The 57,671-nt window shown below is 62.6% G+C and carries 47 protein-coding genes and 4 pseudogenes; 28 read left to right on the top strand and 23 right to left on the bottom strand.

The genetic code is table 11. The features are described from left to right. Window positions 1-492: 492 nt before the first annotated feature. Both AC1DK4_RS13770 and AC1DK4_RS13765 read left to right on the top strand, forming a co-directional pair. A complete protein-coding gene (locus tag AC1DK4_RS13770) occupies window positions 493-1,872 on the top strand; it encodes an amidohydrolase (RefSeq protein WP_441619565.1) in 1,380 nt (459 codons plus the stop codon). Between the two features lie 377 nt (window positions 1,873-2,249). Beyond that, window positions 2,250-3,572, top strand: coding sequence for a (Fe-S)-binding protein (locus AC1DK4_RS13765; protein ID WP_441619563.1), 1,323 nt, complete (start codon window positions 2,250-2,252; stop codon window positions 3,570-3,572). A 159-nt stretch (window positions 3,573-3,731) separates the two neighbouring features. Here the strand turns inward: AC1DK4_RS13765 and AC1DK4_RS13760 are convergent, their stop codons facing one another. Beyond that, complete coding sequence (locus AC1DK4_RS13760) at window positions 3,732-4,622, bottom strand: LysR family transcriptional regulator (protein ID WP_441619561.1); 891 nt, start codon at window positions 4,620-4,622, stop codon at window positions 3,732-3,734. 256 nt (window positions 4,623-4,878) lie between these two features. On the opposite strand from AC1DK4_RS13760, the gene AC1DK4_RS13755 reads away from it, so the two are divergent. After that, window positions 4,879-5,922 (top strand): PDR/VanB family oxidoreductase, encoded by a 1,044-nt coding sequence (locus tag AC1DK4_RS13755; protein WP_441619559.1) that lies wholly within the window; start codon window positions 4,879-4,881, stop codon window positions 5,920-5,922. 105 nt (window positions 5,923-6,027) lie between these two features. Here AC1DK4_RS13755 and pdxR (AC1DK4_RS13750) read toward each other — a convergent pair whose 3' ends face one another. After that, window positions 6,028-7,482: a MocR-like pyridoxine biosynthesis transcription factor PdxR gene (pdxR, locus tag AC1DK4_RS13750; protein WP_477131588.1), complete on the bottom strand. Its 1,455-nt coding sequence runs from the start codon at window positions 7,480-7,482 to the stop codon at window positions 6,028-6,030. A gap of 113 nt (window positions 7,483-7,595) precedes the next feature. Between pdxR (AC1DK4_RS13750) and aptA the strand changes: the two genes are divergently transcribed. Together aptA and AC1DK4_RS13740 are read left to right on the top strand one after the other, a co-directional pair. Beyond that, window positions 7,596-8,951 (top strand): omega-aminotransferase AptA, encoded by a 1,356-nt coding sequence (aptA, locus tag AC1DK4_RS13745; protein WP_441619555.1) that lies wholly within the window; start codon window positions 7,596-7,598, stop codon window positions 8,949-8,951. 84 nt (window positions 8,952-9,035) lie between these two features. Further along, on the top strand, window positions 9,036-10,529 hold the full coding sequence (locus AC1DK4_RS13740) for an NAD-dependent succinate-semialdehyde dehydrogenase (RefSeq protein WP_441619553.1): 1,494 nt from the start codon (window positions 9,036-9,038) through the stop codon (window positions 10,527-10,529). A 118-nt stretch (window positions 10,530-10,647) separates the two neighbouring features. Here the strand turns inward: AC1DK4_RS13740 and cobD are convergent, their stop codons facing one another. The 4 genes from cobD to AC1DK4_RS13720 form a co-directional block, all read right to left on the bottom strand. Then, entirely contained in the window at window positions 10,648-11,724 is a 1,077-nt protein-coding gene (gene cobD / locus AC1DK4_RS13735) for a threonine-phosphate decarboxylase CobD (RefSeq protein WP_441619551.1), read from the bottom strand. Window positions 11,725-11,852: 128 nt separating this feature from the next. Further along, window positions 11,853-13,133: an amidase gene (locus AC1DK4_RS13730; protein ID WP_441649737.1), complete on the bottom strand. Its 1,281-nt coding sequence runs from the start codon at window positions 13,131-13,133 to the stop codon at window positions 11,853-11,855. Window positions 13,134-13,341: 208 nt separating this feature from the next. Further along, window positions 13,342-13,974, bottom strand: coding sequence for an NIPSNAP family protein (locus AC1DK4_RS13725; RefSeq protein WP_441619547.1), 633 nt, complete (start codon window positions 13,972-13,974; stop codon window positions 13,342-13,344). A 45-nt stretch (window positions 13,975-14,019) separates the two neighbouring features. Further along, on the bottom strand, window positions 14,020-14,979 hold the full coding sequence (locus AC1DK4_RS13720; protein WP_441619655.1) for a tripartite tricarboxylate transporter substrate-binding protein: 960 nt from the start codon (window positions 14,977-14,979) through the stop codon (window positions 14,020-14,022). A 206-nt stretch (window positions 14,980-15,185) separates the two neighbouring features. Between AC1DK4_RS13720 and AC1DK4_RS13715 the strand changes: the two are divergent. After that, a pseudogene (locus tag AC1DK4_RS13715) lies at window positions 15,186-15,338 on the top strand (IS256 family transposase); the annotation flags it as partial. Window positions 15,339-15,922: 584 nt separating this feature from the next. Here the strand turns inward: AC1DK4_RS13715 and AC1DK4_RS13710 are convergent. After that, window positions 15,923-16,681: a sulfite exporter TauE/SafE family protein gene (locus AC1DK4_RS13710; RefSeq protein WP_441619546.1), complete on the bottom strand. Its 759-nt coding sequence runs from the start codon at window positions 16,679-16,681 to the stop codon at window positions 15,923-15,925. 760 nt (window positions 16,682-17,441) lie between these two features. Here AC1DK4_RS13710 and AC1DK4_RS13705 point away from each other — a divergent pair. The 4 genes and pseudogenes from AC1DK4_RS13705 to AC1DK4_RS13690 form a co-directional block, all read left to right on the top strand. Further along, entirely contained in the window at window positions 17,442-18,221 is a 780-nt protein-coding gene (locus AC1DK4_RS13705) for an acetoacetate decarboxylase (protein WP_441619544.1), read from the top strand. Between the two features lie 21 nt (window positions 18,222-18,242). Next, window positions 18,243-19,023, top strand: a pseudogene (locus AC1DK4_RS13700) (3-hydroxybutyrate dehydrogenase). A gap of 13 nt (window positions 19,024-19,036) precedes the next feature. Then, window positions 19,037-20,332 (top strand): DUF3734 domain-containing protein, encoded by a 1,296-nt coding sequence (locus AC1DK4_RS13695; protein WP_441619542.1) that lies wholly within the window; start codon window positions 19,037-19,039, stop codon window positions 20,330-20,332. Between the two features lie 33 nt (window positions 20,333-20,365). Next, window positions 20,366-20,522, top strand: a pseudogene (locus AC1DK4_RS13690) (epoxide hydrolase); the annotation flags it as partial. A gap of 351 nt (window positions 20,523-20,873) precedes the next feature. Here AC1DK4_RS13690 and AC1DK4_RS13685 read toward each other — a convergent pair. From AC1DK4_RS13685 to pdxR (AC1DK4_RS13670), 4 genes are all read right to left on the bottom strand, one after another. Beyond that, a complete protein-coding gene (locus tag AC1DK4_RS13685; protein ID WP_441619540.1) occupies window positions 20,874-21,257 on the bottom strand; it encodes a DUF6697 family protein in 384 nt (127 codons plus the stop codon). Window positions 21,258-21,402: 145 nt separating this feature from the next. Then, the gene (locus AC1DK4_RS13680) at window positions 21,403-22,239 is read right to left on the bottom strand and encodes a PTS sugar transporter subunit IIA (protein WP_477131587.1); all 837 of its coding nucleotides are present in this window, start codon (window positions 22,237-22,239) and stop codon (window positions 21,403-21,405) included. After that, entirely contained in the window at window positions 22,236-22,457 is a 222-nt protein-coding gene (locus tag AC1DK4_RS13675; RefSeq protein ID WP_441619536.1) for a DUF2188 domain-containing protein, read from the bottom strand. The genes AC1DK4_RS13680 and AC1DK4_RS13675 overlap by 4 nt, the downstream gene beginning before the upstream one ends. A gap of 202 nt (window positions 22,458-22,659) precedes the next feature. Beyond that, window positions 22,660-24,147 carry a MocR-like pyridoxine biosynthesis transcription factor PdxR gene (gene pdxR / locus AC1DK4_RS13670; RefSeq protein WP_441619534.1) on the bottom strand — a complete coding sequence of 496 codons (1,488 nt, stop codon included), beginning with the start codon at window positions 24,145-24,147 and terminating at the stop codon, window positions 22,660-22,662. Between the two features lie 123 nt (window positions 24,148-24,270). Here pdxR (AC1DK4_RS13670) and AC1DK4_RS13665 point away from each other — a divergent pair, with 123 nt between their 5' ends. Beyond that, on the top strand, window positions 24,271-24,909 hold the full coding sequence (locus tag AC1DK4_RS13665; RefSeq protein WP_441619532.1) for an FMN-binding negative transcriptional regulator: 639 nt from the start codon (window positions 24,271-24,273) through the stop codon (window positions 24,907-24,909). Window positions 24,910-25,104: 195 nt separating this feature from the next. Here the strand turns inward: AC1DK4_RS13665 and AC1DK4_RS13660 are convergent, their stop codons facing one another. After that, the gene (locus AC1DK4_RS13660; RefSeq protein WP_441619530.1) at window positions 25,105-25,701 is read right to left on the bottom strand and encodes a flavin reductase family protein; all 597 of its coding nucleotides are present in this window, start codon (window positions 25,699-25,701) and stop codon (window positions 25,105-25,107) included. Between the two features lie 157 nt (window positions 25,702-25,858). Here AC1DK4_RS13660 and AC1DK4_RS13655 point away from each other — a divergent pair, with 157 nt between their 5' ends. Continuing rightward, on the top strand, window positions 25,859-27,043 hold the full coding sequence (locus AC1DK4_RS13655) for an acetyl-CoA C-acyltransferase (RefSeq protein WP_441619528.1): 1,185 nt from the start codon (window positions 25,859-25,861) through the stop codon (window positions 27,041-27,043). Window positions 27,044-27,102: 59 nt separating this feature from the next. Here the strand turns inward: AC1DK4_RS13655 and AC1DK4_RS13650 are convergent, their stop codons facing one another. Beyond that, a complete protein-coding gene (locus tag AC1DK4_RS13650) occupies window positions 27,103-28,899 on the bottom strand; it encodes an acyl-CoA dehydrogenase C-terminal domain-containing protein (RefSeq protein ID WP_477131586.1) in 1,797 nt (598 codons plus the stop codon). A 344-nt stretch (window positions 28,900-29,243) separates the two neighbouring features. Here AC1DK4_RS13650 and AC1DK4_RS13645 point away from each other — a divergent pair, with 344 nt between their 5' ends. From AC1DK4_RS13645 to AC1DK4_RS13595, 11 genes are all read left to right on the top strand, one after another. Next, the gene (locus AC1DK4_RS13645) at window positions 29,244-29,861 is read left to right on the top strand and encodes a 2-hydroxychromene-2-carboxylate isomerase (protein ID WP_441619526.1); all 618 of its coding nucleotides are present in this window, start codon (window positions 29,244-29,246) and stop codon (window positions 29,859-29,861) included. 40 nt (window positions 29,862-29,901) lie between these two features. Next, window positions 29,902-30,630 carry an SDR family oxidoreductase gene (locus AC1DK4_RS13640; protein ID WP_441619524.1) on the top strand — a complete coding sequence of 243 codons (729 nt, stop codon included), beginning with the start codon at window positions 29,902-29,904 and terminating at the stop codon, window positions 30,628-30,630. Window positions 30,631-30,640: 10 nt separating this feature from the next. Then, on the top strand, window positions 30,641-32,221 hold the full coding sequence (locus AC1DK4_RS13635) for an AMP-binding protein (RefSeq protein ID WP_441619522.1): 1,581 nt from the start codon (window positions 30,641-30,643) through the stop codon (window positions 32,219-32,221). Then, complete coding sequence (locus AC1DK4_RS13630; RefSeq protein WP_441619521.1) at window positions 32,218-33,204, top strand: Bug family tripartite tricarboxylate transporter substrate binding protein; 987 nt, start codon at window positions 32,218-32,220, stop codon at window positions 33,202-33,204. Before AC1DK4_RS13635 ends, AC1DK4_RS13630 begins: the two co-directional genes overlap by 4 nt. A 52-nt stretch (window positions 33,205-33,256) precedes the next feature. Beyond that, complete coding sequence (locus AC1DK4_RS13625; RefSeq protein ID WP_477131585.1) at window positions 33,257-34,912, top strand: class I adenylate-forming enzyme family protein; 1,656 nt, start codon at window positions 33,257-33,259, stop codon at window positions 34,910-34,912. Further along, on the top strand, window positions 34,909-35,544 hold the full coding sequence (locus AC1DK4_RS13620) for a glutathione S-transferase family protein (protein ID WP_441619517.1): 636 nt from the start codon (window positions 34,909-34,911) through the stop codon (window positions 35,542-35,544). Before AC1DK4_RS13625 ends, AC1DK4_RS13620 begins: the two co-directional genes overlap by 4 nt. 71 nt (window positions 35,545-35,615) lie before the next feature. Further along, the gene (locus AC1DK4_RS13615) at window positions 35,616-36,377 is read left to right on the top strand and encodes a TetR/AcrR family transcriptional regulator (RefSeq protein ID WP_441619516.1); all 762 of its coding nucleotides are present in this window, start codon (window positions 35,616-35,618) and stop codon (window positions 36,375-36,377) included. Between the two features lie 285 nt (window positions 36,378-36,662). Beyond that, window positions 36,663-37,625, top strand: a complete 963-nt coding sequence (locus tag AC1DK4_RS13610; protein WP_441619514.1) for an NAD(P)H-dependent flavin oxidoreductase — start codon at window positions 36,663-36,665, stop codon at window positions 37,623-37,625. Window positions 37,626-37,888: 263 nt separating this feature from the next. Further along, the gene (locus AC1DK4_RS13605) at window positions 37,889-38,608 is read left to right on the top strand and encodes a hypothetical protein (protein ID WP_441619513.1); all 720 of its coding nucleotides are present in this window, start codon (window positions 37,889-37,891) and stop codon (window positions 38,606-38,608) included. Window positions 38,609-38,692: 84 nt separating this feature from the next. Next, entirely contained in the window at window positions 38,693-39,151 is a 459-nt protein-coding gene (locus AC1DK4_RS13600) for a MaoC family dehydratase (RefSeq protein WP_477131584.1), read from the top strand. A 180-nt stretch (window positions 39,152-39,331) separates the two neighbouring features. Beyond that, entirely contained in the window at window positions 39,332-40,141 is an 810-nt protein-coding gene (locus AC1DK4_RS13595) for an oxepin-CoA hydrolase, alternative type (RefSeq protein ID WP_441619509.1), read from the top strand. 150 nt (window positions 40,142-40,291) lie between these two features. Here AC1DK4_RS13595 and AC1DK4_RS13590 read toward each other — a convergent pair whose 3' ends face one another. The 5 genes from AC1DK4_RS13590 to AC1DK4_RS13570 all read right to left on the bottom strand — a co-directional run bounded on the left by AC1DK4_RS13590 (window position 40,292) and on the right by AC1DK4_RS13570 (window position 43,998). Next, on the bottom strand, window positions 40,292-40,762 hold the full coding sequence (locus tag AC1DK4_RS13590) for a hypothetical protein (RefSeq protein ID WP_441619507.1): 471 nt from the start codon (window positions 40,760-40,762) through the stop codon (window positions 40,292-40,294). Window positions 40,763-40,851: 89 nt separating this feature from the next. After that, complete coding sequence (locus AC1DK4_RS13585; RefSeq protein ID WP_441619505.1) at window positions 40,852-41,061, bottom strand: hypothetical protein; 210 nt, start codon at window positions 41,059-41,061, stop codon at window positions 40,852-40,854. A gap of 164 nt (window positions 41,062-41,225) precedes the next feature. Then, window positions 41,226-42,608: an MATE family efflux transporter gene (locus AC1DK4_RS13580; RefSeq protein ID WP_441619503.1), complete on the bottom strand. Its 1,383-nt coding sequence runs from the start codon at window positions 42,606-42,608 to the stop codon at window positions 41,226-41,228. Window positions 42,609-42,706: 98 nt separating this feature from the next. After that, the gene (locus AC1DK4_RS13575) at window positions 42,707-43,063 is read right to left on the bottom strand and encodes a YciI family protein (RefSeq protein WP_441619501.1); all 357 of its coding nucleotides are present in this window, start codon (window positions 43,061-43,063) and stop codon (window positions 42,707-42,709) included. 26 nt (window positions 43,064-43,089) lie between these two features. Then, window positions 43,090-43,998 (bottom strand): NmrA family NAD(P)-binding protein, encoded by a 909-nt coding sequence (locus AC1DK4_RS13570; RefSeq protein ID WP_441619499.1) that lies wholly within the window; start codon window positions 43,996-43,998, stop codon window positions 43,090-43,092. A 256-nt stretch (window positions 43,999-44,254) separates the two neighbouring features. Here AC1DK4_RS13570 and AC1DK4_RS13565 point away from each other — a divergent pair, with 256 nt between their 5' ends. Next, window positions 44,255-44,818: a PadR family transcriptional regulator gene (locus AC1DK4_RS13565; protein ID WP_441619497.1), complete on the top strand. Its 564-nt coding sequence runs from the start codon at window positions 44,255-44,257 to the stop codon at window positions 44,816-44,818. Between the two features lie 237 nt (window positions 44,819-45,055). On the opposite strand, the gene AC1DK4_RS13560 is transcribed toward AC1DK4_RS13565, so the two are convergent. Then, window positions 45,056-47,974, bottom strand: coding sequence for an autotransporter outer membrane beta-barrel domain-containing protein (locus tag AC1DK4_RS13560; protein ID WP_441619494.1), 2,919 nt, complete (start codon window positions 47,972-47,974; stop codon window positions 45,056-45,058). A 929-nt stretch (window positions 47,975-48,903) separates the two neighbouring features. Between AC1DK4_RS13560 and AC1DK4_RS13555 the strand changes: the two genes are divergently transcribed. From AC1DK4_RS13555 to AC1DK4_RS13545, 3 genes are read left to right on the top strand one after another with little or no spacing between them, the layout of a single operon-like run. Then, a complete protein-coding gene (locus tag AC1DK4_RS13555) occupies window positions 48,904-49,395 on the top strand; it encodes a polyhydroxyalkanoate granule-associated phasin (protein WP_441619493.1) in 492 nt (163 codons plus the stop codon). Beyond that, complete coding sequence (locus tag AC1DK4_RS13550; RefSeq protein ID WP_441619491.1) at window positions 49,392-50,291, top strand: class I SAM-dependent methyltransferase; 900 nt, start codon at window positions 49,392-49,394, stop codon at window positions 50,289-50,291. The genes AC1DK4_RS13555 and AC1DK4_RS13550 overlap by 4 nt, the downstream gene beginning before the upstream one ends. A 48-nt stretch (window positions 50,292-50,339) precedes the next feature. Then, the gene (locus AC1DK4_RS13545; RefSeq protein ID WP_441619489.1) at window positions 50,340-51,620 is read left to right on the top strand and encodes an Nramp family divalent metal transporter; all 1,281 of its coding nucleotides are present in this window, start codon (window positions 50,340-50,342) and stop codon (window positions 51,618-51,620) included. Between the two features lie 254 nt (window positions 51,621-51,874). On the opposite strand, the gene AC1DK4_RS13540 is transcribed toward AC1DK4_RS13545, so the two are convergent. Together AC1DK4_RS13540 and AC1DK4_RS13535 are read right to left on the bottom strand one after the other, a co-directional pair. Next, entirely contained in the window at window positions 51,875-52,339 is a 465-nt protein-coding gene (locus AC1DK4_RS13540) for a hemerythrin domain-containing protein (protein WP_441619487.1), read from the bottom strand. Between the two features lie 700 nt (window positions 52,340-53,039). Further along, window positions 53,040-53,286: pseudogene (locus tag AC1DK4_RS13535) on the bottom strand (ISNCY family transposase); the annotation flags it as partial. A 196-nt stretch (window positions 53,287-53,482) separates the two neighbouring features. On the opposite strand from AC1DK4_RS13535, the gene AC1DK4_RS13530 reads away from it, so the two are divergent. Further along, window positions 53,483-54,952, top strand: coding sequence for an alginate export family protein (locus AC1DK4_RS13530; protein WP_441619485.1), 1,470 nt, complete (start codon window positions 53,483-53,485; stop codon window positions 54,950-54,952). A gap of 169 nt (window positions 54,953-55,121) precedes the next feature. On the opposite strand, the gene AC1DK4_RS13525 is transcribed toward AC1DK4_RS13530, so the two are convergent. Then, window positions 55,122-55,856: an IclR family transcriptional regulator gene (locus tag AC1DK4_RS13525; RefSeq protein WP_441619484.1), complete on the bottom strand. Its 735-nt coding sequence runs from the start codon at window positions 55,854-55,856 to the stop codon at window positions 55,122-55,124. 361 nt (window positions 55,857-56,217) lie between these two features. After that, entirely contained in the window at window positions 56,218-57,618 is a 1,401-nt protein-coding gene (locus AC1DK4_RS13520) for an ISNCY family transposase (RefSeq protein ID WP_441619482.1), read from the bottom strand. Window positions 57,619-57,671 lie beyond the last annotated feature (53 nt).

Genomic DNA, 57,671 nt, shown 5'->3' with positions numbered 1-57,671 from the left:
AACGCGGCGGGCAGGTCGAAGCCGCAGGGAATGCCTATTCGGACCACGCCAGGGTCGGGCCGAAGTCGGCATGGGTGTCGCGGAAGACGAATCGACGGCGAGCCTACGCCGGCACTGGCGCCATGTCCCTAGGGATAGCACCGAGGACATGGAGATCGGTTCCTTCTTGACCATGCGGATATGCCTGACTACCATGTAGACGCTGGTTACATTGATGCTTGCGACAGCCGGGAGTGAAGGGCGGAAAAGCCCACCGCTGCCGTTGATCGTTCGCCTCATGATATGACGAACATCATTTCATTGGCATGAGCTCGCAAAGACGCGAAGCGCAAGGGACGACACACGACAGAAAAGCTCGGACAACGAGTTGAAGGCAGTCGCATGAATCCACAGCAAGGAGGGGAGAAAACCGCCAGCTTCCCTTGCGGCAGGCTGTACCTGCATCCCGCAACACGGCTTGCATCAAACCAACAACAACGAAGGAGATCCCGCATGGCTGTCCGTCATAACGCATCCCGTTCCACCACCCGCATTGCCCTCGCCAGCGTCGCACTCGCCGCCGGCCTGCTCTGCAACGCCGCGCTGGCGCAGACCGCGCCGGCCCCCGCCAGTGCCGACACCCTGCACGCACAGATCGAGGCGCGCGCCAAGGCCGTCGAAGCCCAGCTCATCGCCTGGCGCCGCGACATCCACCAGCATCCGGAACTCGGCAACTACGAGACCCGCACCGCGGAGCTTGTCGCCGACCACCTGCGCAAGCTGGGCATGGAAGTGGAGACGGGCGTGGCCAGGACCGGCGTGGTTGGCGTGCTCAAGGGCGGCAAGCCTGGTCCGGTGGTGGCGCTGCGCGCCGACATGGATGCGCTGCCGGTGAAGGAACGCGTCGACGTGCCCTTCGCTTCCAAGGCAAAGGGCCGGTACCTCGGCAAGGAAGTGGACGTCATGCACGCATGCGGGCATGACACCCACGTGGCGATACTGATGGCGACGGCCGAGGTGCTGGCCGGCATGAAGGACCAGTTGCCGGGCACGGTCAAGTTCATCTTCCAGCCAGCCGAGGAAAGCCCGGCGGATTTCGAGCCCAACGGCAGCAATATGTGGGGCGCCAAGCAGATGGTGTCCGAAGGCGTGCTGGACAACCCGAAAGTCGATGCCATCTTCGGCCTGCACGTTACCAGCGGCATGGAATCCGGCAAGCTCGGCTGGCGCAGCGGCCCGTCGATGGCGGCGGCCGACCAGTTCTGGATCGACGTCAAGGGCCGCCAGACCCACGGTGGGCGTCCGTGGGGCGGGATCGACCCGATCGTAGTGGCTTCGCAGATCGTGATGGGCCTGCAGACCATCCAGAGCCGGCAGGTCGATGCCATGCTGGAACCGTCGGTGATTACCGTGGGCACCATCCACGGCGGCAACCGCATGAATATTGTGCCGGAGAGGGTCGAGATGATGGGCACCATCCGCACCTATGACGAAGGCATGAAGAAAGACATCCATGCCCGCATGAAGCGCACCACCGAGGCCATGGCAACCAGCGCTGGCGCCGAGGCCAGCTTCCGCGTGGTGGAGCTGTACAACGCCACCATCAACCAGCCGGCCCTCACTGAGAAGATGGCGCCCACGCTGCAGCGGGTGGCCGGCGAAGGTAACTGGATGATCGCGCCCAAACGGAGCGAATCGGAGGACTTCTCGTTCTACCAGGAGAAGGTGCCGGGGCTGTTCTTCTACCTCGGCGTGACGCCCAAGGGCCAGGATGTGAGCAAGGCGGCCGCCAACCACTCGCCCGAGTTCTATGTGGATGAGCCGGCCCTGGTCAGCGGCGTGCGCGCGCTGTCCAACCTGACGGTGGACTACATGCTGATGGCGCAACGCTGAGCGCCCGGGCGGGCAGCGAGTCGGTGCCGACGCGCGACATGCACTTTGCCGCGCAGGAATCCGCGCCGTTCAGCCAGATGGAAGCCGCGTTCGGATTGGTTCCTGGCGGCGGCGCGGCCCGGCTCCTCACTCGTCTGACGGGCCGCGGCCGCGCGCTCGAGGTTCGCCCATCGAGATGCAGGCGTGCGAAGTCGCCTTGAGATTCCGGGAACATTACGCTGCCTGGAGAAGAGCCGCAAATCTTGAGGAATTGGGGCGAAATTGCGGCACGCTATTCCAGAAAGGAATCAACTGAAGCCAACTTTTCGCGGGCGGATCGCCACAATGGTTCTCAAGCGCCCGACATTGGGCGGGAGAGCGGTGCCTCAAGGATCCCCATGGAAAACAACACCCACAGTCCCCAGATTTTGAGCAGCTACGTGGCCCGGTCGTGGCAGGATCTGCAAGATGCTTGCACTCGATGCGGGAAGTGCGTGGAAGTCTGCCCGGTCGTGCCGTTTGCCGATGCCGCGGGGGAAGACCCGAAGGCCGTAGTGAAAGGCGTGTTTGATTTTGTCGGCGAGCCGGACGCTACGATCTCGAAAGCCTCGTACGCGTGGGCAAAGCAATGCAATGGGTGCGGGGATTGTATTCCGGCGTGCCCGGAAGGCATCAACCCACGCCGCATGCTAGCCCTCGCCAATGCCGAGATTGCGCGACGCACAAGTCCTACGCCACACCTCTTTCACAAGCTCTCCCGCGCGATTCGCATCATGGTTTCCATGCAGATGGTGCCGGCTGACGCCGCCCGCCTGCTGAGGCCAAAGAAGCCCCGGCCCGTCGACGTCGTGTTCTATACGGGTTGTAATGCGATTCGAACGCCGCATGTGCTATTCAATGCAATGTGCGTGCTTGACGCCCTTAGCGTCAATTACGAAGTAATGGGCGGCCCCGCGTCATGCTGCGGGATCGTCCACAGCAAGTGGGAAGGGGATTTGCCAAAAGGCGGCAGGGTGAGCGAGCAGACGCTCCAGAAATTCGGTGATTTCAAGCCGGAACGCGTCCTGAACTGGTGCCCGTCCTGCCAGATTCATTTCACGCAAACCATTGAAGGGTACCGCGAGGTCAAGTTCGATATCGATCACATCACAAAGTACCTGATCGAGAGGAAGGACCAGTTGCGCGCGCTCTTTACCACGCCCGTCAATATGCGCGTGCTCCTGCATACCCATCGAGGCCTGCTGCAGGTTAGCCAGGACGTCAAAGAGCTCTTGCAGGCCATCCCCGGACTCACGATCGTCGATGAAGTGGAAGAGCAGGGTTATATGTGCGGCAATTCCGGCTCTGACCGTTGCCCAGGACTGAAGCAACAGGAGCGCACTAGGACGGTCGACCATTACAAGCGCGGCGACATGGATGCCGTTGTCTCGCTATACCATGCCTGCCACCGCAGCCTGGCCTCCGATGGCAAGGTGCACGGATTCAAGGTAGTGAGTTTCACCGACCTGCTTGTCCGTGCGCTCGGACATGAGCCCTATGCGGACATGCTGGAACAATTTCGTGGCCGTGACGACTGGCGTACGATGGTGGACGAAGCTGCGCCGCTGCTTGAGGCGAACGGGATCGAAATGGATCCGGACGAGTTGGCCGCCGTCTTGCCTGACGTATTCTCCATGGCGGAGTATCGAGGCGGACTCGCTGCGTTCGCGCCGGGAGAATAGGCGTTATTCAAGTCAGCTTTGGCGATCTTCGTGCTTGAGTAGAGTTGCGGCAGAATGCCGCGACCCTTGCTCCGGTCGCGTATGAGCCAAGCTCAAAATGCCAGGGCTGCGGCACGAACGAAGGACGCGGGCCCCGCCCCGGCGCCGAGCCCGACATCCTCATGCTGGCTTCATGGCCGAATGCAGGGCGGTGCGGAACTTCTGTACCGCTGGCGACATATAGGCTTTCCTGCGGTAGAAAAGCTGCATGCGGGTCTCGAACGCTGTCTCGTAGGGGAGCGCAACGAGATCTCTTCCAGCATGGGTCTGGAGCATTTGATCCGTCAGGATCGTGATCAGATCGCTGTCGCGTAGCAATGACGGGAGGAGTGCGGTTGATGCGTCGGTCTCGATGACGACCTGTGGCGCGCCGAGCCCGTGCTCCTGAAAGAATTTGCTGACGAGTTGGCGCATGCCGTGACCAGGGAGTGGCAGTAACCACTGCGCGGACTTGAGCAGTGCCGGCTCCACCGATGCAGATGCCAAGGGGTGGCCACGCCTGGCAGCGATAACGTACCGCTGACGGCCAAAGTCATCGGACTGGAGTTCGTCGGGTATGGCCTCCGGCATGAAGCAAAGCGCAAGATCCAGCTGGCCATCTTTCAACTCTTCGAAAAGCAGTGTCGACACCTGCACGGAGAGCGCAAAGGATATTTCCTTTTCGCGCTTTGTATAGCGTGCCACCATCGGCAGAAGTGCGGATTCCAGGAGTGCAGGCACGACGCCGAGACGGATCCGCCCCGCAGACGCAGACTTGACAGCGGACATTTCGGCGTAGGTCTGCGCGACGGACTCTCTCACATCCGCAATGCGCTCTAACAGGACGCGTCCTGCGTACGTCAGTTCAACACCTCTTCCACCTCGATCGACGAGCCGGACTTCGAATTCGGCCTCCAGTCGCTGCAAGATCTTTGTGACGGTCGATTGCGTCAGGCCCAGTTTCTGCGCAGCGCGATGCAGGCTGCGAGCCTCAGCCAGTACCGAAAATACACGTAGATCCTCGATTCTCATCTTGCCTCCGTATGCTGCTCGCGTGGTGCCCAGGCCGAATGTAACGGAATTCAAACGGGGGTGGAAGCCACAACGGGGTGCGCAAGGCCAGATTCCGGTATGGAATCAAATCGTGCTCCGCATTCCTCGCTCGCTGGACGAAAATCGGGGTGTCACTCTCGGCCACCTGCGGCGTCGGTTCACTTGACGAATCCTGCGAACCTGATCGACCCAGCGTCGCCTGCCAAGCATCTCATCGAATTTGTGGAGACTACCCATGATGACGCAAACACCCGCTTCCCCGGCGACCGCACATGTGGCGCAGAAGGTCGCCCATCCTTCCACGCACGCTGCCGCGGATGCCCTGCATGCGCTCGTGCATAGCGTGGTCGCTGTTGCGGATGGCGTCATCAGCATTGAACTGCATCCTGCGCTGCCCGACATCAGTTTCCCCGCGTTCGCCGCCGGCGCTCACATCGATCTGCACCTGCCAAATGGCCTCGTTCGTAGCTACTCCCTGCACAATTCGCAGGAGGATGTCGGTCGCTATCGGATCGGTGTGTTGCGTGACCGATCCAGCCGTGGCGGATCGAGCTGGGTGCACAGCGAGTTGCGGGCCGGCGATGTGCTTCCCATCTCGAAGCCGCGCAATAACTTCGCGCTGGTCGAAGATGCGCCGAGATCCGTATTCGTATCTGGCGGCATCGGGATAACTCCGCTCCTCTCCATGATGCGTCGTCTCGATAGTCTCGATCGGGCGGCGCATCTTCTGTACTGTGCGCGTAACCGCCGCGAGGCGCCGTTTCTGCGTGACCTGGAGAAAATGGTCGGCGACAGGCTTGCAATGCAGCTTCACTTCTCGGAGGAGTCTGGTGCGACGGCAAGTCTTGAAGACTATCTGCGGGCCTTCACGCCCAACGATCACTTCTACTGTTGCGGCCCTTCGGGGATGCTCGACGCGTTCGAGGCAGCATGCGAGGCGTTGGGCTTCCCCAATGTTCACGTCGAGCGCTTCAGGGCCGCCACGGTCGATTCCGGGCAGGCTGTCCCCAGCGGGCAGTGCGTGGTCGAACTCGCCAAGAGCGGCCGCACCCTGCATGTCCCCAAGGAAAAACCGTTGCTCAGCTGTCTGCTGGAGGCAGACGTGGACGTCCTGTATAGCTGCGAAGAGGGTGTGTGTGGTTCCTGTGAGACGCGCATCCTCGCTGGGGAGGCCGATCACCGGGACAGCATTCTCAGCAAATCGCAGAAGGCATCGAACAGCGTGATGATGGTGTGTGTCTCGCGCTGCAAGTCCGATCACATGGTGCTTGATCTCTGAGGATGAGATAAGGAGGGCTCGCTGCCGCGGCGCGAGATGGCACGTTGCTTGACTGTGCCGTCCATCATCCGTGCCGTGGCCATGTCGGCCGCCAGTGCGGAACAATCATCTGCGCAGTTCATTGACTACGCGAGCGAAGGCGTCGGCAGATGCGCGGATCGCCTCGACTTCGATGGCGCCATAGCCCAGCACGAAACCATCGCGAAACGGCGTGGCATTCTGATTGTAGGTATTCAGGCGCCGAAGATAGATTCCCTCCGCACGCGAGCGGGAGACGGCAGCCTCGAAATCGGCCAGGCCGTTGATCCTGACGGTCAGGTGCAGGCCTGCGGCATTGCGCGAGGTTTCCATCTCCGCGCCGAAATGCTGGTCGAGGCATCGCAGCAGTTCGTCCTGACGCGCGCCGTAGATCTCACGCATGCGTCGAATATGCTTTGCAAAGTGTCCGTCGACGATGAAATCCGCCAGGGCAGCTTGCAGCGAAAGGTAGCCTGGCCGATACAGGCGCAGGGATGCGGCTGCAAAGCCGTCGACGAGATCCGTTGGGACAACGATGTAGCTCAGGCGCATCCCCGGGTACATCACCTTGCTGAACGTGCCCATCAGAATGACACGATCGCTGGTATCGACACCTTGCAGCGAGGGCAACGGGCTCTGGTCGTATCTGAACTCGCTGTCGTAGTCATCCTCGAGAATGAACGCGTCCCACTCCTCGGCCCGCGCCAGCAAAGTTCGGCGTCGCGCGTCAGACAGGGTGACGCCCATCGGAAACTGATGTGATGGTGTTGTGACGATCAATCTCGGGTGTCCTTCGCACTGGTCGACCAGCATGCCTTCCCGATCGACATCGACAGCCTTGACCTCAAGCCCGTTGGCCTTCAATACGATGGGTGCCGCCCAATGGCACGGATTCTCGACATAGGCGAGCTGTCCTTCATCCGCCAATATCCGCGAACACAGATCGATGGACTGGTTGACACCCATCGTCACGATGATCTGCTCAGGCGAAGCACGAACGGCCCGCGACACGCGCAGGTACTCCGCCAGGGCACGGCGCAGGGGCAGGTCGCCTCCCGGGCTCGAGTATCCCATCAGGTCAGCATGCTGCTCACCGAGATAGCGATTCTGAATCGCTCGCCATGTCCGAACCGGAAAGTAGTTGACGTCGCACACCCCCTGAACGAAGGCACCTTTGAATTCCTGTATCCCGGTGGGCGCTTGCACGATCTGCATCCCCCTGCGTGAAAGCGGACGGGCGTCGGAATTCTTTACGAAGGGTCGCTCGCAGAGCGGCAACTTGTCCGAGACAAAGGTGCCGTTGGTTGAGCCGGCGCAGAGATAGCCATCGTCCAGCAAATTTCCATATGCATTGACGACGGTTACACGCGCCACCCCTAGCGCAGACGCAAGCGCGCGCGACGCGGGCATCCGTGCGGATGCTCTCAAAGTGCCGTCCAGGATGGCGTCGCGAATGAGGTTAGAAATCTGCCGCTGCAGTGGCACGTCGTCGTCTCGGCGCAACGTGCTGTTCAGTAGATCGGAAAGCAGAGAATCGGCCATATTGGCCCTATCAATCTGATCGAGTTGGTCTCACAGGGTAGCGTCGGGTGCGCGTATTGTAAAGGCTCAAGACCGCTCGGAATTACTGAGAAACCAGCATAAAAGGAGTACTCGTGGCTGAGTCTGACACCAACCAGCAGAACGCATTGAATCTGGAGTCGTACTTCATGGGGTTCACGCCGAACAAGCAATTCAAGCGTCGTCCCCGCCTCATTGTCAAAGCCGAAGGTAGCTATATTTACGGGCCGCARGGCGAGCGCATATTCGATGGGTTCTCGGGCCTGTGGTGTACGGGCATGGGGCACTGCCATCCCAGGATCGCCGAGGCAGTGAGCCAGCAGATGCGGCAATTGGATTACGTTGCCGCGTTCAACATGTCCCACCCATCCGCGTTCCGGCTCGCCGATCGCATTGCCAGACTGGCGCCGGCAGGGATGAATCACGTCTTCTTCACGACGGGCGGATCGGACGCCGTGGACACTGCGCTGAAGATCGCCATGGGTTATCACCGCATTAACGGCGACGCGGCGCGCTTCCGCTTCATCGGCCGCGAGCGCGGCTATCACGGTGTCGGGATGGGGGGCATCTCCGTGGGCGGGATGGTTCCGAACCGCAAGATGTTCGCGACGATGATGATGCCGGGTGTCGATCATCTTCCCCATACCCACAGCTTGAACGACATGGCGTTCTCCAGAGGGCAGCCGGCCTGGGGCGCGCATCTCGCCCGGGAACTGGAGCGCTTGGTCGCATTGCACGACGCATCGACCATCGCCGCCGTCATCGTGGAGCCGATGGCAGGATCGACCGGCGTACTCGTCCCGCCTGTGGGCTATCTCGAGGAATTGCGCCGGATCTGCACCAGGCACGGAATCCTCCTCATCTTCGACGAAGTGATCTGCGGCTTTGGACGAATGGGGGAGAACTTTGCTGCGCAGCGCTTCAACGTGAAGCCCGACATGATCACCTTTGCAAAGACGGTGACCAATGGGACGCAGCCGCTGGGTGGCGTGATCATGACCGACGAAATCTTCAATACGTTCATGACGACGCCCGAACACGTGAACACGATCTTCCATGGCTATACGTACTCGGCGCATCCTGTGCCGGTAGCCGCGGCGCTGGCCGCGCTGGATGTCTTCGACGAGGAAGACGTGCCTGCGCAGGTCCGGGCGCGCGAAAAGCTCTTCGAGGATGCGCTCCATTCATTGAAGGGCGAGCCGAATGTGATCGACGTCCGGAACATCGGCCTGGCTGGCGCAGTCGAGTTCACGCCGATCGACGGTCGACCGACGTTGCGCGGGTATCAGATCACCGAGCGATTGCTCGATCGCGGGTTCTATACGCGCTGGACTGGTGACATCGCGTCGATCTCCCCGCCGTTCTTCTCCACGGAAAGTGAACTCACCCAGATGATCGAAACCATGCGGGAAGTCATCCGGGAGAACGCAACGCAGGCGCAGAGCAGCTAGCGCCTGATCCATGAACGAGACGGAGTACATCCAGTCGATGCGTTCTGCAAGGACAGGGATGAGTGGATACATTTGGGAGTTGATATGGCTACTGTTACACAAGAGATTCATGCAGGTGCGGACTTCGGACTCGAGATCGCAAACGGGGATTTGCTGCGGAACGCCTGTTACGTCGATGGACGATGGGTGGGTGCGCAGGATGGCGCGACTGCGGCGGTAACGAATCCCGCCAACAATGCGGAACTCGGCACGGTTCCGTGGTGCGGTGTGGCGGAGACGCGGCAGGCGATTGCCGCCGCCGATCGGGCGTTCGACCAATGGAAGAAGCAGACGGCAGCTTATCGCAGCTGGCTTCTCAGGCGATGGTTCGATCTGATCCTGGCAAACAAGGAAGACCTTGCCCGGATCATCACCGCCGAACAAGGTAAGCCAATCGGCGAGAGCCGGATGGAGATCGAGTATGGCGCGTCGTTTGTCGAGTGGTTTGCCGAGGAGGCCAAGCGCGTGTATGGCGACGTGATTCCCGCGCCGATCCAGAGTTCGCGTCTCACCGTACTCAAACAGGCTATCGGCGTGGTGGCGGCGATTACGCCGTGGAACTTTCCGGTGTCGATGATTACGCGGAAATGCGCACCGGCGCTGGCGGCAGGATGTACGATCGTCCTCAAGCCGTCCGAGCTGACACCCTTGTCGGCGCTTGCGCTGGCACGCCTTGCGGAGGAGGCCGGCTTTCCTGCGGGCGTGGTGAATGTCATCACTGGCGACGCCGCGGTCATCGGATCCGAACTGACCGGTAGCACACGTGTACGGAAGATCAGCTTTACCGGATCCACCCGTGTGGGCAAGCTGCTGGCAAGCCAGGCGGGACACACGATCAAGCGCGTCTCGCTCGAGCTTGGCGGTAATGCGCCGCTTATCGTTTTCGATGATGCCGACCTCGACGTAGCCATTCGTGGCGTGATGGCATCCAAGTACCGGAACACCGGACAGACGTGCATCTGCGCGAATCGCATCTTTGTTCATGATCGCGTGTATGACGAGTTCTCGCGTCGCCTGGTCGAACAGGTGACGGCCTTGAAGGTGGGTAATGGACTGGAGGAGGGGGTTACACAAGGCCCGTTGATCAACCCGGCAGCGAAGGAGAAGGTCCACCGGCACGTGACCGATGCCGTCGGAAAAGGCGCTCGTGTGGTCCTCGGCGGAAAGCCGCATGGGCTCGGTGGTACCTTCTACGAGCCGACGGTTATTGTCGATGCGACCCCCTCCATGGCGTTGGCAGACGAAGAAACCTTTGGCCCGGTGGCCCCGCTTTTCCGCTTCCATACAGAGGACGAAGTCATTGCCATGGCGAATGCGACGCCTTATGGGCTGGCAGCCTACGTTTTCACGCGCGATCTCGGGCGCTCCTGGCGCGTCACCGAGGCCTTGGAGGTTGGTGTCGTGGGCGTGAACGAAGCCGCCGTTACGAATGCCGTCGCACCATTCGGAGGAGTCAAGGAATCCGGTGTCGGCCGGGAAGGGTCGAAGTATGGCCTCGATGAGTTCGTGGAGGTGAAGTACGTGTGTACGTCTATCTGACCCGCTATCCAGGTCGGGCGCCTTGCCGATGGGCATGGCATCCGGAGATCAGGTCAGCACGCCAATGATGAACGGCCCGAACTTCTTCGGAAGCTCGGGCCGTTTCGCTGTCGTGGCTTTACTTGCCGCCTACGATGTGGCGCGCATCACGCAACGCTTGCTCGATGCGCATCCATGCGTGCTCATCAGGCGGCAGGGACATGCGCAATCCCGGCACGTTTTCGAAGCGTCGTGTCCAAATGCCGTGGCGTGCCAGGCAATCCTGCCAGACTTCCGCAGCCGGCGTACGTGTCCACGCAAAAAGCGGCGTGTGGGTGCGGGAGGCGTCGAGGCCGTACTCACCCAGCAACTTTACGAAGCGTGCGCTGCTCTCGGTGAGACGGGAACACGCTTGTCTATGCCAGGCGCCATCCAGGAGTGCTGCTCGTGTGACGACACGGGCGGGTCCGGAAATCGTCCACTGTCCGCGCAGGTACTCCATGGCACGATGGACGCGCTCGCCAGTGATGACGGTGCCCACTCGGGCGCCTGCCAGGCCAAAGAACTTGCCGACGGAGCGCAGCACGATCAGGCTGTCGACGTTCGCGTGCGAGGCTACGCTGAATTCGGGCGTTGCATCGATAAACGCCTCGTCGACGATCAGTGCGCCACCGCGTGCGGCAAGCTCGCTGTGCCACGCGAGCAGCGCGTCGGGCGTGAAGAGCTCGGCCCCGGGGTTGTTCGGGTTGACGACCACCAGATATTGCAGATCCGCGGGGAGGGTGCGGCCAGGTTCGAGAAGAAAGCCCGCGCGATCGCGCACGTCGGAGACCTCCGCTGTCACAAAGTACTCGAGAGGAAACCCGTCAGCCGAGAACGCCCGTTCATACTCCCCGTACGCGAGGTAACCGACCCCGATACGCCCCTTTGGCAGAATCTTGGGTAGCATGCGGATCGCCGCCTGGGACCCGGGCATCACCAATGCACGTGTCGCGCGGTAGTGTTGTGCCGCTACCTCTTCGAGGTCGTCGTGATCGTCGGGCAAGCGCAGCCACGCGTCTGCATCGATGGGCGGCACCGGGTAGCCGACGGGATTGATACCGGTCGACAGATCTATCCATTTTTCACGCGGAATGCCGTAACGGCGAACGACCGCGCGAAGATCTCCCCCGTGGGGAATCGGGGCTGGAAATTCAGTATCGACAAGGTTGGTCATGAGCGTTTCTCCTGGGTTGGCCTCGTCCTCGGCGGCCGGTCTTGCTCGGGTGGGCGGGAAGGCCTGCCACCTGCTGCGTTCAAGCGGCTTTTCCCCGCGGGTGTCACTGGCGCGAGGAAGCATGTCGCTCAGGTCGGCCGGGTCGGCCGGGTCAGCAAGCTCTGTGCTTCGAGCTTCTCGACAAGAGCCAGAAGGGACTTGTCTGACCCAGCCGCACCGATGATGGACAGGCCAAGTGGGGCACCGTTGGCGGTAAGTAGTGGCAGGGAAATCTGTGGCAATCCCACCAGCGGGGCGATACTGAGGAAGCGCAGATCCGAAAGCCTCTGGCTGTTGAGCTCGGCCACTGTCGAGGCGCGCAAGGGGGCGGGGCCGGAAACCGTGGGCATGACGATCACTTGTCCTTGCTCCAGTGTGGCATGGAACTGTGCACGGATGCGGTCGCGTACCACGCTTGCCGCGAGATACTCATCTCGCGTTACCTTGCTCGCCAGCATGATTCTTTCGGCGATGTCCGGCCCAAGCGCGGGTTGCGCTCGCGCAACCCAAGGACCGAGTTCCTTCCAGACTTCATAGAACTGCACCGTACGGAAGGCGTTGACGAACTCGTCGAGCTCAGGGATTGCCGTGTGAAGGGAGCGACGGTCTTCCAGGCACGGATGCCATGTGCTCAATACGGATGCTGCCGCTCGCTGGGTTGCTTCGGGCAGGACCGACCAGGCGCCGTCGAATGACATCCAGCCCGTGAACGCTTCCGGCCGCATCGCGTCAGGGAGCAGAGCGCGTCCTGCCGCAGCAAGTGTCCGGGCATCGCGTGTCAACCAGCCGACAGCGTCAAACGAAGGCGCGAGAGCACGCACGCCATCGGAGGGAATCACGCCATGTGTCGTCCTGATGCCAAAGACACCGCAAAAGCTCGCTGGTGCACGAATCGAGCCGGCCGTGTCGGTACCCAGGCCGATATCGCACAAGCCGGCTGCAACGGCTGCTGCGGATCCGCAGGAGGATCCTCCGGTGAGCCGGTCAGGCGCGGCGGTGTTTATCGGAGACCCATAGTGAAAGTTGTTGCCGGCCAGGCTGAAGGCAAGCTCATCGGTCACGGTCTTCCCGACAATGCGGGCACCATTCTCACGAAGCTTCGACACGGCGAAGGCGTCTGCGGCAGGCAACGCATGCGTCTCCTCCCATTGCGGATTGCCGTAACCGGTGGGACACCCGGCGATATCGAAGACGTCCTTGATGCCGCAAGTGAGCCCGTCAAGGTGTCCGGAGCCTGTTGGCTGCCATTCGACAGCCTTGCCTGGCACGAAGGCTCCGACATCATCTCGCGGCGATTGTGTGGGAGACCGTTTTATCGACGTGGAGTGGTCGTCGCTGTATTGGCCTGAAATGTGATGATTGAAGTTCATGGCATCCTTCACGCTTCTCGGTTTGTGCAAGCGTCTTGCTGATATTTTGGCGACGGGTTGCGGAATCTGTGGCCCGAATCGATTCCGATGCGGAATAGGGCCCTGGCGACGACTCAAGCTATCGCCGCTCAGGCACTAGCGGTTCGTCATCGTTCTGCGGGCGCCGGACGCGTCGTCCCTCATCCCGGAGTCTGCCGCGCGTGTGCAGCTATGCAAGCGGCGAGAATGGTGCAGGGACGCAAAGAAGTGAGTTGGCGTCGATGAGGTGAGCCGGCGCTCCCTTTGGCGGCCAGATCTTCGCGCGAGCTGCTTCGGCGCGGATTTCAAAGCGCTCACTGGCATTGGCATAGGGCCAGATATGCGTGATGCGAGGAGCGCCGTCCAATGCGTACATATTGATCACCAGCGCAGAGAGCTTGACGCGATCGGGTACTGCAGCCTCCCAGGCTGTTATCGTCGGAGGCAACCCGCCCGGCTTGAGGCGGTAGGTGCGGATCTCATAGATCGAACCATAGGTGCCCGGCGTTATCGGTGGGAGGAAAGGCAGTGCCTTGTAGCTATCCGTCTCGAAGGAAGTGATGACGGCGCGCTCGCTTTCTCCGCTTGCAGACAGGCTGAATGGGCCCGGATGGAACAGCGTTCTCTCGCGTTCGGCGGCGAGCATCTCGGCGGATTCGAACTCGCGCAGGATAAGCATTCGACCAAGAGCGCCTACATCGGTAGTCCATGCGCCGAGTAGGCGCCCAGCCACGCAAGCGGCATTGACATAGGCTTCTGCACCGCGGATGACCGCTTGGGTGTCCTGGAGATTGAAGTTGAGTGTTGCGAGTTCGTATAGCATTTGGCCTCCTTGGTCGGTTCCGGCTCGATGGGGAAAGCGTTTTCTTCAGTCCGCGTATATCCCTGCCTTCTTGATCACCGGTCCCCATTTGCCAATTTCTGATGTCAGGACGGCTCGCAAGGATTCCGGAGAGGCGCGACGCGCGCTAACCGCTTCTGCACCGAGAGCGTTCATCCTGGCGCGAAAGTCGGGGTCGGAGACGGCGCTCTGAAGCGCAGACACGAGCTTGTCGATAACTGGCTTGGGCGTCCCCTTCGGAGCATACATTCCGTGCCAGTTCCTCACGTCCATGATCAGGCCTTGCTCGGCCGAAGTTGGAATGTTCTTGAAAGCCTCGACACGACGACTCTGCATAGCTGCGTAAGGCTTAAGGGAGTTCGCTTGGAGCAGGCCTGCGAGGCTGGTGGTTTGGTCGCACATCAGGCTGACCTGGCCGCCCATGAGGTCGCTCAACGCCGGCGCGGAGCCCTTGTATGGGACAGTTGTGAGGGTCGTATGAATGGAGTCCTGGAGGAGAAGACCGCAGAGATGAGACGCCGATCCAACTCCCGCGTTGGCGAGTGAAAGGTTGGCTGCGTTGGCATTGATGTACCCGAGTAGATCCTTGAGGTTTGCCGGAGGTAAGTTCCTGGTGCCAACCAAGACCATCGGTACGTCGGCAATTTCACCCAACATCTCGAAGTCCCTGAGCGGATCAAAGCCGAGCTTTCGGTACAGCGCCGGAGCGGTGGCCATGCCGATGTGGTAGACAAGAACGGTGTAGCCGTCGGCTGGCGATTGAGCCACCTTCCTCGCGCCAATCGTGCCACCGGCACCGCCGAGATTCTCGACAACCATCGAGGTCTTCAAGTACTTGGACATCACGACCGATACTTCACGCGCGACCTTGTCGGTAGGACCGCCGGCCGCAAACGGAACAACCACCGTTATGGGCCGATCGCCCGGATACTCCTTCGCCTGTGCATTACCCGACAGTCCAATGACTCCAACTACTATTGCCGTCAGAACTTGTGCAACCTGGTTCACGATGTCTCCTTGATGTCTTTGTCTTCGGGGCAGAATGCGGCTCTCTGGAGAGCGCTATGGGGGGGCGTCCTGTTGATATTGTTCTGCTGAATACCGAGAATTCGCTTCGATATTTGATTCCGTGCGGGAATATGAGGCCTGTCAGAAATGTTGTGTTTAGGGCATAACAAGTCGGCAAGGAGCATGTCATGACCTGCATCGTGCATCTGATCAGCCTGGAGCACGCCGGCTGGAAGGAGCGCCGGGCAGTCGTCGCGGATCGCAAGCCCGTGTACACCGCGTCCACCGTGGAGGCTGCGCTGGCCGAACTGGCGGCCTTCGGGCAAGGGGAATGGGGCTAGCGACGGACTCCGCTGGATCCGCGCGTCGACAGCGAGGTCGTGGCGGCAACTTTCGGCAAAGACTTGAACGATTGCGCGGCGAAATGCCGTCGTGACAGGCGCTTCCCGTGCTGTTGGCGATTACGTCGCCAAGGTTCTCGGAAAAATGCAGAGACTTTGGTGCTTCCCGCAAGCTCACACCCGACTTTCGAAGCGTGCTTCGCCGCCGGCTTCTGGAGTGGCGAAAAGTAGCGTAAGCAAAGACCTTTCTATTTTCCAGGGCGACAGCCGGCTATGAAGTCAGGATTCAACCGAATGTTCCCTGATCCGGGCGAGCCTTCCCCTGAAATCGGCGATGAACCGCTATTTCGCAGATGGTGATCCGTCCAGAAGGGCAGCCATTTTGGATATCTGGCTCGCGTGCAGACTCGCTACCTGCCAGTAGACGGAATGAAGAATGGGACAAGCGGGCGTCGATGGGAGCACCACGCCGCGACACCCCTTGGTTCGACATTCATGCGGCCGCTGTGCGCACCAGCGCGTTCGGGGGGGCCTGCTGTCGAGCGCCAGCGCATGCCTTCCTTCGCACCCCTTCCCCACCTTCAGTGCAGATAACCCGACGCGCCATCCCACAGCAGCTTCACGGCCGTGACCACCAGCAAGCCGTAGCAGGCCTTGTACATCTGCTGCTGGTCCAGCTTGGCATGCAGGCGCCAGCCCAGCCAGACGCCAGAGGGAACGGCGAGGAGGCAAATCGCCATCAAAGTCCAGACGGCGCCCGCCGGCCTGGCCAGCGCCAGCCATGGCGCCGCCTTGATGATGTTCCCTACCGTGAAGAACAGACTGGTCGTCCCGGCATAGACCTGCTTGCTAAGGCCAAGCGGCAACAGGTACATCGCCAGCGGCGGCCCGCCGGAGTGCGCGACCATGGTGGTAATGCCCGACGTGAAGCCGGCTCCTATGGCCTTGGGCGATGAGCGCGGCCGCACCACGACTTCTCCGCCGCGCATAAACCACAGGCCGACGAAAGTCAGCGTGACCGCTGCCATCACGATGGCGATAGCGCGGTGATCCAGCACGCGAAACAGCACGTAGCCGATACCGATGCCGACCACCAGTCCGGGCAAAAGCAAAAGGAGGTCGGCCTTGGACCACGTGGATGGCTTCCAGTAGCGCAGGCTATACAGATCCATCGCGATGAACAGGGGCGCAAGCAGGCCGCCCGCTGTCACCGGGTCCATCACGAGCGATAGCAGTGGAATGCCGACGATGGCAAAACCGCCACCGAACGCGCCTTTCATGAAGCAGATCAGGAAGTCACCCGCGAACGTGACGAGGATGGTGGTGGCGCTCAGTTCCATGTTGACCATCTCCCTTCGCCCGAATAGCGGGCAGAGCGGCCATGCAGAAGAGCGCCGCCACCCACGGCCTGTGCGGTGGCTTGTATGAGGTACCAATGCATTGCAGACACGAGTTCCATTGCGACTCCGCCCAACGCCCAGAGCAGGATGCTGAGCGCTTGGACCGGTCACGCGAACGGAGCGGTTTGCCTGGGCGCCAGGGTATCGGCTGAGTAGTCGGGCTCATCGTAGTCTGCGCATGCATGACAATCAAATTATTGTCATGGATACAATCTTTCGATGGCACAAGCGTGCTACCACAGTGGCACGAACCGATCCGTGACGGAGCCCGCGCTCCGCACACTGACGGCGCGTAAGGGCAGTCGAAGCGTCTGATAAGCAATTCGGCGCTGCCAGAATCGGGAGCGCCGTTTGGGCGCTGCGAAGAACGAGGCCGATCTCGGCACATGCTGCAATGCGCCGTTGTGCATTTCGGCGCGGCGACAGCAACGACCCCTGGACTCTCTGTTCGTTCCTTCCAAAGGACGAAACATACATTTGCCGTTGCTATGGTGTTACTGCGTCCGGAAAAACCCTAGGATGCGTCCACTGCGTGGCAGTTGTCCGCCACCTCTACCTGCCCATGTCCGGCCGGCAGGCCGGCCAATCCATCCGCGACGCGTCGTCCGGGCCATGTGCGTGTTTTCACACGCTGGCTTCGCTCGTCCCCGAAGGGCGCGTTGGGCGATCGGAGGGTTCTCATCGCACAAGGGAACGCACAGTGAAAATTGAAGATATCCGCCGCAACGCCTTCGCCATGCCGGTGCACAACCCGTCATATCCGCGTCCGCCATTCCGCTTCCTGCAGCGCGAGTACTTCATCGTCTCCTATGAGACCGACCCGGACGCGCTACGTGCGGTGGTGCCCGAACCGCTGATGCCCGACGGCAATCTGGTGAACTATGAGTTCATCCGCATGCCGGACTCGTCCGGCTTCGGCAATTACACCGAAAGCGGCCAGGCAATCCCCGTCGTCGACGCGCAGGGGCGCAAGGGCAGCTACACACACGCCATGTATCTCGATGACGAGGGCCCCATCGCCGGAGGCCGCGAGATCTGGGGGTTTCCCAAGAAGCTGGGCTCGCCGCGCCTGTCGATCGACGGACACGACACGTTGCTCGGGACGCTCGACTATGGCTCGCAGCGCGTTGCCACCGGCACCATGGGCTTCAAGTTCCGCCCACTCGATCCGGCATCGGAGCAAAAGGCGCTCGCCGATACCCCCAACTACCTGCTGAAGGTCATCCCGCACGTCGACGGTTCGGCGCGCATCTGCGAACTGGTTCGCTTCCACCTGCGCGACGTGACGGTGCACGGCGCATGGCAAGGCCCCGGCGCGCTCGAGCTGCATGCGCATGCGCTGGCATCCGTTGCCGACCTGCCGGTTCGCCGAGTGGTGGGCGCGAAGCATCTCATTGCCGACCTCACCCTCGATATCGGCGAAGTCGCCTACGACTACCTCGCGCCGGCCGAGGCGCCGAAGCTGGTCGTCAACCAATAACCCACCGCACAAGGAGCAACCATGTCTTTGCAAGGAAAAGTCGCGCTTGTTACCGGCGCAGCCAGTGGTATCGGCGAGCAATGCGCGCGCCAGTTGGCGAATGATGGCGCGACAGTCGTCATCGCCGACCTGAATATCCAGGCCGCACGGCAGGTGGCCGAGTCGATCGTCGCCGGCGGCGGCAAGGCGATTGCCGTGGCGATGGATGTCACAAGCGAAGACGTCGTCAATGCTGGCATCGATGAAACCGTGGCAACGCTGGGCGGCCTGGACGTACTGGTCTCGAACGCGGGTGTCCAGATCGTCAATCCGATCGAGGACTATGCCTTCGCGGACTGGAAGAAGATGCTGGCCATCCATCTCGACGGCGCGTTCCTGACCACCCGTGCGGCGATCCGGCACATGTACGCGTCGGGCAAGGGCGGGGCGATCATCTACATGGGTTCGGTTCACTCGCACGAGGCCTCGAAGCTCAAGTCGGCCTACGTCACGGCCAAGCACGGGCTTCTCGGCCTGGCGCGTCGTGGCCAAGGAAGGCGGTCCGCGCGGGGTTCGCGCCAACGTCGTCTGTCCCGGCTTTGTCCGCACGCCGCTGGTCGACAAGCAGATTCCCGAGCAAGCCAGGGCGCTGGGCATTTCCGAAGCCGAAGTGGTCAGCAATGTCATGCTCAAGGAAACGGTCGATGGCGAGTTCACGACTGTGGCCGATGTGGCCCGCACGGTGTCGTTCCTGGCCGGCTTCGAATCGGCCGCGCTGACAGGCCAGTCGATCGTCGTCAGCCATGGCTGGTTCATGCAATAAGAGGAGGAACCCAGTGCGCCGCAGTCAACGCAACACGTCTCATCCCGCCGAACCGCTGGCGCTGCCGCCCTATGACGAGGTCGGCCTCGTCCTTCAGGGCGGCGGCGCGCTTGGCTCCTATCAGGCTGGCGTCTATGACGGCCTGGCCCAGGCGGGCATCCATCCCACCTGGGTGTCAGGCATTTCCATCGGCGCCTTGAACACGGCGATCATTGCCGGCAATGCCCGCGAGGATCGCGTGGAAGCGCTACGCGGATTCTGGCAGACCATCAGCCTTCCGCCCGATGCCATTGGCAAGGCCGGAGCCTGGCTGCCCGCGACATTCGGCTTCCCGGACATCGCGCGCAAGTGGTCAAGCATGTGGGCCGCCGGCCGCGCGCTGATGGAAGGCCAGCAGGGCTTCTTCCTGCCGCGTTCACCGCTCCATGGCTTCGGCGGCCATGGCGACGGGCCGAGCCAGGTGAGCTTCTATGACACCAGCGCATTGCGCGCGACGCTGCTGAAATACGCCGATTTCGATCGCATCAACGATGGCGAAATGCGCGTCTCCGTGGGCGCCGTCAATGTACGGACCGGCAACCTCGTGTACTTCGACAATACGAAAATGCGCCTCGAGCCGGAGCACTTCATGGCATCGGGCGCGTTGCCGCCGGGTTTCCCGGCCGTCGAGATCGATGGTGAGTTCTACTGGGACGGCGGACTCGTCTCCAACACCCCGCTTACCGAGATCGTGCGCGAATCCCAGCACAAGGACACGCTCATCTTCCAGGTGGACCTGTGGAGCGCGAGCGGGGCGCTGCCGGGCAACTTCCTCGACGTGTCCGAGCGGACCAAGGATATCCAGTACTCAAGCCGGACGCGCGCCATTACCGCGTTCATGGAAGGCCGCCAGAAGCATGCGCGGCTGATCAAGGCATTGCTGGAGCATGTGCCAAAGTCCGTTCGCGATACGCATCCGCTGATGCGCGAGGCGCAGCGCATTGCCGATGGCAGCGCCGTCAACGTCGTGCACCTGATCTATCGGAACAAGTTCTTCGAGGGCCACTACAAGGACTTTGAGTTCAGCGCCGACACGATGGGCGAGCACTGGACGAGCGGGCTGGACGACATCCGTGACACGCTCGCCCATCCCGAGTGCCTGGCGATTCCGAGCCACGATGTCGGCTTCGTGACGCACGACGTGCATCGGGTCGACGCGCCGGCGCTGACGGGTTCCGGTCCGCTCGACACGGAACCGGTCACGCCCGGGATGACTACCATCGACCAGCTCCCTGCGCAGGCCAACGATCCCATGACGCGGGTCGCCTGAGCGCTGCGCCACAGGGGCTGAACGCCCACCGCAAGCAAGCTGGCGTTCTTCGACGTCAAGAGCCTCGAGATTCCGGTGGCCGAGCGTATTCCCAGACGAAAGCCATGCGGCGCCGCGCAGCCGGACGGAGCGGGCCTATCCGAAGCTCATCCGCTACAACCGGGTCGACAAGGGTGGGCACTTCGCTGCATGCCATTCGCATCGGAGTCGATATGCCCAATACTTTTCATCGCGTGGGGAACGGTCCACCCCCCCGTCCTTGTTATACGTCTGGTTTGGCGACGCCCACTCGTTCGAGCCGATCGAACCCTGGTCGTCTCGCGACGCCCTCAACGATGTGTTCATGAATTTTCGAGGCTAAGGCAGCATGCGCGAGACGCTCGGCGAGTACACGATCGACGAGATCGCCGGTCAAAGAACGTAGAGCATGCCGATTGCAACAAGACAGGCTGACACGGCGATGTAATACCGGAAGCCATGCGTGCAGCCGTCGCGTTCATGGGGGGCTGCCGCCCCCGTCTGTTGCCTCGGCATAAGTGCCTCATTTCTTGGTGGTCACTGGTTTTAGCTTGATGACGCGGGAAATCTGCCCAAGCGTAAAGCCACTGTTGACGACATACGGCGCGCATGCCAGTGGCGACGTCAGCGACTCCGCCGCGGTGAAGTGGCCGAGATAACGGTACTTGTCGGTCTCCCGCCTGACAAATACCGGGATGGCTTCCGGCTGCGTTGCCAGCGTCCTGCCGGCAGCGCGAGCCGCCGCGCCACTGCTGCAAAGAATGGCCTCCGGGGCGTGAGGATTGAGGTCCTGTCGCAGACATACGGCCACTACCTTGCCATTCTTTGTAGGAAGAAATGCTTGCTTGCTACCGCCACAGACCGTATGGATAAGTTCGCGGGTGTATTCCTTGCCAATTTCAAACATAAATGATCTCCGAACGGATGCGCGCTGGAAAAAGCAGCATCAGGACAGAGACGATATCGAGATTGGCATAAATGCCACGAAGAAGCTGAGGTGTGGAGAATCAACGGCCTGTATCTTTTCTCGCCCGCCACGCAAGGGCGAGATATCAGAAGCGGTAGCTGCCAAAAAGCCGGCAGACGGAAGCCGCGTCAGGGCAGTCTCTCAGTAGCGCGCGGAAGCGTGCGTCGCAGAAGTACTGTGCGACGCTAGCCAGCAAGTGCAGGTGAGCGTTGTTATCCCATTCCGGCGAGAGGATGAAGACCAGATTGTCAACGCCACGGCCGTCTGGCGCATGAAACGCGATCGGTTCCCGGGTACGTACGTAGCATGCCAATGCTTGCGCAAGACCTCGGACGCGGCCGTGTGGGACGGCGATACCCTGACCAAGCCCCGTGGAGCCAAGCGCTTCCCGTTCCGCCAGGCCCGCCGTCACAGCCTCTGCGTCGAGGCCGAAACGGTGCGCGGCGAGCGCACCGATCTGACGAAACAATTCAGACTGGTCAGACGCGTGCAGGTCAAGTGCCACATGCGCTTCACGTAGCATTTCGCCGAGCGATCGAGGTCGCAGATCGTCAGCGCCGGGCCATTGCCTTGGACGCGCCCCATGAACCAGGTCCATCCATGCACCAGACGGCGATTCCGGGATTTCCACCGCGTGACTGAATTCAGCGCCCGGTGCCACGTCGCGAATGCGCCGCAAGGCATCGGGGATGACCACCCGCGGCAGGGTCAGGGAAAGGCGCATCCGCGAGYCCCCGGGCAGCAAGGAAAGGCTGATCGTCCAGGACTGCCCGATGCAGTCTCTTGTCAGGGCCTGGCGCAGTGGCACTGCGTGCTGGACATCGACGACGATGTGCATCGTCACGGCACGCACCGACGGCAGGGGGTGGCGTGCATCCGCCTGCTCGCGCAAAGGTCGTCGCTCGGGCGACAATGAAGTCATGCAGGTACTCCCACTGTCCGTGTGGCGTAATCAACCCGCGCACACTCCCGGGCGGCGCGATCATATGTCACCAGCGTCGCGCCCTCGGCCCGGGCTAGTACCGTCCCGGCCATGATGGCTGCCTCGCGATCTGCGTGATGCGAGTCGGCGTAACGTGCGCCTTCATGGATCACATCCCAGCCATCCCGATACGGGACAACCTGAATCTGTGTCGTCATAGACCTCCAGAACCGGATATTCACTACCAAGGAACAGATCGGTGACTGAATGGTAGAGGGAAGGAAATCAAGTTGCCGTATCAGGGCACAGTGAACGCATCAAAATGACGTAAAGGGAAAGCGCTGCCTTGGAAAGCCCCACGACACGGCGTGACTACCGCTGCGGCGACGTTTCCTGCGAGAGAAGCCACGTTCACGATTTTCATCTCGGCATTTCGACAATGACCGCGGCAAGTCGTTGAGCAGCTGTCTTCATCTGCGAAATGCTGAAGCCACCAAATCCAAGGATCAGGCCGGGGCGCCCGGTCCCGGATGCGAACATCGGCGACACTGCGCGGACGACGACACCCTCCTGGGCACTCCGTTGCGCCACCGCGCGGTCGTCCATGCCACTGGCAAGCCAAAGTACCAGGTGCATGCCTTGATCGCCGGGTTCGATCCACGCGAGATCATGGGGGAGTAGCGTTTCGAGTGTCTCGATCAACCGAAGTCGATACTCTGCATACGCGTTGCGAACCTTGCGAATGTGACGATCCAGATGGCCCTCTGCCATGAAGGCGGCCAGCACATGTTGATCCGCGGTGGGTGGGTGACGGTCGATGAGCACACGCGCACCGCAGAAGGCATCCACCAGGCTATGCGGGACGATCGCATAGCCCAACCGCAATGATGGAAACAGAATCTTGCTGAAGGTGCCCAGATAGACCACGCGGTCTGGGTCCAGTCCCTGAAGCGCGGGGAACGGATAGCCTTGATACCGCAGTTCGCTGTCATAGTCGTCCTCGATCACCCAGGCCTTGCTGGCGCTTGCCCACGCCAGCAAGGCGGTGCGCCGGGCCATGCTCAGGGGCATGCCAAGCGGATACTGATGCGAAGGCGTGACAAATGCCACGCGTGCGCGTGGCGCCATGCGCATGCCAGCTTCGACATCGAGACCTTCGGCGTCAACCGGCACCCGGACCATGTCTTCACGACGGCCCATGCTTTCGAATATTGCCGTTACGCCGCGGTATGCGGGGTTCTCCACCCAGGCCTGGTCATGCGGCCCCAGCAGGACCTGGCTTGCGAGAAACAGTCCCTGCTGGGTTCCGCTCGTCACGATGACCTGGTCCGCTTCACAACGCACCGAGCGTGACTTGCGGACGTAGCCGGCAATTGCTTCGCGTAGCGGTAGCGCGCCAAGAGGATCGGCATATCCGGTGGGCGCACCCGGGCCTCTTGCGCGCAGCCGGTTGCCAAGGCGGCGCCATATGTCGGCGGGCGCGGTCAAGCCGATCGGCACCGAGATGGCGAACGGAGCCGGTGCCAGCGCCCGGAACTCCTGCGCGATCTGCGCGAATGGGCGCGCGCGCGCAGGCATATCTGGCTCGACCGTGAGGCTGGAAACCGCGCGGGCTTCGCGGGCAGGCTGCTGCTCGGCCACGCCATGCGCGACGCTGGTCCCCGCGCCAGCTTTTGATTCGAGAAAGCCCTCGGCGACCAACTGCTCGTAGGCCTCGATCACCGTGCCCCGCGCAACCCGAAGCGAATCCGCGAGCGAGCGCGTGGAAGGCAACGCATCGCCCGCCCTGATATCGCCCCTGCGCACGGCTTCTCGTAACGCCTCCGCCACCTGGCGGCTCAGATTGCCCGCCGTGCGGTCAAGCACGCCGAATGAGGGCATTTCCGCGACTCGTGCAGTTCTTGCCATGATTCTGGTTCACAAAAAATCCACCAAACTGGATCTTAAGAATAAACCACTATTCGAGCAGACTGGGAACGGTCGCGGTCTGCAGCCGGTCACCCCGTTCACGCCCCTTCTGGAGACATCCACATGTACGTTCCCGCCCATTTCGCCGAGACACGCAAGGAAGTGCTACACGCTCGCATCACCCAGCATCCATTTGGCACGCTGATCACGCATGGCGACGGCGGACTCGACGCCAACCATATTCCGTTCGAGCTCGTAACAGGGGAGGGCGAACTGGGGACACTGCGTGCGCATGTAGCGCGGGCCAATCCGGTATGGCAGAGCGTTGCAAACGGCGATGAGGTGCTTGCGGTCTTTCATGCGGGCGACGCCTATATCTCGCCAAACTGGTATCCGGGCAAGCACGAGTCTCACGAGCGGGTGCCGACCTGGAACTACATGGTCGTCCACGCGCACGGACGCATCACGATTCTCGACGATGAGCGCTACCTGCGTGGTGTGGTCGGTCGCCTGACGCGCACGCACGAGGCATCGCAACCGAAGCCATGGAAGATGGGAGATGCGCCGAGAGATTACCTGGAGGCCATGCTCAAGGCGATCGTCGGTGTGCAGATCGAGATCACGCGCCTTGTGGGGAAAAGCAAGCTCAGTCAGAACAGGGAAACGCGGGATATTCGAGGGGCTGCCGAGGCGCTGAAATCCCGCGGGAGCTCTCCGACCGGCGACGAGATGCTGGCGCAGGCTGCCGGGAAACCGGACTAGAACGACGAGCGGCAGCGCTGCAATTCCTGATCCCAGGTCGCGGCCGCCGATGCGCCGTGATGAACGCTCACGCCAATACTCCTTAATCTTTTGGGTGTTAATATAAGCGCGGCGTTGGGCAACTGCCCCGTGGACCGCGGGCCGCCGCGCGAACCGAAGGCGTGAAAGGTGGGGCGCGGCAGTGCRCCGCGCCATTCAGCCAGCCGGATTCCGGACGATCACGGGGCCGATGGTTCCATAGACCGGGCCAGCCAGCCGGGACAGCGGACGAAGCTCCCTGCTATCGATCTTGTTCTGCTGGATGAGGCCGTCGCGTGCGTGGATGCGCACCGGCGCGGCGACGATGAAGTCCGAGGTGGGGCCGAACCGGATGGTTTGCGACAGCCTGCACTCGAGCGCGAGCGGTGCGTCGCGCAGGCGAGGCACCGAGATGTCCACGCTGGGGAGAAGCGGCAGGCCGAGCAGGGTCGTTTCGCTGATGTCCGATGGGTGCGGGAAGGCGCTGGCGTGGAGCGCGTCGACCTGAGTGTCGTCGGCGATGTGCACCACCAGTTCGCCGTTGGCGATCACGTTGCGTGCGGAGTCCTTGCGCGACCCATCGTCCTTGAACGCCATGTTGATGCCGAGCAGCGGCGGGTTGTAGCAGATGATGTTGAAGGTGCTGAAAGGTGCGAGGTTGACCAGGCCTTCCTCCGAGCGTGTCGTGACCCAGGCGATCGGTCGGGGAACGATCATGCAATTCAGAAGCTTGTAGATCTCGCCCTTGCTCAGCGCGCCGACTGACTGTTCCATTCGCATCTCCTTCGGTTCCGTTCCGTGTTTTCGAGTATATTAACAACGGTAAGATACGGCAAGGATGATTCTGTCTGTCGCCTGTCGGATCGATGATGCCGTCCTCGACTCAACTCGACTCAACTTAACTCAACCTCCCTTTTAAAGGTCCCATGCCATGACCCGTGAAGCTGTCTTCGTCTCCACAGCACGTACGCCGCTCGTCAAGTCGCAGCGCGGCGCATTCAATATCACCGATGGCCCCACGCTGGCTTCGTTCGCAGTGCGTGCGGCGGTGGACCGTGCCGGCATCGATCCGGAGATGATCGAGGACATGATCCTGGGATGCGGCTACCCGGAAGGCACCACGGGCCGTAACCTGGCACGGCAGACTGTGATCCGTGCGGGGCTGCCTGTCAGCATTGCCGGCTCGACCATCAACCGGTTCTGCGCCTCGGGCCTGAATGCCATCAGCATTGCCGCGGGCCGCATCGTGAGCGAAGGTGTTCCGGCGATGATCGCGGGCGGGGCGGAGAGCATTTCGCGTATCCGCACGCGCGAGGACGGCGAAAACGGCGTGGATCGCTGGATTGCCGAGCACAAGCCGGACCTGTACATGTCGATGATCGAAACGGCGGATGTCGTTGCGAAACGCTATGGCATCAGCCGGGAAGCGCAGGACATGTTTTCGCTCGAAAGCCAGCGGCGCACGGCGGCGGCGCAGGCCGCAGGCCGGTACCTGGACGAAATCGTGCCGTGCACGACGGTCATGGCGGTAACCGACAAGGAAACCGGTACCGTCACGCACCGCGAGGTGACGGCGGACGCGGACAACTGCAACCGTCCGGGCACCACTTACGAAGCCCTGGCAAAGCTCGAACCGGTCCGCGGCAAGGAGCATTTCATTACGGCCGGCAATTCCTCGCAGCTCTCCGACGGCGCTTCGGCCTGCGTGATGATGGAGGCGGGAGAAGCCGCGCGCGCCGGCATTGCGCCGCTGGGTGCTTTCCGGGGCATGGCGGTGGCCGGGCTGGAGCCGGACGAGATGGGTATCGGGCCGGTCTACGCGGTGCCGAAGCTCCTGAAACGACACGGCCTCAAGATCGCGGATATCGGCCTGTGGGAGCTCAACGAAGCGTTTGCTTCGCAGTCGATCTACTGCCGCGACAAACTGGGCATCCCCGATGAGCTGCTGAACGTCAATGGGGGCGCCATTTCCATCGGCCATCCCTTTGGCATGACCGGCGCGCGGCTGGCCGGCCACGTGCTGATCGAGGGGAAGCGTCGTGGCGTGAAGTATGCCGTCGTAACGATGTGCATCGCCGGCGGCATGGGCGCCGCGGGGCTGTTCGAGATCTACTGATCCCGGCGCCCGGCTGCCGGGGCGCATTGCGCGACGGCAGCCGGAACCTCTTCGGCAAACTACAGTTCTTCCAGTGCGTGGTTCATCAGCACTGACACGTCCGCGTGAATGGCTTGCCCCAGCGCGCCAGTCTGCACGAGCATGTACTCGCCATAGAATCGCGCCGTCTTGAGCTTGCCGGCGTAAAAGGCGGGAGATTCATCGCCGTCGGGCGCGAGCGCCGCGGCAGCCATTCGCAACCATGCCACACCGAGCGCGACGAGGCCGAACATCTGCAGATAGTGGCTTGCCGCGCCCGCGGCGGCCCGCGCGTCGTCACGCGCGCGCTGTTGCATGAGCAGCGTCGCGTCCCGCAGGTGGCTGGTTGCCATGTCGAGGGCCTCGCACAGCGTTGCCAGCTCGGGCTCGTCCGCGTGGCCACGGGCCAGGGCGCTGGCCGCTTCCAGCCAGTCCGCAACCACGCTGCCATCGGCCAGCGACAGCTTGCGGTGCACCAGATCGAGCGCCTGGATGCCATTCGCCCCCTCATAGAGCGGGACGATCTGCGCGTCGCGCAAGAGCTGTTCCATGCCATTTTCATGGATGTAGCCATGCCCGCCGAAGATGGTGATGCCAAGCCGGGTGACCTCCACCGCGCTGTCGCTGAGGAAGCTCTTGATCACCGGGGTCAGAAGCGCGAGCCGGTTCTCGGCGCGCGTGCGCTCGACAGGGTCGGGATGGCGATTGCGGACGTCCAGATCAATGGCCGCGTCGAGGTATAGCGCGCGAGCGCCTTCGGTCAGTGCCTTCATCGTCAACAGGTTCTTGCGGACGTCGGGATGACGGACGATGAGGTCCGGCCCGTCGTTCGCAGTGCGTCCGGAGCCCGGGGCGTAGCCCTGGCGGCGGTCCAGGGCATAGGCCCGGGCATTCTGGAGAGACAGTTCCGCCGCGCCGATGCTCTGTACGGCCACGCCGATGCGCGAGGAGTTCATCATCGTGAACATCGCCATCAGGCCGCCGTTGGGCTCGCCTACCAGCCAGCCCAGCGAATCATCGAACGCCAGTGCTGCCGTGGCCGATGCACGGATGCCCATCTTGTGCTCGATGGCTGTGCATGACACATGGTTGTCGCTCAATGCCGGCAGCGGCGTCCCGTCCCGGCGGGGGAGCGTCTTGGGGACAAGAAACAGGCTGATTCCCCGGGTGCCTGCCGGGGCGTCCGGCAGCMGGGCAAGCACGAGGTGCAGGATGTTCTCCGCGAGGTCGTGATCGCCACCGGAAATGAAGATCTTGCTGCCGTTGATACGGTAGGTGCCGTCGCCGACAGGGGCGGCACGAGTCTGTAGCCTGGAGAGGTCGGAGCCGCTGCCTGCCTCGGTGAGGCACATGGTTCCCGTCCAGCGTCCGCTCACCAGCATGGGCAGGAGTTGCTCGCGCAGTTCGTCCGTGCCGTGGGCCAGCAGTGCGCGGTACGCCCCCTGCGACAAGCCCGCATACATGCCGAACGCCATCGAGCCGGCACCGACGATTTCCCGCACCATGGTTGCCAGCGTGACGGGCAGTCCCTGCCCACCGTAGGCCGGATCCGCCGCCAGCGTCGTCCAGCCGGYATCCCGATAGACGGCGTACGCCCGCGCATAGCCGGAAGGGGTGCGCACCGTGCCGTCCTGGCGCGTGCAGCCTTCGTCATCGCCCGTACCGTTGATCGGCAACAGCACATCGCGCGCGAACACACCGGCGCTTTCCAGGATCGGGAGGACCAGGTCCATGGTTGCGTCTTCGCAGCCGGGCAGCACGGCAAGGCGCTTTTCGTAGGCGAGAACTTCCTGCAGCAGGAAGCGGAACTCGGCCAGGGGGGCTTCATAGGCGGGCATGCGGGTTCATCCTTCAGACATGGTTGGATATGGCATCAATGTTAACGATGGTAATATAAAAATCTGCGGGACGTCAGCGGACAATGGCAGCAGAGTTTCGACGCGATTGGCGCGGAAATACCGCATTGCCAGGCAAGTCGCGGAAGATGCACGGGGCCTGTGGATACGAGCAGTGCGCACCGCGACTCGCTTGCGATCTTAACGGTGGTAGTATAGGATCCATTCATTCCCGGACGGCGTCAGCAGAGATGGCGGCGCCATGCCGGAGCAGGCCGATCTGGCGAACATCCGCGCATCTGCGCATCGGTGTCGAAAGCCAGGCACATTGATCCAGGAGACAAGCCATGGCCGCATTGCGTGCCCATTTCCTATTCGATTTCGGTAGTCCCAACGCCTACCTCAGCCATCGCGTCATTCCGGCGATCGAAGACCGTACGGGCGCCCGCTTCGAGTACATCCCCATTCTCCTTGGCGGGCTGTTTCGCCTCACTGGCAATCGCGCGCCGTCCGAAGCGTTCGCGGGCATCAGGAACAAGCAGGAATACGCCCAGCTCGAGACCGAGCGCTTCGTGAAGCGCCACGGGATCACGGCCTACCGTTACAACCCGCACTTTCCCGTCAACACGATCCAGATCATGCGCGGCGCTGTGGCCGCCCAGCTGGACGGCAACTTCGACGCCTATGTGGAAGCGGTTTTCGTCGCCATGTGGGAACAGGGAAAGAAGATGGACGACCCCGACGTTATTCGGGAGGCGCTGGACCAGGCAGGACTGAATGGCGCCAGGACGCTGGCAAGGATCCAGGACGCGGACGTCAAGGAAGTGCTCCTGGCCAACACCCAGCGGGCATTCGAGCGTGGCGCCTTCGGTTCGCCCACGTTCTTCGTCAATGACGAGATCTTCTTCGGCAAGGATCGGCTGCGAGAGGTCGAAGAGGAAATCGATCGGGTCAAGGCCGGCTAACTGCCGGCACCGTCGGACACGACTACTAGGGAAGCAATTCATGAACGAGAAAAAGGCCGTGCTTGTCATCGGCGCTGGCGACGCAACCGGTGGCGCGATCGCACGACGATTTGCGCGTGAGGGATATATCGCGTGCGTGACACGGCGCAACGCGGACAAGCTGGCGCCGCTGGTCGCACAGATCGAGGCAGAGGGCGGGGTAGCCCATGCCTTCGGCTCGGACGCGCGCGACGAAGCACAGATGGTTGCGCTCATCCAGGAAATCGAATCCAGGATCGCGCCGATCGAAGTCGCGGTGTTCAACATCGGCGCCAACGTGCGTTTCGACATCCTGGAAACGACCGCACGCGTCTACCACAAGGTGTGGGAGATGGCGTGCTTCGGCGGGTTCCTCATGGGGCGCGAGACGGCCCGCGTGATGCTGCCGAGGAAGCGCGGTTCGATCTTCTTCACCGGTGCGACGGCCAGCCTGCGAGGCAGGGCGGGCTATGCCGCGTTCAGCGGCGCGAAGCACGCATTGCGTGCACTGGCACAGTCGATGGCCAAGGAGCTCGGTCCCAAGGGCGTTCACGTTGCGCACCTGATCATCGACGGTGCCATCGACACCGAGTTCATTCGCGAGTCGTTCCCGGAACGCTATGCGCTGAAGGAGCAGGAAGGCATCGTCAATCCCGACCACATCGCAGATACCTACTGGATGCTGCACCAGCAACCGAAGGATGCGTGGACGCACGAGCTCGAACTGCGTCCGTGGATCGAGGCCTGGTGACGGAGTTGTCATGTCGCACCCATCGCACTTCGCGCGGACGACGCCGGGCAAGCTTGCCGCCGTGTTCATTCCCGGTGGGCGTGAGCTTGGCTATCTGGAACTGGATGAGGGGTCCAATCGCGTCGCCAATCTCCTGCGCCAGGCAGGCATCAGGAATGGCGACGCCGTGCTCTTCGCCGTGGACAACTGCCCGGAATTCCTCTACCTCGCGTGGGGTTGCCAGCGGGCTGGCGTCATCTTTACCCCGGCATCGACCAGGTTGAGCGCGGCGGACCTTCGCTACATTGCGCGGGATTGCGACGCGCGCATGGTGGTGGTCTCGGTGACTGCCGTCGGCAGCGAAAGCCTGGCCGCGTCCGACTTCGACGCCATTCCCTGCCTCGCACTGGGCGGCGACATCCCGGGCTTCCTGCGGCTGGAGGATGCGCTGCGGGATAGTCCCGTCGCGCCCATCGCCGATCCCGCGCGCGGCAGGGAGATGATGTATTCGTCCGGATCGACGGGACGGCCGAAAGGCGTGCGCAAGCCGATTCCGCCGATTCCCTTCGACGCGATGGATCCGCGCGACGTGCCATTCGCGCGGCGGCCGGGCGCCGACGCCTCCATGGTTCATCTCTGCACGTCGCCGCTCTATCATGCGGCGCCGCACCGGGCCGTATCGGCGACGCTGGCGCTGGGCGGCACCGCGGTCGTGATGGAGCGTTTCGACCCGCTTGCCGCTCTGCACGCGATCGAGACATTCCGCGTTACGCACAGCGTATGGGTGCCCACGATGTTCCATCGCCTGCTGAGGCTGGATGCCGACGCGCGCAGCCGCTTTGACCTGTCCAGTCATCGCGTCGCGCGTCACGGCGCCGCGCCATGCCAGGTGGACGTCAAGACGGCGATGATCGCGTGGTGGGGGCCGATCCTCGAGGAGTATTACTCGGGAACGGAAGGCATCGGCGCCTGCTCCATCAGTTCGCATGAATGGCTGGAACACAAGGGCTCCGTCGGCAGGGCGACGGACGGGGTCATTCATATTCTGGACCTCGACGACGACGAAGTGCCGGCTGGCACGACAGGGACGGTGTTCTTCGAGAACCGCTCCAGCTTCGCCTACTGGAACGACGCCGACAAGACCACGTCCAGCCGCAGCAAGCAAGGGTGGTGGACCTACGGAGACATCGGGCATCTCGACGAAGAGGGCTACCTGTACCTGTCGGATCGCCGGGATTTCACCATCATCTCGGGCGGCGTGAACATCTATCCCCAGGAGATCGAGGCAGCCCTGCTCTCAGACAAGCGTGTCCTGGATGCAGCGGTCTTTGGCGTTCCCGATGAGGAGTTCGGCGAGTCCGTCCATGCGGTGGTCCACGTCGAGCGCTCGCCTGCTGCGCCTGAGACGCTCTCCGCCGAACTCAGGGCGATCTGCCGGGAGACGCTAGGTCCGGTCCGGATGCCGAAGTCGTTCTCCTTCGTCCTGGACTTCCCGCGTCTGCCGACGGGGAAATTGCAGAAGAAGGCGCTTCGGGAATCGGTGCTCGCATCGTTGCAACCGGCCCGGCCGCACACCCACTTTTCCGAAATACACGATGGAGACAGGAAATGATCAGGAAGTTATGCATCGGCGGCCTGGGCGTCGCAGTCTTTGGACTCCTTGCCACGCCCCTGCTGGCCGCTGCCGAGAAGTATCCCAGCAAGCCCATCCGGCTCGTTGCGCCGTTCTCGGCGGGCGGCGCGCTGGATTCGATGGCGCGGGAGCTGGCGCATGGCATGTCCTCGCGCCTGGGCCAGCCGGTCATCGTGGACAACCGGACGGGCGCGGCCGGCATCGTCGGCGTGGATGCCGTAGCGAAGGCCGCTCCGGATGGCTATACGCTGTCCGTCTCCCAGAGTTCGCAATTGCTGGTCAATCAGTTCCTGTACAAGAATCTTCCGTACAACCCGCGGCGCGACCTTGTTCTGGTGGCGAAGATCGCCGACTCTCCGCTTGTGCTGTTGGTGAACCAGAAGGTACCCGTCAAGGACGCCAGGGAGTTGCGCGCCTACCTGAAGGCGAATCAGGGCAAGCTGTCCTATGGCTCCTGGGGTGTCGGAACCGTCGGCCATCTGAGCGGCAGCAAGCTCAACGAAGTGACCGGCGCGCAGATGGTGCATGCCTCCTATCGTGGCGAAGTGCCGATGGTGCAGGATCTTGCCGCCGGCAATGTGCAACTCGGCTTCGCCACTGCGTTGCAGGCCAGCGTCTTTCTCCTCACCAACAAGGTAAAGGCGATCGGCGTGACCGGCACCAGCCGGCTTCCGAGCTTGCCCAATGTGCCGACGCTGGCGGAGCAGGGCTTCGATGAAAAGCTGTTCAAGACGGTCGGCTGGTCCGCGATTGCCGCGCCTGCCGGCACGCCCAAGGAGATCGTCCAGCGCCTGGCGGACGAGTTCCAGCTGGCTGCCAATCGTCCGGAGGTCAAGAAGCGTATCAGCGAACTGGGCTTTAACGTGAACTACGCGGGGCCGGCGGAATTCGCGGCGCTCTATCAGCGCGAGCTTCCGGTATGGGAGAGCGTCGTGAAAGACTCCGGCGCCTCGCTCGATTAAGGTCTGCTCCACTCTCAACACGCACAGGAAGCACAAGGAAGAGGAAGGCAACATGACGTCATTGGCAGTTGGGCAGCCGGGCATGGATCTGGCGAATCCCTATGAAGGCTGCGACATCGCATCGTGGCTCGTCGAACTCGCTCGTCGCCGCGGCGCCCATCCGTTCCTGGTCTGGGAGCCAATGGACGCAGAGGGGCGCACCTATACGTATGAGGCGTTTCTCGACCTCGTCCGGAAGCTCGCCGGCGGTCTCGCATCGCGTGGGGTGAAGCCGGGAGACAGGGTGATCGTCCATATGGAGAATTGCCCTGAGACGATACTGATGCGCTTTGCCTGCGCCTGGTCGGGCGCCGTATGTGTGGCGACAAACCCGCTCGCGGCCGGTCCGGAGGTGGCGTACTTTGCGCAGTCCTCAGGGGCCGTTTGCGCGGTCACGCAGCCTAAGTTCGCGGACATGTTCGCGGAGCACTGCCCGGGCCTGTCATGGATTGCCGTTGTCGATGAGGGGCCGGCAGATTCGCACTCGCGCGCAGAGACGGATCGAATGGTGCCCTTTTCCTCGCTAATCGGCGAGCCRCTTCCGCAACGCATCGCGGACCCTCTCGCGCCGGCATCGGTGATGTTTACCACCGGGTCGACCTCCCGGCCCAAGGGGGTCATGTGGACGCATGCCAATGTGCTCTGGGCGGCGGAAGCAAATTGCCGGCAGCAGGAAATCCGGGAGGACGATATCCACTTGCTCTTTCTCCCGCTGTTCCATGTCGTGGGCCTCTCGTGGTGCTTCTTCTCGACCATGTGGGCAGGCGGGACCATCGTTCTCCAGCCCGGCTTCTCCCGCAGCCGATACTGGCCCGTGGCGATGAAACACCGGGCGACCGTCGGCTCGCACGTTCACTTCACGCTGGCGGCCCTGCGGGCCGAGCCGGTTCCTGACCACGCATTCCGCCGCTGGGTGACTTCCACGCACGACCRTGCAGCGATGGCCCACTATGGCGTCGACATGGTTGCCGGCTGGGGGATGACGGAGGTGCTGATCCAGGTGCTGGTCTCCCGGCCGGAGCAGGGGGCGCTCACGGGAGGCATCGGACGCCCGAGCCTTTTCTGCGGCGTCAAGGTTGTCGATGACAATGGTTCTCCGGTCCGTCCTGGCGAAGCGGGCAACCTGCTGGTGAAGGGGGTGCGCGGGCTGTCGATCTTCCGGGAATACGATGGCGATGTCGCGGCGACCGATGCATCCTTCGATGATCAGGGCTTCCTGATCACCGGCGACCGTGTCCGCCTCAAGGAGGAAGGATGGTTCGAGTTCACCGATCGCGTCAAGGATGTGATCAAGGTGCGCGGCGAGAACGTGTCGGCCGCCGAGGTCGAAGCAGTCATCCTGAAAGTCCCCGGTGTACGCGAGGTGGCAGTCGTCGGCAAGGCGAGCGAGATGCAGGGTGAATACGTGGTGGCGTTTGTCGGGCAGGCGGCCGGGCTGTCGGACGACCAGGCGCAGGCGCTGCCCGGCACGATTCTCGAGCACTGTTCGCGCAACATCGCCCGCTTCAAGATTCCGAAGGAAATCCACGTGGTGGCGAAGCTACCCCGTATCGGCATCGGCAAGCTTGCCAAGGCGACATTGCGGGAATGGGCTGCATCAGGCGGCGTCGGGCAAGCGGGCCAGGGCGCGCCGCGCACGGCATTTGAAAGCGAGGAGCGCCGGGAATGAGGGAGCTCTATCACTGTGCGAGGTCGCGGTCGTTCCGGCCGCTATGGATGCTTGAAGAGCTCCAGATTCCCTACGCGCTTCACCTGCTTCCGTTCCCGCCGCGCGTCCGGGCCAGGGAGTACCTGACGGTCAACCCGCTCGGGACAGTCCCGCTCTTTATCGACGGGGCCGTCAGGATGACCGAGTCGAGCGCGATCTGCCAGTACCTGGCCGACGTCTATGCGCCGGACCGGCTTGGCATCCGGCCTGGCGACGCTGCGTACGCCCGCTACCTCAACTTCCTGAGCTTCGGGGAAGCCACCCTCACATTTCCCCTGGCCGTCTTCATGCGCTACTCCCGCCTCGAGCCGGATGCGCGCAAGCTGCCGCAGGCGGCGACCGACTACAAGCGGTTTTTCCTGGGGAGATTGCGCGGTGTCGAGGCAATCGTAGGCGAGGGGGAATACATCTGCGGGGATCGCTTCACAGCTGCGGATATATCGATTGGCTACGCGCTGCAGTTCGCGGCCATGAAYGGCCTGGAGAATGAGTTTCCGGTGGCCGTCGCACGCTACTACGAACGCCTGCGGGCCAGGGCCGGATACCAGCGGGCGCAGCTTGCCGAATCCAGCGCGGAAAACGAGGCAGCATAGCAAACCTTGGGCCGGATATCGCCGGGTGGAAGTTGTCTTTCCCCAACCTGACTAGTGTTAAGATCGCCGACATGGAAGACACTGCACGAGCCAGGCGCGCGGTCCGGACAAAGACCACCGCGGCGCGCAAACCGGCGAAAAACGAAGAAGGCGCGGCCGATCCTCCCGCTGCGAAACGCGCCCGCGCGGCAAACGCAGAGAGCGCGGAGCTGGCCGGGGCGCGCCCTTACCATCACGGCAACCTCCGGGAAGAGCTGGTGCGTTGCGGCAAGGAACAGCTCAAGGAAGTCGGCCTGGCGGAGTTGAGTCTGCGGCGTATTGCCAGCAGCGTCGGCGTGTCGCAGGTCGCGCCCCGGCACCATTTCGGCAACAAGGAAGGCTTGCTTGCGGCCATCGCGGCCAGCGGCTTCCGTGATCTCACGGAATTCCGTCTCTCGCACCTGCGCCCGAGCATGTCCCCCGAGCAGCGGCTGCGCTCGCTGTTGTCGTCCTATGTGGCCTTTGCGAAGCTGCACCCCACGCTGTTCCATCTGATGTTCGCCCCGCAACTATTCTCGGCGGAGTCCCACGCCGAACTCGATATAGCGGCGAGCCAGTCGTACCAGACGGTCGCTCGGGCTACCGCCGAATACCTTGCCGAGAACGGCAACACGGACGAGGACAAGGCCCATGAAGTAGCCCGCGTCGCATGGATGTCCATGCATGGCGTCGCGACGCTGATCATCGAAAAGAGGATCAACCCCTGGGGCGCGCCGAAAGTCAGCCGTGAGCAACTGGTCAACCAGGCACTCGATCTCATCTTTTCCGGCATCAAGGGCCGGATTGGCATCTAGCCGGAACGCCGGCTCTTCTCCTCGCTGGCCAGCTTCCTGGCTCAGCACGCCAAACGCATTTTCGGAACCACCCTGTTCGGTCATCGCCGCGCGGGGGCTTCTGCATGCGCTTGCCCTGGCGATCTGGTTTTCAATCCTGGCGGGAAAGACAACTTGCCAACGCTTAGGGTCGCCTGATGGCATGTCGTTCGGCGGTCTGCGGCATGCAACGACTTGCAATCTATATTACCGGTGTTAAGATGAGGCCGTGCGCCTGTACACAGTGTGTTAGCTTCGGAGAAAACCATGGCTCTACCGTCCGTCCTCGCGAATCGCCTTTCGCTTCCCGTCGTCGCCTCGCCGCTCTTCATCATCTCGAATCCGGATCTCGTCATTGCCCAATGCAAGGCCGGAATCGTCGGTTCCTTTCCCGCGCTGAACGCGCGTCCCGAGGGCGCGCTCGACGAATGGCTGGACAGGATCTCGACGGAATTGGCCGAGCACGATGCGAGGCATCCGGATCGTCCTTCCGCACCGTATGCCGTCAACCAGATCGTTCACAAGTCCAACAATCGCCTCGAAGCGGACATGGCGATATGCGAAAAATACAAGGTTCCGATCGTCATCACCTCGCTCGGTGCACGTGAGGAAATCAACGATATCGTGCATGGGTGGGGCGGGATCGTGCTGCACGATGTCATCAACAATACCTTCGCGAGGAAGGCGATCCAGAAGGGGGCCGATGGCCTGATCGCCGTGGCGGCGGGTGCCGGCGGACATGCCGGCGTGCTGTCCCCCTTTGCGCTGATCCAGGAGATCCGCGAGTGGTTCGATGGTCCTCTGCTGCTATCGGGGGCGATTGCCGGCGGCAATGCCATCCTGGCGGCGCAGGCAGCGGGCGCTGACCTTGCCTACATAGGGAGCGCCTTCATTGCCACAGAAGAAGCCAGCGCCGTCGATGGCTACAAGCAGGCTGTGGTCGAGAGTGTTGCTTCCGATATCGTCTACACGAACCTGTTCACGGGCGTGCATGGCAACTATCTGCGCAAGAGCATCGTGGCAGCCGGCCTTGATCCGGATGAGTTGCCTGAATCCGACCCTTCGGCGATGACCTTCGGGTCGGGCGGCAATGCGAAGGTCCGGGTCTGGAAGGACGTATGGGGCGCAGGACAGGGCATCGGGGCAATCAAGGAAGTGGTCCCCGCTGCCGACCTGATTGGCCGCTTCCGGGAAGAGTACAAGCAGGCGCGCAATCGTCTTTCGCTGTAAGGCAGGTACCGCGAATCGTTCTCCCCACCAAGGAGCGACGAGGAGCAGCGAAACTTGCAATTTGAAAGTTCCGCTGATTATCATGAAGGCAACTAGCCGGCGACCGCCAGAACAAGTCGCGCAGGCGACAAAAGTGGCCAGACCCGGCCTTTTCCTGCGCGGCCAGCGGTGGCCGCGCGAGGGACCCGCAAGATGCTGATTGACGACTTGTCGCGGCCGGTCTCACGGCCCCCGGATCTTTCGGGCGATCAAAGGAGTTGCACTTGAACAAGCTGTTGGCAGAAGTCATTGAGGCACATGGTGGCCTTGAACGATGGAACAAACTGAGTTCGGTGACGGCGACGCTCGTTACTGGCGGGGGATTGTGGGGGATGAAGGGCCTGGTGCAGGACCCCACTCCCCGTGAGATGACAGTTGCGCTCCACGAGCAAACCGCCTCCGTCTTTCCGTTCGGGCAGCAGGACTGGCGCACTGCCTTCAGGCCAGACCGGATAGCGATCGAGACCACCTCGGGCGCGACCGTTCGCGAGCGCGCCAATCCCAGGGCCTCGTTCGCCGGCCACGGAATGGACACGCCGTGGGATCCGCTGCACCGGGCATACTTTAATGGCTACGCGATGTGGACGTACCTGACGACGCCCTTTCTCATGGCGATGCCTGGGTTCGATGTCACCGAGATCCCGCCATGGCGGGAGGGCAGGGAGCTCTGGCGTGGGTTGCGCGCGCAGTTTCCCGACCACATTGCCAGCCATGGCAATGTGCAGGATTTCTACTTCGGCGACGACTTGCTGCTGCGCAGGCATGACTACCATGTCGATGTCGCGGGCGGCTTCCCGGCTGCGCAATATGTCCACGATATCGTGGAGGTGAACGGCCTTCGTTTTCCGACCAGGCGCCGTGCCTATTTGCGTGGCCCCGACCTGCAACCGATCCGCGACCTGCTGCTGGTCTCGATCGATCTCAGCCATTTTCGCTTTGGCTGAGGACGTGCGAGACCGCGGCTGCCGCGCAGATGTGGCATCGCCCGCCAGACGGTCGGCCATGCGCGGAAATATGTAGGAGCAAACATGAACATCCAATACATCGAGGATCTGGCGCCGGGCCAGAAATACGGTTCAGGGCGGCTGCCCGTCGAACTGGACAGGATCAAGTCCTTCGCTGCCGAGTTCGACCCGCAGCCTTTCCATCTCGACGAATCGGCCGCCCGCGATACCTTGTTCGGCGGCCTGGCCGCGAGCGGCTGGCATACAGCGGCGCTGACCATGCGCTTGCTCGTCGACGGCGAACTCCGGCCCGCGGGCGGCATCATCGGGGCGGGTTTTGAGGAGCTGCGTTGGCCCAAGCCGGTGCGGCCTGGAGATGCATTGCATGTCGAGAGCGAGATCCTGGAGGTGCGGACGTCCAAGTCGCGTCCTGACCAAGGCATCGTGAAAGTACGCATCACAACCTTCAACCAGCATGACGAACCCGTGCAGGCCGGCGTCGTCAACCTGGTCGTGCGGTGCCGTCCCACTGGCAACGCGTAGACGGGGGAGCGCCATGAAGAGTTGATACCCGATGCCTGCGCCATGGGAGGCCGCTACGACGCGCGGCCGACTCCCGTTGAGTCGCATGGCCTATTGCCACCCGCAGCTCCGTGAGGGGCAGCGCGCTGCCCGACAGACTGCCGGCTGATCAAACCTCGCCCCGCGTACAGAATTCACGATATGACCACCTTCTCCTCTTTGCTGCAGCACACGGACGGCCGCGTGCTGGTGCTCACCATCAACAATCCCGGTAAGCGCAACGCCATCGCGGCAGACCTCTATGACAACATCCGTGCCGCACTGGCCGCTGCCGCGGACAATCCGGAGATTGGCGCGATCGTGCTGACCGGCGCCGACAATTACTTCTGTGCCGGCGGTGACCTGGAACTGATCAGCAAGCGGCGGGAACTGACCTATGAGGAGCGCATCGAGCGCTTGGGACACCTGCACGACGTGGTGTGCAAGCTGCGCGACTTTCCCAAGCCGATCGTGGCGGCAGTCGATGGTGGCGCGGCGGGCGCGGGTTTCTCGCTGGCATTGGCTTGCGACCTGTTCGTGGCATCCGCCGGTGCCGCCTTTTCGATTGCCTATGTGAAAGTGGGGCTGACGCCGGATGGCGGCATTACGGGCCTCCTGGCGCAGAGCCTGCCGCGGCAGTTGCTGACGCAGCTGGCGTTGACCGGCGATCGCATCACGGCGGAGCAGTTGCAGCAGTTCGGCGTCGTCAACCAGCTGGTCGAGGCCGGGCAAGCCGGCGCGGTGGCGATCGCGCTGGCGGCGCGGCTTGCGCAAGGGCCCCGGCAGGCAATGGGGGCGATCAAGGCGCTGTGCCGGCATGCCCATGAGCGCACGCTCGACGACCAGCTGGAAGCCGAGCGCATCGCGATGGCCGTGGCCCAGGGCGGCGCCGAAGCCGCCGAAGGCATTGCTGCATTTCTGGAGAAGCGGCCCGTGGATTTTGCCAGCGTGCGCCGCGGCGCAGCTGGCTGAGCACATCGCCACCGGGGCCGCCGCCAGGCCCCGCCATGCTTTTCTCCCCGGGCAGCTTCGGGTTCCTGGCAATGCGGGTGAGCATGAGGGAAGGGGCCACCACTCTTTGCGAGAAGAGACTTCCCCATTGCGCTTCCGGGCGCGCATGACTCAATCCGGGCTGTGAGGCGACTTCGAAGGAAGAACGTCGCCATGCTGCGGGCGAAGGAGAATGCGGCCGCCACACCCGTACCGTCGTGCGGGTGGCCTGGGGCTGTCGCGCATGGCGAATTCCTCTGCAACCGTGCGAATGACGAGCCCGCATGAGTGCCGGGTAGCAACACAGATGCACACGAACATCATGAAGAAGCCGAAGCCAGTAAGCCACGTCAGGTCGGTGCCGGGCCCGTGGCAGTCGTAGAGGCATTTGGGCCTTCCCTTGCTGTCGGATAACGGCTCGAGCAAGGCCACCAGCCACCAGCCGAGGTAGGTGAGGGAAACCGGCAACAGGGCGATCAGATACTTCGCCCACCACCGCAGCTTGCAGCGAAGCAGCCGCAGCAGCCGCAGCAGCCGGATAGCCGGCCTGTCGAGCGCCGCGTCCAATGCAACTGCCAGATTCCCAAGGCCACCTGTCTTCATCCATGCCCCCGTCGCACCTCGATTGCTCTCAATGTCCGCCCGCGGCAGAACGCGGGCGGGTCGCAGATGACCAGTCTCCAGACGCGCCCTCAGACGCGATACCCGTAGAGTGTGCCGTCGGCTTCGCGCGCGTTGTCCAGCGGGTCGCCCGCAAGTTCGCTGCGGGCATTGCCGTTCGGCTGAACCGTGCCGGCCGGTGGCCCCCCTGTGTGGTCATTGACCGTGGCCAAAGCCACGCTGGCGGCAGCGGCGAAAGCGGCGACTGTAATCGCCAGCATTGGCATGCGTGTGCGGATCATCTGAACTCCCTTGGTTGAATAGGAAAGGACTGCCTGCAGCAGGAATCTTGTAGAACGCAGGTTTCATGAGCGGTTGGCCAGCGGCTGCACGCATACCTGCGAGCGCCGCCCGAGGCCCCCGGGCAGGCGCGGCCAGTTGAGCGGCCTGGCCAATGCCCTGGTGTCTAGCGGTCCCAGCGGGTCCGCAGAAATCCAAGCAGACTGATGGTCGCTGCCACGACAATGCTGGCGGCCACCAGTACGAAAGCGGTATGCAGGCTCGCGTAACCTTGCAGGACCAGCACCATGGCAGCCAGCGCAAATACGAAGCGCACCACGCTTGCGATCATCGGCCAGAGGATGCGTTGTGCCCCCTGACCTGCAAAGTAGAGCTCGAAGATCACGCCAATCACCGCGTAGAACGGCGCTACCACATGCAGGTATCCTGCGCCGGCCGCCACAACGGTGCTGTCGCTGGTAAACAGGCCTAGCCACAGCTGCGGGAAGAGGGAGACAACGAGCCCGACTATGCCAACCACGCCGGCAACGAACAGCACGTTCACCATCGCCGCGCGCCGGGCACGCGCCACGTTGCCTGCGCCCAGGTTCGTGCCAACCAGCGTGATCGCCGCGGTTCCGAATCCGAACATCACCGGCACCAGCAGCATATCCAGGCGGGAGGCAATGCCGTAGCCGGCGATGGCGGTGACGCTCACGGCGCCGGCGGCAGCGGTCAGTGCGGTGACGGACATGGCCGACATGACGGCGTTGATCGCCGACAGCAAGCCGACGCCGAGGATCGCGCTGAAATGCTTACGTTGCAGGGGATAGCGACGCAGGCGCAGCGTCGACGAGGGCGAACGCATGTAGAGGACCACAACGCTCAGCGCGGCGATATTGCACAGCACTTGGGCGACGCCGGCGCCCGCCACGCCCATGCGCGGCGCGTCCAGCCAGCCGTTGATCAGCACCGGTGACAGTATCAGGCCGGCGACCGCGCCGCCCAGTATGATCATCGCCGGCACCTTGACGTTGCCGGCTCCGCGCAACGCCGCCTGCAGTAGCAACAATATCCAGAATGGGATCGCACCTCCGAACAGGAGGTTAGAGTAGCGCACCGCCTGGTCCAGCGATGGCCCGCTGCCGCCAAGGCTGCGGTACAGAGCCGGGCCGGCCAGCACCACCACCAGGGAGAACAGTCCGCCTGCTATGGCGGCGATGACCACCGCATGCCAAGCCAGGCTTTCCGCCTCGTCCCGGCGGCGGGCGCCGGTGGCGCGGGCGATGGCCGAGGACACGCCGCCGCCGATGCCGGCACTCGCCATCGTGGCCATCAGCACCGTGACGGGAACCACAAGCGATGCAGCGGCAATCGCTTCCAGGCCCAGTGAGCTGACAAAATAGGTCTCGGCGACACTGAGCAAGGTCGTCATGAACAGCACGACGACTGTCGGCAAGGCAAGGCGGATCAATGTCGACAACAGCGGACCGTGGAGCAGTTTGTTGGCCGGCAGGTTGTCAGGAGGCGGAGACATCTTCTCGGCCTGACTAGCAAGAGTAGCGGACATGATTTTTATGTAAGCCAAGAAGAAGGGACCGCCCGACAATGGCCGGGCGATGACAGTGCCATATGCAAGCGCCGACGCGCGCCTACGCGCCTACCCGCCTACCCGCGGATAATCGGCACGACCGGGATGACTTCCGTGTATCCGGCCGATGAGCTGGGGCTGCGTTCAGCCCAGTTCAAAGCCTCCTCCAGCGTCTCGACATTGATCACCACAAAGCCGCCAAACAGTGCGTGCCCGTCCGGAGATGGGCCATCCTGGACCTGGCGCTGGCCGTCCCGCACCCGCACGGTGCTGGCGTTGCGCGGATCGAGCTGGGTGCCGACCCGCATGACGCCGGCGCCCGCCATGGCGTCCATATATTGTTTCCACGCTAGCGAGACTTGCTGCCCTTTGAGCGGATCGGCGTGGATTTCATAGCTGTTCGGTGGCTGTTGAAAAGCGAGAACAAATTCCATCGTTGCTTCCTTTTTGAAAGGGAGGATCAGGCAGGCGTGAACGCGGCCGCGTGGCGGCGAGCGAATTCGGCGGCGGAAATCGGCGCACGGCCGACTAACTGCTGGAAGGTGTCGGTCATACGGTCGTAGCGGTTGTCGCGATGCAACTGGGCCATGATGACCAGGTGTGAGATCAGATGCGCCGGCTGCTGGAACTCCTGGAGCTTGGCCTCCCAGATCTGCGGTGGGACGTTGAGGTATTGGATGGTGCGGCCCAGAGCGCCGCTGAACTCCTGCGCGAGCTCGGCCATCGTCAGCGACTGGGGGCCGGTCAATTCGTAGATCTTGCCGATATGCGGCTCTGGGTTGGCCAGCACAGCAGCGGCGGCAGCCCCTACGTCGGCGGCGGCGATCGGCGAGGTCTTGCCGTCGGCGAACGGCAGGCGGATGGCGTTGTCGTCGCGGATGCCCTTGGCTGCCGGCAGGAACAAGCCTTCGAAGAAAGCGGTTGGGCGCAGGTAGACCACCGGCAGGCCGGACCAGCGCAGCATCTGCTCCGCGAGCCAGTGCTGCTGCTGTTGCGGGCTGCCGGTGGTCTCTGTCTCGCTCATCTGTGACAGCGTCATCTGCGACAGATTGACGAAGGCCTTCACACCCAGGCTTTTGGCTGTGACCGCGACGGTGGCGGCTGCTTCCAGGTATGTGGGCGATACCGACATCGTGAAATACACCACGGAGCAGCCTCGCATGGCCGTGCGCACGGCGACTATGTCGAGCATGTCGGCGACCACGACTTCGGCGCCGAGGTCACGCAGCATGTCGGCGCGCGCGTCGAGCTTGCGCACCATGGCGCGCACGCGATGGCCTTGCTCCAGCAGGATGCCGATGGCCGCGCGCGCGGTCGAGCCGACGCTGCCGGCGGCGCCGGTGACGAGGATGGTTTCTTGGGACATCATTGTCTTCCTTGTATCAATGAGCGAAGTGAAGCCGGTGTAGCTGATGCTGTCGGCACCTGCCGGCGCCGCCTCGGCCAGGCAACCTTGGCGCTCGGAGGCGGCCGCACCCGGTCGACGCTGCTACGCCTGGCGCAGTCGCTGGCCGGCGAATAGGGTAAAATCGGCTATGTGGAAAAATACATAGTGTCACGGTTTTTTGACTATGTCAAAAAAAACATAGTCATCCCGCGTGCGCGTTTGACGCAATCAAGGAGCAATGCGAGTGAGTGATCTGAAGGAAGCCAAGGCAAGCAAGGAAAAACCGCTGAAGCATGTTCTTCTTGCCGGGATACATAGCCAGCCACGTTCCGGCTACGAACTGACCAAATGGCTGCAGATGGCGGGCCAGCATTGCTGGTCGGTAGAGCACAGCTCGGTGTACCCGGCTTTGCGAGAACTGGAGACGGATGGACTCATCAAATCGGAGCGCTTGCCGGGAACGCGCGGGCCGGAACGCTCGATCTACAGCATGACCGATGCTGGACGCGAGAAGCTGACGGCTTGGGTGGCGAAAGGTTCACCGCGCCCGGCCATCAAGGACGAACAGATACTGCGGGTGTTGTGCTTCGATTTGCTGCCGCGCGAGACAGCGTTGCAGCAGATCCGCGAGGTGCGTTCGGACCACCAGGCCCAGCTTGAGTTCTTTCTCGCAAGGCAGGCCGTGCTGACCGAGCAGCAGCCTGGACCGCTGCTGGTGACACGCCGCGGCGTGCTGGCCGAACAGGCCTATATCGCTTGGTGTGACGAGGTGGAGGAAATGATCGCCCGCAGGCCAGCCTGAGGCCCCGCCCGAACCCAGGCTGGCGCGCCTTGGAGTATGTCCGACAGGATGGAGCCGGGGTCGGGCAGGAGAATATTGCGCGGCAAGCCCACTGGTGCCCACGGTGAGACGAGCCGCCGGCGACGGCGTTCGTGGCGCTCGAACTGGACTGCTCGATCGGGGGATGAGGTTCCTACAAGGCAGACAAGGGAGACAAGGGAGCACGCCTCCCGGCGTTCTCCCCGTCACTGCGCTGGCTTAGAACGGCAGGCGCAACTTCACCGATGCCGTCTGGTTGGTGAAGCGGTCGCGCACCTCGGCGTCGTAACGCACGCTCACTTCCATCGCCTTGCTGTTGGTCACGACGAAGCCGAGGCCGCCGCGTGCCAGCCAGCGCGCCGGCGACATGCCGCGCGTGACGAACTGCGCGCCGCCGCCGACGTACGAAGCGGTGATGGCCGACTGGCCCGCCATCGCGTCGTAGCCAAAACCGAGGTTGGCCGTGAACATGGCGTGCTCGGTAATGCCCTGGTTCAGGCGGGCTTCGGTGGACAGGATCAGCTCGCGCGTCGAGTTCTTGCCGACCGCCAGGCTGAGCGCATCCGCGCCGTTCTCGGTGTAGGCCGCATCCTGGATGAACGTGTAGTCGGCGCGCACGGACGGCGTCACGGTAGTCTTCGCCGCGAGGTTCAGCATGCGGCCGAGGCCGACGCCGACGTGGGCGTTCCAGCTGTTGTAGCTGGAGGACGCGCGGCTGTTCAGGCCGCCGAAGTTGATGTTGCGCTGGCCTTCGTTATGGCCGGTGCCCACGTCCGCCTGCACGCTGATGTCGGTGCTGGCATCGAGGCTGTAGCTGCCGTAGCCGATCAGGCGGTAGCCGTCGACGCTGGCGCTTTGCGCCGCCACCGGCGAGTTGCCGTCGATGCGGCTGTGCATGTAGGAGAACGCACTGCCCACGCGCACCTTGTCGCTGACCACGCCGTCGGCGCCGAGCAGCATGCCGTAGGTGTTGGCCTTGTAGCCGGCCACGCCGTCGCGGTCGCTTTGCTTGGCCCACGAGCCTAGCGGCTTGAACCAGAGCTGGCGGTCGGAGACGAACTCGTCGCCCGAGGACAAGCCGCGGTTGGCTTCCTGACGCGACTGGATCACGCGGTTGGTGGCGTGCATGGCGGCGCTGTTGACTTCCGTCATGCCGGCGGTCATCAGCGGCAGGGTCTGCTTGACGGCGTCCGATACGGCTTGCTCCGTGGACAAGGTGCCCAGCGCCGTGATCGCCGGAGCCATGGCAGCCGGGGCCGACGAGCCTTGCGAGATCAGCGCGTCCAGGACCTGCGCGGCGCCCAGGCCTGGCGTGTTGCGCGCACCGGTGACACTGCTCACCACGGTGATCACGGGCGCGGGGGTGGGCGTTGGCTCCTGCGGTGGCGTCGGGGACGTCGGCGTGACTGGCGCGGCCGAACACGAGGTGGCGCCGGCGCGGGCAACGCACAGGTCCACGGCATTGCCGTTGCGGGTGGCGATGAAGTCGAACAGCGCGCTGTTGTCGGTCACCGTCAGGGCCGGGCCGGCCACCAGGGTGCCGGCGGTGAGCACGCCGGGTTGCACGCTGGTGCCGGCGACGAGGGATGGCGCGCCGATGACGTTCACGCCGATCTTGTTGCTGGCCGAGATATCGGCGGTGCCGGTGACGGCCAGCTTGCCGTACGCGCCGTTGGCACCGATGCCGGTCTGGAACACGCCGCCCGCCGCTTGCGTGTAGTTGCCCGCGATGGTAGCGGTGGTGCCGGCCGCGACCGCCAGCGTGCCGGCATTGTTCACGCCTGCGGATGCGCTCACCGTGTGGCGCTGGTTGAACACCGCGTTTTCGGCAATGTTGAACGTGCCGACATTGAACGTATTGCCCGACGTGAACGTGCCGTTGACATTGACCACGGAATTGGCGCTGCCGTTGACTGCGCCCGTCACCGCGGCGCTGTTCAGGTCGATGTTGAGCATGGCGTTGCCGAGCGAGACAGCGCCGTTGAGTGTGCCGGTCAGGCTCACGCCGTGCGTGATCGTGCTGGCCGTGTCGATCGAGATCGCGTTGGCGGCATTGATCGTGCCGGCCACGTTGATCGCGTCGATCGTGCTGTTCACGACGTTGATGCCGGTCCCCGAACCGCCTGGCGACGTGGCGTTGATGGTGCCGTTGTTGTTGATGCTGCCGGTGATCGTGCTGTTCTGGACGTTGATGCCGTATGCCATGCCACCCAGGCTGATGCCCGGCAGCCCCGCGAGGACCGTGCCCGTGCCGCCGGTCGCGGTGATCGTGCCGTCGTTGCGGATCGACGCCACCGTGCTGGCGCCAATATTGATGCCGGTCGCAGAGCCGCCGGCGCTGCCGAATATCCCGGCGCCAATGGCGTTGCCGCCGGTGGCGGTGATCGAACTTGCCGCACCATCGTTGACCAGCGCGCCAACCGTTGCCGACTGGAGGTTGATGCCGGTGGCTGCGCCGGGGCTGGTACCCGGCATCGGAATGCCGCCGCTAATAAAAGCGGCGCCGCCGGTAGCCGCGATGCCGCCCTGGTTGGTGATGTTACCGACCTTGGCCGTCGCAATGCTGATGCCGGTGGCGGCCCCACCGGCACCGTTGTCGAGGCCCGGCATGCCCATGGCACCGTTGCCGCCGGACGCGGCGATGGTGCCGCCGGCGACGTTCAGGATGCCGCCCAGCGTGTCCGACGTGGCGCTGTTGCTGACGACAGTAATTGCGGTGGCGCTGCCGCCGTTGTTCATCGGCGTCGGCATGGCAGGTATCCCGGCCGTGCCGATGCTCTCGATCCGCCCGTGATTTTCGATGTTGATGGCGCGCGAGAGAAGCGGCCCGGTCACCGAGACGCCGGCGGCGCCCGCCACGCTGATCAGCCCGCTCGGCGAGGTGACGTTCACGCTGCCGGCCGATCCCAGCACGCAGGTCTGGGCCATCGAGCCGGCGACGGTGTTCGCGCCCAGGGGCGCGCATGCCGGCGGCACGGCCAGGGCCGGCATCGACGCGATCGCGCCCAGCGCCACCAGCGCGGCACTGGTGATCGAGCGGGGTATGGACGGCGGCGTGGCCGCGCACAGGGTGGATGCTGCTGAGGTGCTGCGGATGGCAGGGCGTGCCTGCCCTCGAATGCTGCGATGCTGTTTCATGTCTTACGAGGACCCGGTGATCGGTAAATTGCGAAGTAGACTTGCCGCTTGATTGTTTTTTGTGATTTCWTTGTTTTCTTGTTGACCGTCTTGCCTCTCCGGTTGTCGCGTGATGGGGCCGCTGGTAGCTCCGTTCGCTTTGCGCCCGGCGCACGCCCGCATCCGAGGTTGTGGAGGGCTCCACGCCCGGTTGCTTCTGGGCACAGAAGGGGCCGCGCTCTGGCTGCGAAAGTTCGCCGACGCCGGACGCAGCGTTGCTGCACCCGCTTATCGGCAGCGACGCGGAATTCTTTAGTGGCTGAGGATGTGGGGCAGTGGGCCGCTGCCCTGGAGACCCGAAGGCGCGCCGGTGTGAATGCCGGATCCTGTCCGGTCCGCGGACCGCCTCGCGCTTTTTTCGACAATCCGATGCGAGGCCGAGAAACACCCGGGACATGTCCCGGGGTTGGTCTGGATGATGACCTCCACTGCCTCGCCAAACGGCGGCGGGGAAAATTTGGCGGTTGAGTCCTCGCGATCCAGTGCACTGTATGTATATACAGTGCCCACGAAAATATTGAGCGCCTGGATTCGGATGTGCTGCCAGTTCCATCCTTGTTCGTTTAACCGGTCAAACGAACAACGCGTCCTCAAGCCTGGACGTCATTTCACCGCTTTTCAACGAACGTTGCTGCGTTGCGGCATTTTCTACAAAAAGATGGCTAACTGACCGGCCGAGGCTACTATCTGGGCAGGTGGCCTGGCAGACGGTGCCCTTCATTTGCACGCTCCGTACGGCTTGCTTCGAGCCACCGCTGTCGTGTGCCCGATAGGGCGCGCATGGCATAGATCCTGCGCGGGAGTTCGGAGCGCCGATGCGCAAAGCTCGGCGTTGACTTTTCTCCTCCGCCACGAGTCGCCTTTCCACTGCGTTGCCCTGGGAACCCCTTATGCCTTCATCGATTCTCTCGAAGTCTGTCACGGACGCGTCTTCGAACTTCTCGCGCCTCTACACTGAAATATTTGAACTGCTCCACGCGACCGTCGAAGTCGTTTCTGTTCGCACGGCTCGCATGGCAAAGGCTTTGGTGGCTCCGGACGAGCGGGACCCGCACGAGTTTAGCCTCATGGGCCGAGAGAAGGGCGAGGCCGCGTCCGAGTCGATAGGTGCTTTGGGCGCAGGCTTGCTCAGCCTGACCGTGGTGCTGGCGAGCGAGACCACAAATCACTTTTGGGCCGCCTCCGCAGCGGCATCCACGCTGGTAGCCAGCCGCTCAACATCTCAGTGGCTCGAGCGTCAGGAGGCGTTCTTTAAAGTGGCTTGCGACCATCCCGCCAGTCCGCTGCAGCTCACCAACTGGGGGACATGTCTGATGCAGGAGGTTCTCGCACCCATCCACGTCCGGGCGACGGCCAACGCGAAACGCCTAGGGGCGCCATGAACGCTGTCCGGACCGCGAAAGCACATCTCGCGAGCAACGGCGAGCGACGTGCGACCAGTAGCATCGAAGACGGAATCAAGATCTCGCCGACCCTCGAAGGGGTTTCGGAAACCATGCTATGGACGCTATACGACCGCGCATGCGAAGCGCGCCGCGCTGACAGTATCATTGCAGACCCCCATAGCGTGCGCATCTGCGACGCCCTGGAATATGACTTCGCCGGCCGCTTCGGCACGCCCATTGGCTCATTCTCTGCGCGCGCCGTGGAGTTCGACCGCTTATTGAAGCGCTGGCTCGAGCGGCATCCTGACGGTCTGATCATTTCCCTGGGTGAAGGCCTGGAAACGCAAGCGCATCGTGTCGACAACGGCCGAATGAGTTGGATTACGGTCGACCTTCCGTCCGCGATCAAGCTGAGGGAGCGCTTTCTACCATCGTGCGCACGGTTTCGCCACGTCACGTCGAGTGCCTGCGAGGCGCGCTGGGCAGACGGAATCAAACCGGGCACTCCGGTGTTTATCGTCGCACAAGGCCTGTTCATGTATCTTGAGCCGGAGGCGGTGAAGGGCATTTTTATTCACATAGCAAATCGTGTTCCAGGTGCCGAAATAGCGTTCGACGCCGTTCCGCGCTGGTTCGCCCAATTAACGGACTGGGGCGTCATGCTCACGTCCGGCTATCGCCTGCCTCCGATGCCTTGGGGTGTCGATAGGGATGAGATAGAGGCGCGGCTTCGTACCTGGTCACCCGGGATCTCTTCCCTGCGCGTGCTTGAGTACCGAACACCGCGTGGGTGGCCCAAACTCGCCGAAGACTTGCTCCGCCTCAACCCGATGACCAACCGGCAGATGCCATTCGTTGTGCATGTGAAGCTGACCAGAAGGAACCGTCAATGAAGCGCTCCGTCGCGGCGGCAGATCGGACCGCGGTCAGAAGGAGGGCGAATGCCTGTGACAAGGACGACCAAGAATCGGCGGAGCTTTCTCGTGAATCGGCTCGGTCCCGGCCTGATCACCGGCGCCTCGGACGACGATCCGAGCGGGATCGCTACTTATTCTCAAGCAGGCGCGCAGTTCGGTTACCTGATGCTATGGACCATTCCTCTGACGCTGCCGCTCATGATTGGCATCCAACTGGTCAGTGCGCGACTCGGACGCGTTTCAGGCCGCGGCATTGCGTCGAATATCCGCAAACACTATTCCCCGCTGATGGCGCTCCCCTTCGCGGTCCTGGTTGTGCTGGCAAACGTTATCAACGTGGGCGCCGATGTGTCTGCCATGGGGCAAAGCATGAAGCTTCTGGCGGGCGGCTCCTATATCCTGTACGTCTATTTGTTTGCGCTGTTCTCGCTGCTGGTCCAACTGTTCTTGCCGTACCGGCGCTATTCCGCCTATCTCAAATGGCTGGCACTCTCACTACTTGTCTACGTTTTCGCGGCCTTCCTGCTCCACGTCGATTGGCGCGCTGCACTGCGGGGCACGTTCATGCCGCGCGTAGTCTGGTCCAAGGAGTTCTTCACAACCCTGATCGCGGTCTTCGGCACCACCATCAGCCCATATCTGTTCGTATGGCAGGCCGCCTCGGAGGTGGAGGAAGTAGATCTTGAGCCAAAGGCCAGGCCGCTCAAGGACGCCCCGATGCAAGCGCCTTATCACCTGTCCCGTATCACATTTGACACGACGGTGGGCATGGTTGTGTCCGCGGCGATCGCCTATTTCATCATGATCGTAGCGGCGGCTGCGCTTCACGCCAACGGGGTGACCGAGATACAGACGACAGCCCAGGCAGCAAAAGCGCTGGTGCCCGTCGCAGGTCGTTTTGCGCAAGCGCTGTTCTGCGCCGGTGTCATTGGAACCGGGCTGCTCGCGGTGCCCGTATTGGCCGGCTCCGCGGCGTATGCGGTGGCCGAAGCGTTTCGGTGGCGGCGCAGTCTTGAAGAAAAGCCGGCGGGTGCCAAATGGTTCTACCTGGTGTTGACCGGTGTGATGGTGGCCGGCACCGCGATGTGCCTCCTGCCGTTCGATCCATTCAAGATGCTCTATTGGAGTGCGGTTCTCAATGGCGTGGCCGCCGTACCCGTCATGATCATGTTGCAGTTGCTCTCGCGACGACAGGCTGTCATGGGCTCGTTCTGCTCGTCGCCGTGGCTTCAGGCGGTCGGCTGGGTTGCCACGGCAGCCATGGCGCTGTCTGTCGTCGGCCTCATCGTCACCCTGTTTGTCTAGTCCGGCGAAGCGCCCGGCACATTGCGCGGGTGGTAAGCTCAGCCGGCAGTGCGGGACAGGCGGTATCGTGGATCGGCTGCATGCCTGGCGCCACGCCAGATCCAGATCCAGATCCACAAGCGTTTCATCGTGGCCACGGACATCAAGGTCTACTGCGTTCCTCAGCATCCGTGGCAACGCGGCCAGAACGAAAACACGAACGGCATCTCAGTCCATCGCAAGCCAAACGCAACGCCGCAGAGAGCCATCCTCACTCACGCTGGCTCGCCCAGCAGCTCCGATTTCCGTGCCTCCAGTTGCATGGCAACTTCGCGAAGGTCGATCTTTGCCTTGATCACCGCGGGAAAGAGTTCGCTTTCCTCTTCCTCGACATGGTGGCCAACATACTCGGTCAAGACCTTGTAGTTCGCATCGAGCATGTCCGGGTCTCCCGCTTCGATTTTGGCAATCAGTGCCTTCGCCACGCCATGCTCGACCTTGGCTTCATCAAGCATGTCGTCAAGCTTCTCCGACACGCCGCGCAGGGCAGGGTAGAAGATCTCTTCCTCGATCTGCGCATGGACTGACAGCTTCTGACATGTCTCCGTGGCGATCGCGTGTTTTTCTGCGACGGCCTTGGTGGCTTCGAATTGCTTGAAGAGCTTCTTCACGGCACGATGGTCATCCATCAGGAGGCCGAGGGTCGTGCGTTGTTCAACGGGTATTTTTGACTTGTCCATGAGGACCTCCGTAGGGGAAAGTTGCGCACTGCGGATGCGCACTGTTGGGGTATTGCTGCGCGGAGCGTCAAGCGCGCTCAACGGCGCTTGCGCCTTTTCACCGGCTTCGTGGTTGTCATCCCATCGGTCCAGGCCGCCATCATCTGCCTCGCGCCTTCCGTCATCGCATTGGAAGCCGCACGCTTGCCTTGCGCTGTCAGCCGGCCGCGCGCCGCAGTATGGAATGACCGGATTAACGGCACTTGGCGTCCCGGGCCTGGTCGATCGTGGCGCCGCCGGTCCCTTGCAGCGGCCGCCCATGAAGCCGGTCGATATCGGCCTATCCCGCGCTTTCCGGGGCAGGCTAGTCCCGGCATGGCAGCCAGAGCGAAGCATTATTTGGTCCAGCCAATCGTCCCACGACTACTTGCATGGTTGTCGGAGCACCAACAGGCCACGCAGCGCTACCTGCGATGAAGACCTTGTTCATTTGCGGAAGTTTGGTGCAATAGACGGTGGCAATATTTACCAGGTTTTTGCAGAAAGGCAGCACGCCCGGCAAGTGATAGCGGAGCAATTGCAGCCGCGCTGGGGCGCCATGGCGACGCCTCCACAAAGGGGGGGCGCATGTTCGGCGGCACCTCGGTCCCGGCATCCAGGACCGCGAATCTACCGCCTGCCAGCAGCAAGGCGACTAGTCCGGACGGCCGGTGCGGGGCCGCGGCCGGTGAGCATCGAAGTCGCTGCGCGGCGGCTTGSCGAAGCGAGCATGGAAGTCGGCGATAAAGGCTGGCGCAAAGACGTTGGCGGCTGGCATGGCGCTGATCCCGCGCAGCCGCAGTTCCTTGACCAGGCGCTGCTGCAAGGTGCCATTCATCCGCTCGACACGGCTCTTGGCGGGGCTGGAATTGGCGCACAGGATGTCGATATTGAGCTCGAACAGCGGCCCGCCCGAACTGGGTGTAGCCACGCGCGGATTGAATCCCGCTTTGAGGGGCACGCGACACGCTCCTCAAAGCCCGCATCCAGGCCTTGGCCGGCTGCAGGAAGGTAAAGGCGAATCGGTCACCCGGTTCTTCTGGTGATCTTGCTCTCGCAATCCTATTCTTGTGCTGACGCGGTATCTCAGCGGTCGCCGGCGAATCCTTGCGATGCGGAATGCCCATGATGACAAAACTTGTCCAGGCGGTTAGCCGGCGGCTGGTTCGCCAAGTGGGGCAGTACAGTATTGCTCAATCGATACTTGCCAGCCTGGGGTTTCTTATTCTCGCGAACGATGCAGTTGCCCAGCAGACGTTTGTCGCTCCAGGCAGCGCGCCGCCGCCGTACAAGTTGCTACGCTACGATGAGGATTTCACATACCTTCGGGATCCCACTCATCGCGGCGATCTTTGGGATCCTGTCAAATACATCCCGATTGGACCGCATGACTGGTCACTAAGCCTTGGCGGCGAGTTGCGGGAGCGGTTTGAGAACTACTCCGAGGCCAACTTCGGGGTGCCGGGCAAATCCGCCGACGGATACCTGCTTCATCGCCTGCTGCTCCACGCCGACCTGCGTGCCGGTGACTATTTCCGCGGCTTTCTTCAACTGGGAAATCAACTGGCAGCGGGCAAGACCGCGGCGGCACCGCCCTATGTCGACCGCCTCGACGTACAGCAAGCCTTCGTCGACTTTAGGGCACCACTGACGGGCGACGCGAATGCCGACCCCGACTTGCGAATCGGCCGTCAGGAGATGGCATTGGGATCGCAACGCCTCGTTTCGGTTCGGGATGCGCCAAACGTCCGTCGCGCTTTCGATGGCGTTCGCCTGGGGGGCGCGGTCGACAAGGTGCGCATCGATGCTTTCGTCACACGTCCGGTTCTCCTGCAGACGGGCAATTTCGACGACCATCCAAATCATGCGCAGGGCTTCTGGGGCCTGTATACGACCTTTCCCAGGAGCTTCATCCCCGCATCCGGCCTCGATGTCTACTATCTGGGCTTCGAAAACAGCCGAGCGCTGTACAGCGCAGGAGCTGGTGTCGAGAGACGGCATTCGATCGGCGCGCGCATCTTCGGCAGCGGCAAGGGCTGGGATTGGGACTGGGAGGCCCTGGCACAATTCGGAAGCCTTGGCCAACAAGACATCCGGGCGTGGGGGTTCTCAACGGACACCGGCTATACATTTCCCGTCGCCGACTGGAAGCTCCGCGGGGGCTTCAAGGCCACTGCGGGGAGCGGCGACCATGACTCCCGCGATGGCCGGCTTGGTACCTATGGTGGCCTGTTTCCAAAACTTGCGTACTTCAATCAAGCCGGTCTCCTCGGCGCTTCCAACGTGCTGGACGTACAGCCATCCGTAACGCTGGGACCCAATGAGCGGGTCAAGATCACCATCGCCTGCGACTTCATTTGGAGAGAGACGACAAACGACGCAGTTTATACGGCGATAGCCACTCCGATCGCCGGTACGGCGGGACGCCCTGGTCGCTACACGGGCAGTCAGCTTTCTGTCGACTTGTCCTGGCAAGTCAACCGGCATATAGCCATCAATGCCGGCATCGTGCATGTGGACGTGGCAAAGGTCCTGAGCAGCGTTGGCGGCCACAACACTAACTTCACCTATGTCTCGGCTGGCTACAAGTTCTAGCAGGCCGCAGATTTCCTTCGCTACATCGATGGCAAGGCTGCCAGCGGGACCACACAGCAGTGCAAGCCCCCCTCGCATTCGATGATGCGGTGCTCCTTGCCAGGCGCGGAATTTATCGCGCACGGACGGAGAATCCTGCGCTATCCATTTGGCCCGCGAGACTCCGCCTTCAGGGGAAGAACTCCTTGCGCGCATCGAGCAGGATCGCCACGTATCGGTCGAGATTATCTTCGACCCGCTGCGTGGGTCCCACCAGTGACAGTGAAGTCAACCTGCCACCGACCTCGCCGGCGATACCCACGGCGGCGACGCCCTGACTGCCTTCGTCCTTGGCCAGGTACCATTTCTCACGAGCGCACTTCTCAATTTCGCTGCGAAGGACGCTGACGTCGCGAATGGTGTTGGGAGTGACCGCCGGCAAGGGCAGGGCGTCGATCAGCGCATCCCGCTCCGTCTTCGGCATGGCCCCGAGAATGGCCTTGCCCAGCGCGGCCGAGTGGAGGTCATAGACCGTTCCGGGCCGCACGACGTAGCGCAACGCATGCGGGCTCTCCTGGCAGGCAAAGATCTTGACGTGGTTGCCCTCCAGGTAACCGCACAACGAAGTCTCCCCAGACTCCTTGGTCAGAATCTCCAGCGCCTCGGTCGCGAACGCATGCAGCGGGTCCAGTGCGGCGATACGCTGCGCGACATCGCTCAGGCGTGCCGTCGGGTAGAACTGGCGCGACTTCGGCGTACGCAACAGATAGCCAGCCTCGCGCATGGTGAACAGCAGATCGGAACAACTGCTGTCAGCCAGTTCGAGGTGTCGGGCCAGTTCGGAGTTGCTCAGCGGGCGCCCTTCGCGCGCGAAGACTTCAAAGACTTGCAGGACACGGCTGGCAGTGGGAACGACTTGAGGCATGGTTACTGATCAGAACGGAATGATGACGAAGTGGTCTGGCCCGGGTCAACGCAGGGCGGACAGTTCCAGCGCGCTTTGTGCCATCAGCATCGACTGGATCTGGTTGGTACCCTCGGCGATGGTCAGATGGCGCACGTGACATTACTAATTGGGGCCAACATCAATTTGTCCAGGCAAAGTTGAAATGTCCGGGCGCCAGCAAAGTTGAAATGTCCGGTTGTTCGGTGTCATTTCAGTGTTGTTTGTTCTGCTTATGAGGTTCCCGTCGGGCGGTGGTGCTGGCCTGAAGCGGCAGAGTTGTGATCAGGGTGGGGCTGTCATGCCAGCAGGGCGGATTTGAATTCCCAGGTGTCAAGCTGAATCAATTCTCAGTTCCGTTAAGCGGCCACGGTTGCCGCTGTAAGCGTTTTAGCGCTTCCAACATATCGTTCTGATCCAGCGAGCGCTGCGACTTCTTGCCTGGTGGTCGTCCACGCTTGCGGACAACGCCTTCCGTGGCAGGCAAAGAGAGCGATCGTGTGTTGTCGCGTTTCTCCTGGACATATTGCGCCATCTGCAACACAGCTCCGAGTCGCTTGTTATCGACGATGGCGCCTTGATCGATCTCCGACAGTCGGTCATAGATGGTGTGGGGCAGGGTAGCGCCATTCGCCCGTGGCTCAATCCTACCGTCCGGATAGTGATAGACGTCGATATAGCGCCCAGCAAGCTTCCGATGCTCTGGCGTATCGGCCAGCAGGTAGAGCATCTTGTCGTACTGGATCGTCAGGCTCTTGGATACGCAGCGCGGTTCGCGCCAAGTGAAGATCAGGTCCAGGTTCTCATCAGGTCGCAGCGAACGATGCGCGTTATGACTGTTCCGGGGCACCTTGGCAAAGCGCGCGTTGTAGTCAGCGATGAACTCCGGCATGAAGACGTTGGCGTCCTCCATGGTGCTGATCGCGCGCAGACGCAGTTCCTTGACCAGGCGGTCCTGCAGGGTCAGGTGGGTTCGTTCCACACGCCCCTTGGCTTGGCTGCTGTTGGCGCAGATGCCTTCGATGTTCAGCTCAAACAGGGCCCGGGAAAACTGGGTATGGCCGTCACCACCGGTTGCGTTCGGCTTGTTGACGCGGAACACGCTGGCCTTGTCGCTGTAAAACGCCACGGGCTTGCCATGGCGCTCCAGATAGGCGCGTGTCGCGGCGAAGTACGTGAAGGTTGCCTCCGAGTGGGTAAAACGCAGTTCCATGATCCGGCTGGTGGCGTCGTCGACATAGACCAGCAGCGTGCAGGCCGGCGCGCGCTCCTCAAACCAGCGGTGATCGCAGCCGTCGATCTGAATCAGCTCGCCCAGGCATGCGCGACGGTTGCGTGGCTGGTAGACCTTGGGCGGGCGCTGCTTCCTTGGCACCCAAAGCCCGGCGCTCACCATCAGTCGGCGGATCGTTTCCTTGGACAACGTCAGCCCATGGCGCTCGCGCAGCTTCTCGGCGGCCAGGGTCGGGCCGAAGTCGGCGTAGTGTTCCCGGATCAGGCCAAGGGCTACGGATTCGCGGTCCACCGGCATGCGGTTGTTGCTGGGCCGGCCGCGCCGCCGCGACGCGAGCCCGGATGGGCCTTCCTGCCTATAGCGTTCTAGCAGCCGCCGGAACTGCCGATCCGTGATCTCCAACCGTTCGGCGGCCACGCTGGGCCGCAATTGACCATCCACGACCGCCTGAACGGTCTTGAGCCTGTCTAACTCACGCATGCTTACTGTAATGACCTCGGGTCTAGCCATCCTCGGGCGTCTCCATTGCATTCAGCCATCCTCGGGCGTCTCCATTGCATTCA

It is taken from the genome of Cupriavidus sp. 05N38 (genome assembly GCF_056397345.1).
The sequence above is the reverse complement of the archived record's forward strand: the minus strand, read 5'-3'. Positions and strand labels throughout refer to the sequence as shown.

Coding starts and splice junctions, on each gene's coding strand:
- AC1DK4_RS13635 (WP_441619522.1), top strand. CDS start 30,641: ATGTCGCACCCATCGCACTTCGCGCGGACGACGCCGGGCAAGCTTGCC.
- AC1DK4_RS13630 (WP_441619521.1), top strand. CDS start 32,218: ATGATCAGGAAGTTATGCATCGGCGGCCTGGGCGTCGCAGTCTTTGGA.
- AC1DK4_RS13575 (WP_441619501.1), bottom strand. CDS start 43,063: ATGGAATTTGTTCTCGCTTTTCAACAGCCACCGAACAGCTATGAAATC.
- AC1DK4_RS13615 (WP_441619516.1), top strand. CDS start 35,616: ATGGAAGACACTGCACGAGCCAGGCGCGCGGTCCGGACAAAGACCACC.
- AC1DK4_RS13730 (WP_441649737.1), bottom strand. CDS start 13,133: ATGAACTTCAATCATCACATTTCAGGCCAATACAGCGACGACCACTCC.
- AC1DK4_RS13520 (WP_441619482.1), bottom strand. CDS start 57,618: ATGGCTAGACCCGAGGTCATTACAGTAAGCATGCGTGAGTTAGACAGG.
- AC1DK4_RS13660 (WP_441619530.1), bottom strand. CDS start 25,701: ATGGAACAGTCAGTCGGCGCGCTGAGCAAGGGCGAGATCTACAAGCTT.
- AC1DK4_RS13610 (WP_441619514.1), top strand. CDS start 36,663: ATGGCTCTACCGTCCGTCCTCGCGAATCGCCTTTCGCTTCCCGTCGTC.
- AC1DK4_RS13580 (WP_441619503.1), bottom strand. CDS start 42,608: ATGTCCGCTACTCTTGCTAGTCAGGCCGAGAAGATGTCTCCGCCTCCT.
- AC1DK4_RS13525 (WP_441619484.1), bottom strand. CDS start 55,856: ATGCCTCAAGTCGTTCCCACTGCCAGCCGTGTCCTGCAAGTCTTTGAA.
- AC1DK4_RS13585 (WP_441619505.1), bottom strand. CDS start 41,061: ATGATCCGCACACGCATGCCAATGCTGGCGATTACAGTCGCCGCTTTC.
- AC1DK4_RS13640 (WP_441619524.1), top strand. CDS start 29,902: ATGAACGAGAAAAAGGCCGTGCTTGTCATCGGCGCTGGCGACGCAACC.
- AC1DK4_RS13545 (WP_441619489.1), top strand. CDS start 50,340: ATGCCTGTGACAAGGACGACCAAGAATCGGCGGAGCTTTCTCGTGAAT.
- AC1DK4_RS13570 (WP_441619499.1), bottom strand. CDS start 43,998: ATGATGTCCCAAGAAACCATCCTCGTCACCGGCGCCGCCGGCAGCGTC.
- AC1DK4_RS13685 (WP_441619540.1), bottom strand. CDS start 21,257: ATGTTTGAAATTGGCAAGGAATACACCCGCGAACTTATCCATACGGTC.
- AC1DK4_RS13550 (WP_441619491.1), top strand. CDS start 49,392: ATGAACGCTGTCCGGACCGCGAAAGCACATCTCGCGAGCAACGGCGAG.
- AC1DK4_RS13725 (WP_441619547.1), bottom strand. CDS start 13,974: ATGCTATACGAACTCGCAACACTCAACTTCAATCTCCAGGACACCCAA.
- AC1DK4_RS13770 (WP_441619565.1), top strand. CDS start 493: ATGGCTGTCCGTCATAACGCATCCCGTTCCACCACCCGCATTGCCCTC.
- pdxR (WP_441619534.1), bottom strand. CDS start 24,147: ATGGCAAGAACTGCACGAGTCGCGGAAATGCCCTCATTCGGCGTGCTT.
- AC1DK4_RS13710 (WP_441619546.1), bottom strand. CDS start 16,681: ATGGAACTGAGCGCCACCACCATCCTCGTCACGTTCGCGGGTGACTTC.
- AC1DK4_RS13560 (WP_441619494.1), bottom strand. CDS start 47,974: ATGAAACAGCATCGCAGCATTCGAGGGCAGGCACGCCCTGCCATCCGC.
- AC1DK4_RS13540 (WP_441619487.1), bottom strand. CDS start 52,339: ATGGACAAGTCAAAAATACCCGTTGAACAACGCACGACCCTCGGCCTC.
- AC1DK4_RS13740 (WP_441619553.1), top strand. CDS start 9,036: ATGGCTACTGTTACACAAGAGATTCATGCAGGTGCGGACTTCGGACTC.
- cobD (WP_441619551.1), bottom strand. CDS start 11,724: ATGACCAACCTTGTCGATACTGAATTTCCAGCCCCGATTCCCCACGGG.
- AC1DK4_RS13655 (WP_441619528.1), top strand. CDS start 25,859: ATGACCCGTGAAGCTGTCTTCGTCTCCACAGCACGTACGCCGCTCGTC.
- AC1DK4_RS13595 (WP_441619509.1), top strand. CDS start 39,332: ATGACCACCTTCTCCTCTTTGCTGCAGCACACGGACGGCCGCGTGCTG.
- AC1DK4_RS13590 (WP_441619507.1), bottom strand. CDS start 40,762: ATGAAGACAGGTGGCCTTGGGAATCTGGCAGTTGCATTGGACGCGGCG.
- AC1DK4_RS13600 (WP_477131584.1), top strand. CDS start 38,693: ATGAACATCCAATACATCGAGGATCTGGCGCCGGGCCAGAAATACGGT.
- AC1DK4_RS13555 (WP_441619493.1), top strand. CDS start 48,904: ATGCCTTCATCGATTCTCTCGAAGTCTGTCACGGACGCGTCTTCGAAC.
- AC1DK4_RS13665 (WP_441619532.1), top strand. CDS start 24,271: ATGTACGTTCCCGCCCATTTCGCCGAGACACGCAAGGAAGTGCTACAC.
- pdxR (WP_477131588.1), bottom strand. CDS start 7,482: ATGGCCGATTCTCTGCTTTCCGATCTACTGAACAGCACGTTGCGCCGA.
- AC1DK4_RS13760 (WP_441619561.1), bottom strand. CDS start 4,622: ATGAGAATCGAGGATCTACGTGTATTTTCGGTACTGGCTGAGGCTCGC.
- AC1DK4_RS13675 (WP_441619536.1), bottom strand. CDS start 22,457: ATGACGACACAGATTCAGGTTGTCCCGTATCGGGATGGCTGGGATGTG.
- AC1DK4_RS13755 (WP_441619559.1), top strand. CDS start 4,879: ATGATGACGCAAACACCCGCTTCCCCGGCGACCGCACATGTGGCGCAG.
- AC1DK4_RS13565 (WP_441619497.1), top strand. CDS start 44,255: ATGCGAGTGAGTGATCTGAAGGAAGCCAAGGCAAGCAAGGAAAAACCG.
- AC1DK4_RS13530 (WP_441619485.1), top strand. CDS start 53,483: ATGATGACAAAACTTGTCCAGGCGGTTAGCCGGCGGCTGGTTCGCCAA.
- AC1DK4_RS13645 (WP_441619526.1), top strand. CDS start 29,244: ATGGCCGCATTGCGTGCCCATTTCCTATTCGATTTCGGTAGTCCCAAC.
- AC1DK4_RS13765 (WP_441619563.1), top strand. CDS start 2,250: ATGGAAAACAACACCCACAGTCCCCAGATTTTGAGCAGCTACGTGGCC.